Below are 55,614 nucleotides of genomic sequence, written 5' to 3'. Positions count from 1 at the left end.
AAGCGCGTGGCCGAGGCGGAAACCGTCTGGCTGTTTGGCCTGCATGCGGTGCGTGATGCGCTGGTGAACCCGAAGCGCGAAAAGCTGCGCCTGATCGTGACCAAAAATGCGCATGACAAGCTGGCCGAGGCGATTGGGGAAAGTGGAATCACACCGGAAATGGTGGATCCGCGCAAGTTTCCCAATGTGCTTGACCCGCAATCGGTGCATCAGGGGGCAGCCCTTGAGGTGAAACCCCTGAAATGGGGCAGCCTCGCGGATCGCGCCGTGGATGCGGGCGAGGGGCAGCCGATCATGGTGTTGCTCGACCGGGTGACAGATCCGCATAATGTGGGGGCTATCTTGCGCTCTGCCGAAGTGTTCGGGGCCAATGCGGTTGTGGGCACGGCCCGCGGTTCTGCGCCGGAAACCGGGGCGCTGGCGAAAACCGCCTCAGGCGCGCTGGAGCGTCAGCCCTATCTGCGCATTCGCAACCTTGCCGAGGCGATGGAGGAACTCAGGGCGATGGGCTATGTGGTGCTGGGCCTGGATGGTGAGGCCGAGGACACGATCGAGACCGCGCTGGGCAATTTCCCCAACCGTCCCGTGGCGCTGGTGCTGGGGGCCGAAGGGCCGGGGCTGCGCGAGAAGACAAAGGCGACCTGTGACCAGCTGGTCAAGATCCCCTTTGCGCGCGAGTTCGGCTCGCTCAATGTTTCCAACGCCGCAGCGGTGGCGCTTTACGCCACCCGCAGCTCGCGCTGAGACAGGCGGTTGCCTGAGGGCGGCGTCGCCGCAGGCTGGTGACAGTCTGCGGATCAACTTCTCCTGACATTCCGGTGAGGTGGGGTGAAAAACGGATCGTGAGAGGGCAGGTTATGAGGCGAAAGGAGACCCTCATGTCCACATTCCCCCTCTCTCGCGCCCTCTCGCGCCGCGCTGTTCTGGCCGGTTTTGCAACCGCCCCTTTTGCCGGTCTTGTCCTCACCCGCCCTGCGCTGGCCGCAAGCGATCCTGTTTATAACGAAGCGGGCATTGCCTGGGATGGGCACGACCCCGTTGCCTATTTTACCAAAGGCGCCCCCACACCGGGAAATGAGGCGTTTTCGGCCGAGTATCAAGGGGCCAGGGTGCTGTTTTCGTCGGCTGAAACCCGCGATATGTTTGTCGCCAGTCCCGAGACATACGCCCCGCAATTCGGGGGCTACTGCGCCTATGCGGCCAGCAAGGGGTATCTTGCCCCGACCGTGCCCGAAGCCTGGACCGTGTTTGAAGACAAGCTTTACCTGAATTTCAGCCTGCGCGCGCGGGAGCTGTGGCTCCAGGATGTGCCGGGAAATGTGGCCAAGGGCAATGCCAACTGGCCGGGCATTCTGGACGGCTGATATCTTGTTTTCGGAAAGCCCGCGCTCGCAGCGGATCACAGCCGCGTGTGAAGGGCTTTAACCCGCCGCGACAGAACTTATGTCTTGAACAGAAGGCGGGACGGAACCCTGCTTTCGATCACACTGTCCCTCGTTCCGAAAACTGCGCCCGCACCGTGAGCTGTGGGCGCTTTTTTTGTTCGTTTCCTGTCTGGGCGGGGGGGATTGAAGAGAGCGGAGTTAGTGGGTGCGTGCGATGGAAGCAGCACGACGCCACGTTCTTTCATCTTGCTTGTTGAATATGAGGGGGCGGATGTTATCTCTGCCTCATGACACAGACAGACACCGATGCCCGCCTTCGACAGATCCTTGCAACGACCCGCGTGATCGGGCTGGTTGGCCTGTCCAACAAGCCGGACCGTGCCAGCCACCGGGTGGCGGCGTTTCTGGCCGGGAAGGGTTATCGCGTGATCGGGGTCAATCCCGGACTGGCCGGACAGGAGATGTTTGGCGAAGAGGTGGTTGCAGATGTGCGCAGCCTGCCGCCGGAAACCGACATGATTGACCTTTTCCGTGCGTCCGAGGCCGTGGGGCCGATTGTCGAGGCGGCGCTGGAGGCGCTGCCCGGCCTGCGCACGGTCTGGATGCAGCTGGAGATTTTCAATGCCGGGGCGCGGGCAGCGGGTGAAGCAAAGGGCGTTGAGGTGATCGAGGATCACTGTCCGAAGATCGAATATCCGCGCCTGTTTGGCGACCGGTCTTTGGCTGAGGTGCAAAAGGTGAGCGTGTAAGGGGCGCGGCCCCTCGCGAGGCAAGCTCGCTCACCCCGGAGTATTTGGACCAAGAAGAAGGGGGCGCGGGTTAGGATCGCGACGCTTTTTCCTCGATCCCGGAGAGGCCCTGACGGCGGGCGAGTTCGCTGAGCACGTCGTCCAGAGACACATCACGGGCGGCGAGCATGACCAGTAGGTGATAAAGGACGTCGGCGGCCTCATAGGTGAGGTTTTCGCGGTCGTTCCTGGCGGCGGCGATGATGGCCTCGATGGCTTCTTCGCCAAATTTCTCAGCGCATTTTTCCGGGCCTTTGGACAGGAGGCGGGCGGTCCAGGAGCTGTCCGGGTCGGCGGATTTGCGGGCCGCGATCGTGGCTTCGAGTGTTTTGAGAATGTCCATGTCAGTCGAGCCTCATGTCGATGCCGGCGGCCTGCATGTGTTCCTTGGCCTCGCGGATGGTGTATTCGCCGAAATGGAAGATGGAGGCGGCAAGCACCGCCGAGGCCCCGCCTTCGGTCACGCCCTCGACCAGGTGGTCGAGATTTCCCACGCCGCCCGAGGCGATCACCGGCACATGCACCGCGTCTGACACGGCGCGGGTGAGCGGCAGGTTGAACCCGGCTTTGGTGCCATCGCGATCCATCGAGGTGAGCAGGATTTCCCCCGCGCCCTTGGCTTCCATCAACCGGGCAAATTCCACGGCGTCAATCGGGTTGCCATCGGCGTCGAGCGCCGCTTTGCGCCCGCCATGGGTGAAGATGCCCCATTTGTTCGGCACCCCATTTGCATCATGGCCGATGGTTTTGGCGTCAATTGCCACCACGATACACTGCGATCCAAACCGATCTGCTGACCTTGCCACCACATCTGGGTCGGCCACGGCGGCGGAGTTGAACGACACTTTGTCGGCGCCGGCCAAAAGCAGGTCGCGCACATCCCCCGGGCTGCGCACACCGCCGCCGATGGTCAGTGGCATGAAGCATTGTTCGGCCGTGCGGGTGGCCAGGTCATACATGGTGCCGCGATTTTCATGGGTGGCCTTGATGTCGAGAAAGCAGAGCTCGTCTGCGCCGGCGGCATCATAGGCGCGCGCCTGTTCCACCGGGTCGCCCGCGTCGATCAGGTCGACGAAGTTGACACCTTTCACTGTGCGGCCCTCGGCCACGTCGAGACAGGGGATGATACGGGTCTTGAGCATGGTGCCCTCGGTTGTTTGACGGGTTCGTGTCTACTGTGCTTGTGCCGCAGGTGCAATTGTCGTGCGCGCGATGCGTCGCATGGCATCGCGAACGATCAGGATATGAAATGGCATGACCGCAGCCAGGTAGATATGGCCGGCCAGGTTATGGCGATGCACCCAGGTCGACATGTGGATCGTGTCTTTGGTTTTATAGACCGAGATGCGGAAATCCTGATGCCAGTCATCCGTGCCCACGATCACCTCGTTCTCGTCCTGAAATTCGAGCGGGAAGATGCTGTCTGCATAGCCGTCGTCGATCCGTGTCTTGAACCCGAAAGGGGACAGGATGAGATTGCGGACGTTCAGAAGTGTCATGGCCCATGAGGGCAGGGCCAGCCCAACTTGCAACGCCTCTTGTGCGGAAAGGGGGCTGGTTACGGCATAGCCGTCGATGAAGTCGCCCTTCGCGAATGTCTCCCAGAGCTTTGAGGTCCGGGGCAGGGGGGTGAGGCGAACTTGTTCCAAATTATGCGCTTCTCAAGACCGACAAGGCCTCTTTCAAGTCAATCGCGCCGTCATAAAGCGCGCGACCCGAGATGGCCCCGTTCAACGGCGCGCCGCAGTTTTTCAAGGCGCGCAGGTCGTCGAGTGAGCTGACCCCACCTGACGCGATCACCGGGATCGAGACCGCGCGGGCGAGATCGGCGGTGGCCTCAACATTTGGGCCCTGCATCGCGCCATCGCGGTTGATGTCGGTATAGATGATCGCGGCCACGCCTGCGTCTTCAAAGGATTTGGCGAGGTCGGTGACCATCACGTCGGTCTCTTCCGCCCAGCCTTTGGTCGCCACGCGGCCATTGCGCGCGTCAATGCCCACCGCAACCTTGCCGGGGAATTCGCGTGCGGCCTCGCGCACCAGATCGGGGTTTTCAACGGCAACAGTTCCAAGGATCACGCGCGACAGACCCTTCTCGATCCAGGTCGAGATCGTTGCCATATCGCGGATGCCGCCGCCCAGCTGGGCAGGGACGTTGATGGCGGCCAGAATGCTTTCCACGGCGCTTGCGTTCACCGGTTCCCCTGCAAAAGCACCGTTCAGGTCCACCAGATGGATCCAGTCACACCCCGCATCGGCAAAGGCCTTGGCCTGGGCTGCCGGGTCGTCGTTGAAAACGGTGGCCGCCTCCATCTCGCCGCGCAGCAGGCGCACGCATTGGCCGTCTTTCAGGTCGATGGCGGGGTAGAGGATCATGGCGGGCTCCTGAGATTCACAGTCTGGCGGTTGATGTCCCCGCGCTTTTGCCATGTGCGCGCGGTTTTGCCAAGCGCGGCTTCCCGTCACGTCACGGTTGCCACAGGGAAATTGCGCGGTCAGGATGGTGAAAAAACAACACGTGTTAACCAATGCAGATGTGTTTCAGGGAGAGAGAAATGAAGAAACTTCTGGTGGCAGCGGCGATGGGGCTTGCGCTGGGCGCACCCGCGCTGGCGGATCCTGTGCTGGGCACCTGGAAAACGCAGGTGGATGATGGCCATTACGCGCATATCAAGATGTCGAAATGTGACGGTGGCAAGATCTGTGGTGTGATCGACAAGGCCTTTGATGCCACGGGCGAAATCACCACGCCAAATATCGGCAAACGTCTTGTCTGGGGTATGCAGGCCCAGGGCGGTGGCGCGTATAAGAACGGTACGATCTGGCAACCGTCCACCGGCAAGGAATACAAATCCAAGATGACGCTTGCGGGGAGCAAGCTGGAGGTCGAGGGCTGTGTCTTGATCATTTGCAAGGCGCAGACCTGGACGCGTGTGAAGTAACACACGCAGGCAAAGCTGCCACTCAGGGACAACACTCACGAGAACGGGCGCCGGGGCAATTGCTCCGGCGCTTTTTCATGGGAAAAGAGCGGTTGCGCCTCAGGGTTTCCAGGTCAGGAAATTGGCAATCATGCGCAGGCCGGTGGCCTGGCTTTTCTCCGGGTGGAACTGGGTGCCGACAATATTGTCACGCCCGACAATGGCGGTGATGTCCCCGGCATAATCGCAATGGGCCAGGCGCTGGGCCGGGTTGTCCACTTTCATGTGATAGGAATGCACGAAATAGACATGGGCGCCGGTTTCGATCCCGTTCAGCAGCGGGTGCGGAGTGTCGATCACCAGATCATTCCAGCCCATATGCGGCACCTTGTAGCTGGGCTCTGACGGGGTGATCTTCACCACCTCGCCGGGGATCCATCCAAACCCGTCGGTGTCTTGATATTCGCGACTGACACTGGCCAGCATCTGCATGCCGACGCAGATCCCCATGAACGGGCGCCCCTGGCGCATCACCGCCTCATCAATAGCTTCGAAAATGCCGCGATGATCGTCAAGCTGCTGCTTGCAGGCGGGAAAGGCCCCGTCGCCCGGCAGGACAATCCGGTCGGCGCGGGCCACATCTTCGGGGGACGAGGTGACAATCACCTCTCCGGCCTCATGTTCCCGGGCCATGCGCTGAAACGCCTTTTCGGCCGAATGCAGGTTTCCGCTGTCGTAGTCGATGATCACGGTGCGCATGGGGGTCCTCCGGTTGGTGTCTCTGATCTCGCGCAGAACCGGGGCAAGGTCAAGCCTGTGTTGGAGGGGAGAACGGCTCGTTGGGCTGGGTCAGATGATCCAGCATCGCCATCACCTCTTCCAGCGGCCCGATGGGATAGCCGCTTTCTCCCGCTTTGCCGAATTGCCCGGTCAGGGCCACGCGGGTATAGCCATGCAGGAATGAACGCACCCGCAGCTCGACAATTTCAAGCGGCAGGTCTTCGCGCACAAAAGGCTGGCACTGGGTGCGAAAGATGTCCCAGGCGTCGCGCACGACCCTGTCCATCTTGCCCTCCATCACGTCCGGGACGTAAAGGGCAAACATTTCTTTGAACAGCGCCGGGCGGGCAAGGCAGAACGAGACATAGGTGCGGCATATGGTCTTGAGGCGGCGGAGCGGATCCTCGTCCACATCCTGCAGATCCTTGTGCAATTCGGCGGTGAACTGGCGAAACCCCTCAAGAACAACCGCGTGTTTCAACCCGGCGAGCCCGGCAAAATGGTGGGCGGGGGCGGCATGGGAAACCCCTGCGCGGGCGGCACATTTTCGCAAGGTCAGCCCAGAGGATCCCTGTTCGCTCATCAAGGCCAGCCCGGCCGCAATCAGCGCCTCGCGCACATCTCCCCGCCTGAGCGGTGCCTTATCCGTTCCGGTTGCTTGCATATGTTAACGATATTGCGCAACGGGGCGAAGTCAACTCGCAACTTGACACTGTCAGGCTGGCTATGGTTTCTGTTTCACAGTTGGCGCGTGAATTGGCGTCAGGCTGGTAATGAGTTAATGATCAATTCCTGATCTTTATGACCCTCGACACGCCTGACGGTAAGCCAGCGAGTGTTATCTGGTTTTGCATTTTTAAGTCAGGTAGTTGTGTCGAGGGAGTTTGGCTGGCCTGTGAGGCTCTTTCCGGTCACGACCGGTCATATCCCCAAGATTAATGAGTAGACGGGCCAGCCGGACGCTCTCCTGAACCCTCCCACCTTGAAACTGAAATGGGGGAAACTCCGCTGCGGGGGATCGTTTCGATGCGTTGGCCCCCGTCCTGCCCGCCCCGTCTTGCCCACCCCGTCCTGCCCGCCCCGTTTTGCGCCCGTGCCCCAGATTTCGGGACGCCCCTTCCACAGGGATATCTCGGCCTTTATGCAAAAAACCGCGCCGAAGGGGCGCGGTTTTCTTGTCTGTTCTCAGTGGCGCTGGGTGTTACAGCGCGCCTTTGGTCGAGGGCAGGGCATCGGCCATGCGCGGATCACTTTCGACCGCCATGCGCAGGGCTCGGGCCACGGCCTTAAACGCTGCTTCGGCAACGTGGTGGGCGTTGAAGCCGTGCAGTTGGTCCACATGCAGGGTGATCCCGCCATGGGTCGACAGGGCCTGGAAAAACTCGCGCACCAGTTCGGTGTCGAAATTGCCGATCTTGGGGGCGGTGAACTCGACATTCCAGATCAGGAAAGGGCGGGCCGAAAGATCAAGCGCGGCGCGCACCTGTGCGTCATCCATCGGCAGGTGGCATTCGCCATAGCGCCGGATCCCCTTCTTGTCGCCAAGTGCTTGGGCCAGGGCCTGTCCCAATGCGATGCCGGTGTCCTCAACCGTGTGGTGGTCATCAATGTGATAATCGCCCTTGGCGCGGATTGTCATGTCGATCAGCGAATGGCGTGACAGTTGATCCAGCATGTGGTCGAAAAAGCCCACGCCGGTCTGGTTGTCATATTTGCCTGTGCCGTCGAGGTTGATCTCGACGCTGATCTCGGTTTCCGCTGTGCTGCGGCTGACCTTTGCGGTGCGCATCGGCATATCCTTTATTCCGGTTTGCCAGTGTTATAAGCGGGGCCGGGCGGCGGGAAAAGCGGGCAAATCCAACTTCCCCGCAGTTTGTGTCTTTCTGGTGTGATGATCAGGGCTGGGGCTGGGGCAGGTTGACCCGCATGACCAGATCCTCCGTCATTTCCTGCCCCATATCCGCAGGAAGGCTGTCGATCTTCACGTCGCGGGTGCGACTTTCCAGACAAGCCAGCGCAAAACTGTCATCCGGGAAGCGGCACCCCATCAGAAGCTGGTGATAGGACATGGCGGTGGGGGGGGCGCCTGCGCTGCGGCAGATCCGGGTGAAGACGTGATCAAAGCGCAGCCCGTGGGTGTCACGAATATCGCCATAGGCCTCATCCATCAGGCGCGCCATGGCTTCACCGCCGGGCAATTCGCACAGATCCCGCCCGATTGAGGACCGCTCCCAGGTCCAGCCGAAAAATGTCGCGAAGGAGGATTCGGCACCGACATCGGTGCAGATCCACCCGTCCTGCGACGGGCGAAAAATGCGCAGATAGGGGCGCAGGGGGGCGAAATGGGGGCATTCCAGCTGCCCCTTCGCCCCGGCCCAGATCCTGACCCCGGACTGGATCAGCGCAGCACCGCTTTTCCAGACCTCTGACATCTGGTGTTGTTGCAACATGAAGGTTTCCGGCCCGCTTTGCAGGGTCATGCGGTAAAGCCCGTCCTGCTCGGAGGTCAGGCTGTTCAGCCAGGCCTCGGTGCGGCTGAGCAGGCGTCTTGCTTCGCCAAGGCTGTTTTTTCCCAGGGGCGTCAGCTGGTATTGCCGCTCGGTCAACTCGAATAACGGCCCACCTTTATACTCTTCCAGCAGGCCAATATGGCGGCGCAGGGTCTGTCGCGTGCAGTTCAGTTCCCGCACAGCCTGCGACAGGTTCAGGGTGCGTGCCAGTGTCACAAATGAGCGCATCATTTCATAAAGCAGGCCGGGTGGGGGATCAGTTTGCATGGATTACTAACCCTAGGGTTGTGTTTGTTGGGGTTTGGAACAACGCAGGTTTGCTAAATCGGCAAAAGGAACACCTTGATTTTTATAGGCAGAATGCTCTTGATGGTCAACAAATCATCCATCACATATCTATTTTCTTCACGAGTTTGCCCGTCTCTTTGCAATTGCTTCTGCGGGGATTTCTGCCACTCTCGCTAAGCGGGTAGAAAGAGGAGAGTGAGGCTATGGTGCATCCAGTGGACGCCCATGTTGGACGAAAGGTGCGGGAAATCCGCCTGCTGCGCGGGTTGACCCAGGCCAATGTGGCCGAGCAGCTGGGCCTGTCGTTTCAGCAGTTGCAGAAATATGAAACCGGACATAATCGCGTGTCCGCAAGCCGTATGTATGAAATTGCCAAATTGCTGGGGGTCGAACCCGCCTATTTCTTCGAGGGGTATGAAGAAAACACGGCGGTCAAACCCACCCAGCTGGATGAACGCACTGCGCGGGCCGCAAAGGCGCTGTCATCGATCACAGATGACGCGGTGCGCGCGCAGATCCAGACCATGATCATGGAACTGGCTGAGCGCGAGAAAGAGGGATCCTGAGGCCCTTCCGCCCGGCCCAGGCCGTGCGGTGTTATCAGATGCTTGTTGAAGAACGGATGGGGAGACCCGTCCGTTTTTTATTGTCGTGTGAGTAGGGGGCGACCTTTGGTTGATGGCCAGTTATGGAGCCGGTCATTGAGCCTGCAATTCGGGGCCTGTGTCGGGAAACATGGCGCGCACAAACAAAAACGCCCCCGAAAATCGGAGGCGCTTTTGATTGGAGCGGGTGATGAGATTCGAACTCACGACATTTACCTTGGCAAGGTAACGCTCTACCCCTGAGCTACACCCGCATCCTGAACACATCGAATTTCCTGTGGCTGGGTTTGCCCGGAAGGACCCGGGGTAGGGTCCGATGTTATGGCCGATTGGAGCGGGTGATGAGATTCGAACTCACGACATTTACCTTGGCAAGGTAACGCTCTACCCCTGAGCTACACCCGCGTCCTTCGGTGAGGCGTGATGTATGAAATCCCGCCGAAGGCTGCAAGAGGAAAATGCACTTTCCCCGGTCTTTTTTCAAGAAAACTCCGATTGCTGCGAAAATCCCGTCAGATCAGTGCGTGCAGGAGATTGGCAAGCGCGGTGACGGCAATCATCGCGAGTGTCAGCACCATGCCGGTCTTGCGCAGCGGGATGATCTGCGGCGTGCGGCCAAAGCCCACCGCGTGCATCACCCGGCCTGCCACCAGCATTCCCCCCAGAAGATGCACAGCCCAGAGCGGCGCCCCCTGCAATTCGCTTGTAAGCAGAAGCAGACCGCCAATCGGCACATATTCCATGCAATTGGCCTGAGTGCGCATGGCCTTGATCATCCGCTTGTTATCCGCATCCCCAACCGAGATCCGCTCGGTCTGGCGGGTGCGGATCACACGTGCGCTCAGAAATAGGAACAGAAGGGCCAGCAGGCCCAGATAGATCGGGGTGACGGTGACGCTCATAAGGCTCTCCTGAAAAGAAACGCCCGGCCAGCATGTGGGCTGACCGGGCGTTTGCATAGGGTTACGTCGGGGGAATTTACTCCAGTTCCACCAGCAGGTCCTTGGCGTCGATCTGGCCACCGGCGCTGACATGCACCGCTTTGACCGTGGCGTCGCGTTCGGCGTGGATGCCGGTTTCCATCTTCATCGCTTCGATGGTCAGAAGAAGGTCGCCCTCATGCACCTCCTGGCCCGCCGACACCGCCACCGATGCGACCACACCGGGCATCGGCGCGCCCACATGGTTGGCGTTGCCCTCTTCGGCCTTCGGGCGGCTGGCGGTGGTGGCTTTGACCAGACGGTTCGGCACGCGAATGACGCGCGGCTGGCCGTTCAGTTCGAAGAACACCTTCACTTCGCCGTTCTCGTCGGTCTCACCGACCGCCTGCAACAGGATTTCCAGCGTCTTGCCCGGATCGATTTCCGCCTCGATCTCCTCGCCCGGTTCCATGCCGTAGAAGAAGGTCTTTGTGGGCAGGGTGCGCACCGGGCCATAGGTGCGGTGACGCCCCATATAGTCCAGGAACACCTTGGGATACATCAGATATCCGTTCAGATCCTCGTCATCGACCTTGAAGCCTTCAAGCTCCTTCGACAGCTCCGCACGGGTTGCTTCCAGATCAATCGGCTCCAGATGCGCGCCGGGGCGCTCAAGGTTCGGCGCTTCGTCTTTCAGCACCTTTTTCACGATCCCATCCGGGAAACCGCCGGGCGGCTGGCCCAGATTGCCGCGCATCATGTCAACGACGGAGTCCGGGAAGGCCATGTCATGACCCGGGTCTTCAACCTCGGCCCGGCTCAGCCCCTGGCTGACCATCATCAGCGCCATGTCCCCGACCACTTTCGACGAGGGTGTCACCTTCACGATATCGCCAAACATCTGGTTCACATCCGCATAGGACTGCGCCACTTCGGGCCAGCGTTCTTCCAGCCCAAGCGAGCGCGCCTGCGCCTTGAGGTTGGTGAACTGGCCGCCGGGCATCTCATGCAGGTAAACCTCGGAAGCGGGCGAGGCGAGGCCGCTTTCAAACGCCACATATTGCCCGCGCACATGCTCCCAGTAATCGTTGATCTCGCGGATCGCTTCGATCGACAGGCCGGTGTCGCGATCCGTGTGGCGCAGGGCTTCGACAATCGAGCCAAGGCAGGGCTGAGAGGTGCCGCCCGAGAAGCTGTCCATCGCCGCATCCACCGCATCGACGCCCGCCGCCGAAGCCGCCAGGATGGTGGCCCCCGCAATGCCCGACGTGTCATGGGTGTGGAAATGCACCGGGATCGAAATCTCGTCTTTCAGTGCCTTTACCAGCGCGGTGGCCGAGGCCGGTTTCAGAAGCCCCGCCATGTCCTTGAGGCCAAGGATATGCGCGCCCGCCGCTTCCAGCTCTTTCGCCATGCCGACGTAATATTTCAGGTCATATTTGGCGCGGTCCGGGTTCAGGATGTCGCCGGTATAACAGACGGTGCCTTCGACGATCTTGCCGGACTCATTCACCGCATCCATCGCGACGCGCATGTTTTCAACCCAGTTGAGGCTGTCGAACACGCGGAACACGTCGACGCCGGTTTCGGCCGCCTGTCGCACAAACTCTCTGACCACATTGTCCGGGTAGTTGGTGTAGCCCACGCCGTTGGAGGCGCGCAGCAGCATCTGGGTCAGCACGTTCGGCATCGCCGCGCGCAGGTCGCGCAGGCGTTGCCACGGGCATTCCTGCAAGAAGCGATAGGCCACGTCAAAGGTCGCGCCACCCCAGCATTCGACCGAGAACAGATCGGACAGGTTCGATGCATAAGCGGGCGCCGCCTTGATCATGTCGATCGAGCGCATCCGGGTCGCCAAAAGCGACTGGTGCCCGTCACGCATCGTGGTGTCGGTCAGAAGCAGCTTCTTCTGATCCAGCATCCAGTCGGCAACGGCTTTGGCACCTTTCTCTTCCAGAAGGTTGCGCGTGCCGGCGGGGATGTCGGTGCCATGGGCCGGGGCCTTGGGCGCCTTCAACCCATCCGCCGGGGCCGCGCGGCCTTCGGTTTCCGGGTGTCCGTTCACGGTGATATCTGCGATATAGGTCAGGACCTTGGTGCCGCGGTCGCGACGTTTCTTGAAGTTAAACAGGTCCGGCGTCTCGTCGATGAATTTGGTGGTGTATTCATTCGACAGGAAAGTCGGGTGCTTCAGCAGGTTTTCGACAAAGGCGATGTTGGTCGACACGCCGCGAATCCGAAACTCGCGCAGCGCCCGGTCCATCCGCGCAATCGCCGCTTCGGGGGTTTGCGCATGGGCGGTGATTTTCACCAACAGGCTGTCGTAGTAACGCGTGATCACCCCGCCCGCATAGGCGGTGCCACCATCCAGGCGAATGCCCATGCCGGTCGCGGAGCGATAGGCGGTGATGCGGCCATAATCCGGGATGAAGTTGTTTTGCGGGTCTTCCGTGGTGATCCGGGTCTGCAGCGCGTGGCCGTTCAGGCGGATCTCATCCTGCGAGGTTTTCCCGGTGGCCTCTGCCAGCGTTTTGCCCTCGGCGATGCGGATCTGCGCCTGCACGATGTCGATGCCGGTCACTTCCTCGGTCACGGTGTGTTCCACCTGAACGCGTGGGTTCACTTCGATGAAGTAGAACTTGCCGCTGTTCATATCCATCAGGAATTCAACGGTGCCGGCGCATTCGTAATTCACATGGGCACAGATCTTGCGACCCAGCTCGCAAATCTCGTTGCGCTGTTCTTCGGTCAAATAGGGGGCAGGGGCGCGTTCGACCACTTTCTGGTTGCGACGCTGCACCGAACAGTCGCGTTCCCACAGGTGATAGATCTCGCCGTGGCTGTCACCAAGGATCTGCACCTCGACGTGACGCGCGCGGGTGATCATCTTTTCAAGATACCCCTCGCCATTGCCAAAGGCGGCTTCCGCTTCGCGGCGCCCTTCCAGAACCTTTTCTTCCAGCTCATCCGGCCCGTGGATCGGGCGCATGCCACGCCCGCCGCCGCCCCAGGACGCCTTGAGCATCAGCGGATAGCCGATCTCTTCAGCTTCCTTGGCAATCGCCACCATGTCGTCGCCCAGAACCTCGGTGGCGGGAATGACCGGAACACCGGCCTCAATCGCCACTTTGCGGGCTGACGCCTTGTCGCCCAAGGCACGCATGGTTGCGGCTTTCGGCCCGATGAAGGTGATGCCGTTGGCTTCGCAGGCATCCACGAAATCCGGGTTTTCCGACAAAAGGCCATAGCCGGGATGGATCGCATCGGCGCCGCTTTCGCGAGCGACGCGAATGATCTCATTGATCGAGAGGTAAGCGGCCACAGGCCCCATCCCTTCGCCGATCTTATAGGCTTCATCCGCCTTGAAACGGTGCAGGCCCAGCTTGTCTTCCTCGGCATAGACGGCAACGGTTTTCTTGCCCATCTCGTTGGCGGCCCGCATCACGCGGATCGCAATTTCGCCTCGGTTGGCAATCAGAATTTTTTGAAACTCGCGCATCGGCATCTCTCCCCGGTGTCGATGAGTGGTGTCTGAGGCACTGCTGGATCCCCCGGGTGACAAAGGGGGGCAGAGCCAAGATATGCGCGGATTGGTAGGGAATGCTGCACTGCAGCGCAACTGTTTTGTTACAATCTGGCAAGATTTTTGCCAAAATTGGTCAATTTTATTTACCAGCGGTAGCCCGGAGGTTTCCCCGTGGTGGCCCAGACCGGTCAGCTGCGCGCCAGCAATCCGCCAGCCGCACGGGTGATTCGTCCCTCCACTTCCAGCGTCAGGATCTCCGCTGAAAGCTCTTGCGCCGGATGGCCCAGCTCCCGGATCAGTTGGTCTTCTGCCAGGGGGCACGGGCCCAGACGCGCCAAGATTTGGTCGTGCAGCTTGGTGGTGTCCGCCAGACTGCGCGCCGGTTTCGGGGCAGGGGGATCCCCCTGCTCGCTGGCTGCATCTTGGCGGGAATCAGGGCGGGGTGGCTGCGCAAATACGCCGCGCAGCGCGTCGAATACGTCATCGCTGTGGCGCACCAGAACGGCCCCATCCCGGATCAGCATATTGCACCCCGCCACGCGCGCATCAAACGGGTGCCCCGGAACGGCCAAAACCTCTCGCCCCTGATCCAGCGCATTGCGTGCGGTGATCAGCGTGCCGGACTTGGCGGCGGCTTCGACCACGATAACGGCCTGGGACAGGCCGGAGATGATCCGGTTGCGCAGGGGAAAATGCCGGGCCTGAGGGCTGCGTCCGATCGGTTGTTCAGAGATCCGCAGGCCGTGGCGGGCAATCCTGTGGGCCAGATCAGTGTTCTCGGACGGGTAGATCAGGTCAACCCCGCCCGGCATCACCGCAATTGTGGCGCCGTGCTCCAACGCGGCCATATGGGCGGCGCTGTCAATGCCCCGGGCCAGTCCCGATACCACAACATACCCCGCTTTGGTCAGGTCTGCGGCCAGTCTGCGCGCCATGCGCAGCCCCAGGGACGAGGCATTGCGCGCGCCGGCCAAGGCCACCATCGGGCGTGACAGGGCCGCGCGGTCGCCCATGGCCCAGAAAAACGGCGGTGCATCGGGGATCTGTGAGAGGGTTTGGGGGTAGTCTGCCTGTCCGCGGAAAATAAGCTGTGCCCCCGCCGCGGCACCCTGGCGGATTTCCTCTTCAGCTTTGGCCATCGGGCAGGGGTGATAGGTTTTTACACCGGCGCTGCGCGCGATCTCTGGCAAGGCTTCCAGCGCGTTTTGCGCCGACCCATGCGCGTCGATCAGTTTGTAGAAGGTGGAGATCCCTACGCGGTGAGAGCGCAAGAGGCGGAGCCAGGCGAGCTCATCTTCCGCACTGTGGGGTGAGGGGGTGGGGTGGGGGGAAGGGAATAAATCCACGGGCCTCAACCTGTTGTTCCGTCTCTTGCGGGATCAGCATGGCGGGCAAATGGTTAACGCGACCCTAACAGATTGTAGAAAATTTGGGAAAATTGCGAGAAATCGCATCACGCAGGCGGATCACTCGGGTGGATCACGCAGGTGGATTACTTCGGGGGGGAGAGGGCCGATTTCTCGCGCTGGGCGGAAAACACCGCCCAAAACACCGCCCCGACCAGCAGGCCCATCCCGGTGAACAGGAACAGGGCGGGCAGCGGGCTCTGCCCCGGTGTGCCCTGAATGTCGGTGATATAGATAAAGAGACCCGCCCCCCAGGCGCTCAGAACCCCAAGGGTGAGGGCAACGGAACGCGGAGCGCCGGTGCGGCGTCCGATCCCCCAAAACAGCGCCACCGCCAGCACCGTGAGCGGGGCCACATAGATCAGGCCAAAGGTGAAGCTTGCCGCGATGAACAGCAGAAAGGTGAATGGCAGGGTCACCAACTCGTATTCAAGCAGGCTGCCCCCGCCAAAGGCGACCATGCCTTCGATCAGGAAAAACGCAGCCCAGCAGGCCACGCCGATGGCAAAGAGCGCGGCGAGCGTCCAGAGGGTGGAGATGAGGTAAATCCGGAAAGCGGTGGGTGTATCGGTCATACTGTCTTTTGATCACCGGGGCTGCACAGACGCAAGGGGATTGCCGCATGGCCGGGCGCGTGCGGCTTATGTCCGCGTGTTGCGGTTTTACCTGCGCGGCGGCGGCAAATCCGGGGCGAAACGGGGGGCTAGAGCGTCCGACCTTAAACCTGAGATACGAATACCCTGTCATGCTTCGCATTCTCGGGACATTCGCGCCACATGATGTTTTAGGTAAAAGGTCGGACGCTTTAAGTAAGGTCTTTCTCAAAATACATCACTTCCAAAGGGAACGGCCCGTCTGATGTGTCCAGCTGGGCAATGGCAACCTCGCGGCGCGCCCAGCCATTGCGTATGTAAAACCGCTGCGCCCTCAGGTTTTCTTTCACACAGGCAAGGCGCGCCCGCCTATGCCCGGCTGCGGCGATGCGGCGCTCCCCATCCGTCAGGAGCAGATCGGCAAGCCCCGTGCCCTGGGCTGTTTCATCAACATAGATCTGGTCGATCTCCGCGCCCAGGGTCGCGCAAAAGCCAAGCGGGGCGCCAATTGGCCCCGCCGTTCTGGCGTTTTGACCAAATGCCGTCAGTCGCCGTTGAAAATCCTCGTCCGTGCGCAGAAGCGTCAGCGCCTTCGGGACGTAATGGCTGTGTGCTCTGATCCATTGCGCGCGCCAGAGATGGGCAAGCGGGAGGGTATCCTCCGGCAGAACATGTCGGATCAGAGCCTTTGTCACGCGGCCGCACCGCCCACCGTCAGCCCGCCGATCAGCAGGGTGGGCTGGCCTACGCCCACGGGCACGGATTGGCCGGCTTTGCCGCAGGTGCCCACGCCGGGATCAAGCGACATGTCATTGCCGATGGCCCGGATCTGTTTCATCGCCTGCGGTCCGTCACCGATCAGCGTCGCACCTTTCACCGGGGCCACGCGTTTGCCGTTTTTCACCAGATAGGCCTCGGTGCAGGAGAAGACGAATTTGCCATTGGTGATGTCCACCTGACCGCCACCGAACCCGACCGCATGGATGCCATCCTTCAGTTCGCCCAGCACCTCGTCCGGGGTGGCGTTGCCGCCTTCCATGATCGTGTTGGTCATGCGTGGCATGGGCGCATGGGCATAGCTTTCGCGCCGCCCGTTGCCGGTGGGGGCCACCCCCATCAGCCGCGCGTTCTGGCGGTCCTGCATATAGCCCAGCAAGATCCCGTCTTCGATCAGCACCGCGCGGCCCGTGGGGGTGCCCTCGTCATCCACCGACAGCGATCCGCGCCGGTCGGGCAGGGTGCCGTCATCGACCACGGTCACGCCTTTTGCCGCCACCTGCTGGCCGACCAGGCCGGAAAACGCAGAGGTGCCCTTGCGGTTGAAATCCCCTTCAAGCCCATGGCCCACCGCCTCGTGCAGCAGGATACCGGGCCAGCCATTGCCCAGCACCACATCCATCATCCCGGCGGGGGCGGGGATCGCGTCGAGGTTGACCAGAGCGATGCGCAGCGCCTCGCGGGCGTGGGCCTGCCAGCTGGAAGGCTCCAACAGGCCGGACAGACCAATCCGCCCGCCGCCGCCGGAACTCCCGCTTTCGCGCCGCCCGTCCTGTTCCACGATCACCGAGACATTCAGCCGGGTCATCGGGCGCGTGTCGGTCACAAGCTGCCCGTCCGGGCGCAGGATCTGCACCTCCTGCAATGAGGCCCCCATCGAGGCAGAGACCTGCACCACGCGGGTGTCCAGATCGCGGGTGAAGGCGTCGATTTCGCGCAGCGTGTCCACTTTCACTGCAAATTCCGCATCTTCCATCGGGTTTGCATCGGTATAAAGCCTGCGGTTGGTGGGGGTCGGGGCGTCAGCCCAGTGTCCGCCCCCGTCGCCCACCGCCAGCCGTGCGGTGCGGGCGGCGCGGGCTATGGCGGCCTCAGACAGCTCGGTGGAATGGGCATATCCGGTGGTTTCGCCCTTCACGGCGCGCAGTCCGAACCCTTCCGAGGCATCATAGCTGGCGTTCTTCAGGCGCCCGTCATCGAAGATCAGGGATTCGGAGCGGCGACGCTCGAAAAACAATTCGCCATCATCGGCCCCATCGGTGGCCGCGGCCAGCTGGGATGTGGCGCGGGATTGGTCGATATGGGTGTCGAAGGGGCGAAAATCGGTGGCTTTGGTCATCGGGTCCTCAAAAAACGGCGATTTGACATGGATCAATGCTTAACCTGCGAAGGTTTTCCTTGTCCCATCCGTTGTAATATGGTTTCAAACCAAAGAGAAACAATGGAATCCCGCGAAATTCCTCCGGTTGTCATTTTCGCCTGTGAAAGGGCGACGTGTCAGCGAGAGCACCGCGGGAGAGCCATTGTCCAGAAAACGATCCGGGTGGGGCCGAGGTGACGTGCGGCAAACCCCCGAACAGGGATGAAAAGACATATGAAGCGTTTCAGCAGCATGAAGGCCACTGCAACTGCCGTTCTGGCCGCCACCTTGACCGCAACCGGGGCATCGGCCCAGGACGTTCTGCCGGACAATCTGGAAGTGATCGGCAAGCCGGTGGATGGCGCCACGGGGTTCCAACCTGCGGCCACCAATATCGCTCAGGCCACTCAGGGTCTGGATGCGATGCTGCTTTACATCATTGTTGTCATTGCCCTTTTCGTCACGGCCCTGCTGATCTGGTGCATCCTGCGCTTCAACCGCCGCGCCAACCCGGAACCCGCAACCTTTACCCATAACACCCCGATCGAAATCGCCTGGACCATCATTCCGGTGATTATCCTGGTGTTCATCGGGGCCTTTTCGCTGCCGGTGCTGTTCAAGCAGCAGGTGATTCCCGAAGGGGATGTGGTGATCAAGGTGACCGGGTATCAGTGGTATTGGGGTTATGAATATCCCGAGCACGAGTTTGGCTTTGACAGCTTCCTGCTCGATAAATCCGCGCTTGAGGAGCATGGCTACAAGCAAAGCGATTACCTGCTGGCCACCGACACCGCCGTCGTGGTGCCGACCGGCAAGAAGGTTGTGATGCAGGTAACCGGGGCTGACGTGATCCACAGCTGGACCATCCCCGCCTTTGGCGTGAAACAGGATGCGGTTCCGGGGCGTCTGGCCGAACTGTGGTTCGAAGTGGAACCGGGCAATGAGGGCATCTATTTCGGCCAGTGTTCGGAACTTTGCGGCAAGGATCACGCCTATATGCCGATCACCGTGAAAGCCGTCACCCCCGAGGAATATGACGCTTGGCTGAAAGGCGCCGTGGCGGAATATGCCGGCAATCCCGACAGCCTGCCCGCCGCCCAATCCGGTGTGCAGGTGGCATCAGCCGAGTAAGACATTGCGCGGGCGTGCGGCAATGGATGCCGCTTGCCCCCTTTTACCCGATCCGCCCGCCGCCCCCTCCCGCCTGACCCTCCGGGACCACCCGTGACCAAAGGCAAGCGCAGAGGGACGGCCCGCCAAGAGTGAGGACAGATGAGCGACGCAAGTATTAACAGCAACCTTCAGGCCCCTTCCCAGATCGGTGATGCGGGGTTCGGCGACTATTTTGCGCTTTTGAAGCCGCGGGTCATGTCGCTGGTGGTGTTCACCGCCTTCGTAGGTCTTGTGGTGGCCCCGAACGGGGTGCATCCGCTGATTGCCTTTGCCTCTATCCTGTTCATTGCCGTTGGCGGCGGCGCGTCGGGCGCGCTGAATATGTGGTGGGATGCCGATATCGACCGCAAAATGCGCCGGACCCAGTCACGGCCGATTCCATCGGGGCGCGTGAGTGAAGGCGAGGCGTTTGCGCTGGGCATGACCCTGTCGGTCTTTGCCTGCGTCTTTCTGGCGCTCACGGCCAATTTCATGGCCGGGTTCCTGCTGGCCTTCACGATCTTTTTCTACGTGGCGATCTATACGATGTGGCTCAAGCGTTGGACGCCGCAGAACATCGTGATCGGTGGCGCGGCTGGCGCCTTCCCTCCGATGATCGGCTGGGCGGTGGCCACCGGGGGCGTGTCGGTTGAAAGCGTGCTGATGTTTGCCCTGACCTTTGCCTGGACCCCGCCGCATTTCTGGGCGCTGGCGCTGTTTACCAAGGGTGATTATGCCAATGCGGGCGTGCCGATGCTGACCGTGACCCACGGGCGCAAGACCACCCGCGCCCATATCCTTGGCTATACGCTGGTGCTGGCGATCGTGGCCATCGCGCTGGGCCTGACCTCGATCGGCGGGCCGGTTTACATGGCGGTGGCCGTGGTGCTGAACGCCATGTTCATCAAGGGCGCCTGGGAGGTTTTCCGCCGCGACGACACCGCATCGGATGCGGATAAACACAAAGCCGAGCGCGGCCTGTTCAAACTGTCGCTGCTTTATCTTTTTGCCCATTACGGCGCCCTTCTGATCGAAGCAGGGCTGAAACCTTACGGACTGGGAGGCTGGGGCTGATGACGTTCAAACCTGACCACGACCTGCACAAACGCCGCTTTGGCCGCAATATGGGGCTGGGCGCCGTGCTGATCGGTTTTGTCGTGCTGGTCTATGGGATCACCGTGGTGAAAACCTCGGAGCTTTATAAACCCGCGCCCGCAAGTTCCGCCGCAAAATCTTCAGCCGCGGAGGCATCTGAATGAGCCTGACCGCGCCCCAGAAAACAGCAGCCAAGATGGTCGGTGTGGTGATCGTGATGGGATCACTCGCCTGGGCATCGGTGCCGTTTTACGACTGGTTCTGCCGGGTCACGGGGTTTGGCGGCGCCACCAGCGTGGCAGAACAGGGATCGGACGTGGTGCTGGATCAGGAGATCCTGGTGCGCTTTGATGCCTCTCTGGAACGCGGAATGCCATGGGAATTCAAGCCGGTCCAGCATGACATGCGGATCAGGATCGGCGAGACGGGACTGGCCTTTTACGAGGCCTACAACCCGACCGACCGGCCCATCGCCGGCACCGCCAGCTATAATGTCGCGCCATATGCGGCAGGGGGTTTTTTCACCAAGATCGACTGTTTCTGCTTTGAGCAGCAGGTGCTGCAACCGGGCGAACGCGTGACCATGCCGGTCACCTTCTATGTCGACCCCGAACTCACCAAGGACCGCGAGGGCAAGTTCGTCAAGGCGATCACGCTTTCCTACACCTTTCACGAAACCGACCTGCCGGAAGAGGTTGCGAGACTGGCAACCGACGCGGATGCAGGCAATTAGGGTCTGGACAACAGACCGGACAAAACGGGGCTGATACATGCCCGGAGCAATAGGGACCTGAACGAAAAATGGCACATGCAAAGAACCACGATTATCACATTCTGCCGCCCTCGGTGAATCCGTTCCTCGGTGCGGTGGCAGCGTTTGTCATGCTGTTTGGCGCGGTGAAATGGATGGCAGAGGGCAGCTGGATGCTGTTTGCCGTGGGGTTCCTCGGCGTGCTTTATGTCATGTTCGCCTGGTGGTCGGATGTGGTGCATGAAGGGCAGACCGGCGACCACACCCCGGTGGTGAAAATCGGGCTGCGTTACGGCGTGATCCTTTTCATCATGTCAGAGGTGATGTTCTTCTCGGCCTGGTTCTGGTCCTTCTTCAAACATGCGCTTTACCCGATGACCGAAGGGTCCCCCAAGGTCGATGGCGTCTGGCCGCCCGCAGGCATTGAGACCTTTGACCCATGGCACCTGCCGCTGATCAACACGCTGATCTTGCTTCTGTCAGGCGCCGCCGTGACTTGGGCACACCACGCGATTGCCCATGAAAACAACCGCAAAGATCTGGTCAACGGTCTGGCCATTGCGGTGCTCTTGGGCGCGATCTTCACCATGTTCCAGGCCTATGAATACAGCCACGCCGCCTTTGGCTTTTCCGGCAATATCTACGGCGTGAACTTCTTCATGGCGACCGGCTTCCACGGGTTCCACGTGATCGTCGGCACCATCTTCCTCGCGATCTGCTGCCTGCGCGCAATGAAGGGCCACTTCACCCCCGAAAGCCATGTCGGCTTCGAGGCCGCCGCCTGGTACTGGCACTTCGTCGATGTGGTCTGGCTGTTCCTCTTTGCCGCTGTCTACATCTGGGGCGGTTGAACCTGACCCCAATTCGGTCCTAAGTGGGGCGTGGGAGAGATCCCGCGCCCTTTTCCGTTCCCAGTCAAAGGTCTGACCATGCGTTGGAAATTCATATTGGCGGCTGTGCTCAGCCTTGTTGTCCTTGGGATATTCCTCTCCTTGGGCACATGGCAGTTACAACGTCTGCAATGGAAAGAGGCGTTGATAGCCGAGATTGAGGCGAAGATTGGTGCAGCCCCTACCGACCTGCCGAAAACCGTCGACCCGGACCAGGACAAATACCTGCCGGTTCTGGTCAGTGGCGCGTTTGATGCGGGTGGGGTGTTTGTCCTCGGCTCCAACCGCGATTTCGGCGCCGGGCATCGGGTGATCTCAGCCTTCGCAATGCCGGACGGGCGGCGCCTTCTTGTGGATCGTGGGTTTGTGCCGGTGCGTGCCGGGCGGCCTGATCTAGAAGCCAGCGCCCCCATGACCCTCACTGGCAATCTGCATTGGCCCGCGGAGCGTGACGCCTATACGCCTGAGGATGACATCGCTGGCAACATATGGTTTGCCCGCGACGTGGACAAGCTCGCCACCCATCTTGGCACCGATCCGGTCCTGATCATTGCGCGGGAGCAAACCGACCCGGCGATCATCCCCATGCCCGTCACCTCTGCCGCCATCCCCAACCGCCATCTGGAATATGTCGGCACGTGGTTTTTGCTGGCAATCACATGGTCGGTGATGACAGGCTTTGCGCTTTGGCGTATGAAGCGCCGGAACGCCTGATGCGTCACGCTTAAAGGAAGATCAAGATGCGCTATGTTTCGACCCGAGGAGAGGCCCCGGTTCTGAGTTTCGAAGACGCCATGCTGACCGGGCTTGCCCGCGACGGTGGCCTTTATGTGCCCGAAACTGTCCCGACCATGACCCACGACGAAATTGCTGCGCTGGCGGGTGTCTCTTACGAAGAGGCCGCCTTTCGCGTGATGCGCCCCTTTGTCGAGGGCAGCTTCTCGGACGAGGAGTTCCGCGAGATTATCGCCAAGGCCTATGCCGGTTTCGGTCACGAGGCCCGCGCACCGCTGGTGCAGCTGGAGCCGGGGCATTTCCTGCTGGAACTGTTCCACGGCCCGACGCTGGCGTTCAAAGATTTTGCCATGCAGCTGATCGGCCAGCTGTTTCAGGTGGCGCTGGCCAAGCGCAATGAGACGATCACCATCGTCGGGGCCACGTCGGGGGACACCGGCTCCGCCGCGATCGAAGCGTTCCGCGGGCTTGAGAATGTCAATGTCTGCATCCTCTACCCGCATGGGCGCGTCTCGGAGGTGCAGCGCCGCCAGATGACCACCCCGGTTGAGGCCAATGTCCACGCGCTTGCCGTGGACGGGGATTTCGACGACTGTCAGGCGCGGCTCAAGGACATGTTCAATGATTTCGATTTCCGCGACGAGGTGAAACTCGCCGGTGTGAACTCGATCAACTGGGGCCGGGTGCTGGCACAGGTGGTTTACTATTTCACCGCCGCCGTGGCCGTGGGCGCGCCGCATCGCCGCGTCAGCTTCACCGTGCCGACCGGCAATTTCGGCGACATCTTTGCAGGCTACATTGCCAAGCAGATGGGGCTGCCGATTGACCAGCTGGTGATTGCCACCAACCAGAACGATATCCTGCACCGCACGATGGAAACCGGCGCCTATACCAAAGGTGAGGTGACCCCGTCGATCTCGCCCTCGATGGATATTCAGGTCAGCTCCAACTTTGAACGTGCGCTGTTTGACGCCTATGGGCGCGATGGAAAAGCGGTGCAAAGCCAGATGGCGGACCTTGCCACCGGCGGCTTCACCATCTCGCAGGGGGCGATGGAATACCTGAAGGATCATTTCACCTCGGGGCGTGCCTCGGAAGCCGAGACCTCGGCTGAGATCATGCGCAGCTTTGCCGCCACCGGCGAGGTTCTTTGCCCGCATTCCGCCGTGGGCGTGAAAGTGGCGCGTGAACATATGTCTGATACGGTGATGATCACGCTGGCCACCGCCCACCCGGCGAAATTCCCGGCGGCTGTGAAAGAGGCCTGCGGGCAGGATGCCCCGCTTCCCCCCCGTATGAGCGACCTGTTTGAGCGTGACGAACGTGTCACCCGCGTCGCGGGCGACCTGGACGCGCTGAAAACCGTGATCCGCGAAAAGATTGGACACTGACCTAGATGGCAATTGAAATCGGACGGCTGGCAAACGGCTTTCGCGTTGTGACAGAAAACATGCCGGGGTTGGAAAGTGCTTCGCTCGGGATCTGGGTCATGGCCGGTGGGCGCCATGAAACCGAGGCCCAGAATGGCATTGCGCATTTTCTGGAACACATGGCCTTCAAGGGCACCAAACGCCGCTCGGCGCTGGAGATTGCCGAGGCGATCGAGGATGTGGGCGGCTATCTGAACGCCTATACCTCGCGCGAGGTGACCGCTTATTACGCGCGCGTTCTGAAACAGGATGTGGCGCTGGCCTTTGACGTGATTTCCGACATCGTGCTGAACCCGGTGTTCGACGCGAATGAGATCGAAACCGAACGCGGCGTGATCTTGCAGGAAATCGGTCAGGCGCTGGATACGCCGGATGACGTGGTCTTTGACTGGTTGCAGGAGGTTGCCTTCCCCGATCAGCCGCTGGGCCGCACCATCCTGGGTCCGGTTGAGCGGGTGCAGAGCTTTACCCGCGACGATCTGGCCGGGTTCGTGGCCCAGCATTACGGCCCCGAACAGCTGATCCTGTCCGCAGCCGGTGCGGTGGACCATGACGAGATCATGCGCCTGGCCGAGGCCACCTTTGGCGGGCTGACCCGTGGCACCCCGCCTGCGCAGGTTGCGGCAGGCTGGGCTGTGGGCGAACGGCACGAAATTCGTGACGGGCTGGAGCAGGTCCATTTCACCCTCGGGCTGGAGGCGCCGAGCTATCGGGATGAGGCGTTTTACGCCGCCCAGCTGTTCAGCTCGGCCCTTGGCGGCGGCATGTCCTCGCGCCTGTTTCAGGAGGTGCGTGAAAAACGCGGTCTGTGCTATTCGATCTATGCGCAGGCGGGCAGCTATGATGATACCGGCATGATGACCATCTATGCCGGCACCTCGTCTGACGATATCGCCGATCTTGCCGGTCTGACGGTGCAGGAACTGACACGGGCGGCGCAGGATATGTCCGAACGCGAGATGGAGCGCGCCCGCACCCAGCTCAAGGCCGGGCTGTTGATGGGGCTGGAAAGCCCCTCGGCGCGGGTGGAACGCATGGCGCGGCTGCTGGGGATCTGGGACCGGGTGCCGGGGCTGGAGGAAACCGTGGCCAAGATCGACGCGGTCACGCTGGAGGATATCCAGCGGGTCGGGCGCAAGATGGCGTTTGACGCCCCGATGGCAATGGCGGTCTATGGCCCGGCGGCCAAGGCGCTGCCTCTGTCTGCACTGAGCGAGCGCAGGAAGGCCGCATGATGTTTGGCGCGCTTTCGACCCGTTCTCGAAAGAAAGTTCGGATCGAAACCGAGCGCCTGACGCTGCGCCTGCCGACCCATGGCGATTACCGCGCCTGGGCGGCTTTGCGCGCCTCAAGCCAGGATTTCCTGACCCCGTGGGAACCAAGCTGGGCGGCGGATCACCTGTCGCGCAAAAGCTTTACCAACCGGGTCTATTGGGCGGGGCGCTCGATTGCCAGTGGCACCGCGCTCCCGCTGTTCCTGATCCGGCGTGCCGATCAGGTGCTGGTCGGGGCCATCACCCTGGACAATATCCGCCGAGGCCCGGCACAGGCCGCCACTGCGGGCTATTGGGTGGGCGAATGTTACGCGCGCGAAGGGTATATGCGTGAGGCGCTGAATGCGGTGGTGCATTACGCGTTCAACGATCTTGACCTCAGCCGGCTCGAGGCAGGCTGCCTGCCGGAAAACCTCGCCTCGCGCGGGGTGCTGGAAAAAACCGGCTTCAAATATGAAGGTGTGGCGCAGAGTTATCTGCAGATCAACGGGCGTTGGCGCAATCACGTCCTTTATGCCAATCTGAGGTCGGATCGGCGTGGGCGCACCCAGGTGGGATAAGACCCGCCGGGCAGAGGGGCGCTTTCGCTCATGCTCAGGCGCGCTTTTGGTGGCCTCGCTGCGCTCGGTGCCTCCGGCGGGAGTATTTGGACCAAGAAGAAAGAGGGTGTGATGCGAGACGCGGATAAGGTGTTTGAGGCGCGGTTGCGGGGCCAGCTTCCCGAGGCCACGTTTCGCCCGACCGCCCCCCATTACCTCGAAGAACCGCGCGGGCTGTTTCGCGGGGGGGATGGGCTGGTGCTCGCGCCGGGGGATGTGGATGAGGTGTCCTTGATCGTCAAAGCCTGTCACGACGCGCGTGTGGCCGTAGTGCCTTATGGCGGCGGCACCGGACTGGTGGGCGGGCAGGTGATGCCTGCGGAGATCTGCCCGCGCCCAGTGATCTTGTCGATGGAACGCATGACCCGGATCCGCGCCATCTACCCAGACGAAAACGTGTTGGTGGCCGAGGCGGGTGCGATCCTTGCTGATGTGCAAGCCGTGGCCGAAGGGGAAGGACGGCTGTTTCCGCTTTCGCTTGCCTCGGAAGGGTCCTGCCGGATCGGCGGCTGTCTGTCCACCAATGCCGGCGGGGTGAACGTGCTGCGCTATGGCACTGCGCGCGCGCTCTGCCTCGGGCTGGAAGCGGTGTTGCCGGACGGGCGGATCTGGCATGGGCTGAAACGGCTGCGCAAGGACAATACCGGCTATGACCTGACCAATCTGCTGTGCGGGGCCGAGGGCACATTGGGGGTGATTACCGCCGCCAGCCTGCGCCTTGCACCGCGCCCCAGCGCGCAGGCAACGGCGCTTCTGGTGGTGCCGGGTCCGGCGCAGGCGCTGTCCCTCCTGTCACTTGCACAAGACCAGATCGGTGAGGGGATTTCGGCATTTGAACTGATCTCCGGCACCGGGTTTGCGTTTCTGACCGAGGCCGGCCTTGGCGGCCCGCCCCCCTTTGCACAGGCACCGGCCTGGTCGGTGCTGATAGATCTTGGGCTGGGCGGCGGGCAGGAGGCCGGACCGGCGCTGTTGCACCTGTTTGAGCTGGCACAGGAAAAAGGCTTGGTGAGTGACGGGGTCATTTCTCAGTCCGAAGCGCAGCGCGCGGCCCTGTGGAAACTGCGTGAAGAAATCCCCCTGGCAAACCGCCATGTGGGGGCCGTGTCTTCTCACGATATCTCGTTGCCACTTTCGGAAATCCCCGCCTTTCTGCTGCGCGCTGACGCCGCCATTGCCCAGCTCGGCCCGTTTCGCATCAACGCATTTGGCCATCTGGGGGATGGCAATCTGCACTACAATGTCTTTCCGCCAAAGGGGCAGCAGAAGCACGACCACGCCGCGCAGGCCGCCGACATTCGCGCCGCGGTCTACGATCTTGTCCAGAAAATGGGCGGATCCTTCTCCGCCGAACATGGGATTGGCCGGCTCAAACCGGAAGAACTCGCCCGCCATGCGGATCCGACGCGGCTCGCCACCTTGCATGCGATCAAACAGGCGCTCGACCCCAAAGGGATCATGAACCCGGGGGTGATGTTTCCCCCAGGCTGACGACCGGTCGCGGTCTGCGCCGCGCATCCTGCAAGGGTGATGGGGGTTTTCAGGTTTTGCTGTGATCTGACACCACGGGATAGGCTTTATTTTCTGGTGTCAAATATCCCGGGGTGAGGCCGTTAAAGCGTTTCGAGATTAACTTGAGTCACAAGTTGATTTCGAAACGCCCGCAACATCAGTAGGTTTCGAGCGTTTCGCCTCATTATTGTGTCTCAATAATAAGTCGAAACTCTTTAGGCCGAGGGGTGGCGCCCCTTTTCCCACCCCGTGCAAAACCTCTCGAAGAACGCCTCAGACACCTGTTTCTCCCATATCGGTCAAGCACAGGCGGTAGAAATCTGACCACGGGCACTGTCCGCCCAAACCAATTGGTCAAAACAGTGATGCCCTGCCTTTGGGTGAAGGCAGGGCATCGCACGGGGTCGATGAATATCGTCGTGCACAAGCAGCGTCTGTTGCTCCAACAGACAGGTCCTTCTCTAATGATCAAACCTTAACAACCCGTTCACGATGTTTGGGTTTTTCGGATTACAGCCCCTCAAACTCGCACAGGATATGCACATCCATTCCCATATCCTGCAAAATCTTGCGCCCGCCCAGTTCCGGCAGGTCCACGATGAAGGCGCAGCCCACGATGTCGGCGCCGACACGTTCGAGCAGCTTGATCCCAGCCCCCGCCGTGCCCCCGGTGGCCAGAAGGTCATCCACCAGCAAGACCCGCTCGCCGGGCTGGATTGCATCAGTGTGCATCTCGACCACCGCTTCGCCATATTCCAGCGTATAGGCTTGGGAATGGGTCTCACCGGGCAGTTTGCCCTTCTTGCGGATCGGCACAAACCCGGTGCCCAGCTGATGCGCAATCGCGCCGCCGATGATAAACCCGCGCGCCTCAAGCCCGACCACCTTGTCAATCGGCTGCCCCGCATAGGGGTGCAGCATCTGGTCGATCGCCATGCGCATCCCGCGCGGATCGGCAAACAGCGTGGTCACATCGCGAAACAGGATCCCTTCATGCGGGAAATCAACAATGGTGCGGATGTAATCTTTGACGGTCTTCATAGCTTTCCCTCGGTGGTGATGCGCATCAGGGCCTCAAGCGGTCCCCGGCGGAACTTACGCAACCAGAAAAGTGCAAACAATGCGCTTATCGTCACAAATCCAATGGAATAGGCAAATATTCCGGGGGACGACATCTGCCCGTCCAGCAGCCCCATTGCCTCCAACAGGCCCATGCCGATCACGATATGGGCGACGTAAAGTGTCAGCGTCATGCGACCGGGGGCCACAAACAGAAGCTCAACCCGGAGCAGTCGGATCAGCGGGGTGATCAGCAGGGTTGCGCCCAGCAGCGCGGTGGCCGCGGCCCCCGCGACCAGCATGTAAAGCGGACCGGGGGGCAGGGGGGCAGTGCCCAGAACCTCTCCCAATTCAGGCAGTTCGATCAGGCGTTGCGACAGGCGTTCACCCAGATAGGCCACAAGGGTGCCACCGATCAGAAGGGACAGCTGGACCGGCAGGTGATCAAGCTTCAGCCGGCCAAGCCACAGGCCAAACAGCAAGAAAGCCAGCCACGGGAACAGCGGATGCCAGCCGTTGAAAAGGGAATGGCGCAGAAAGCCCGTGAGGGTCCAGAAATCCGCATAAGCCAGCCGGTCCCAATCCCATCCGGCATTGTAATCCAGCGTGATCTGCGCCAGCGTCCCAAGCCCCACCAACAGGGCGGCCCCGAACAAAAGGCTGCGGTTGGTTGCGCCCAGAAACAGGGCGGCCGCTGCAAAGTAAAGCCCATAGAAATGCAGAATATCCGCATCGAAAATCAGCATATTTCCCATGCCGATTGCAAACAGGAACAGGGCACGCCGCAAAACCAGATGCCAGCGCGCCGATCCCAGAGCGAGGCTCACCCCCGCAAGGATTACGAACAGGGCGGCGGCGCGCCCTTCGATCAATATGGTGGTCGTGGCGGGCCAGTCCTCGGCCCAGCCAAGCGCGATATCCGCCCCGCCCCAGCCGCCCCCCGTGGCCAGCTCGGCCGCGATGCGGAAATTGACCAGCACCATGCCGGCAAAGGCCAGAAACCGTGCGATATCAATACCCTGATTGCGCATCAGAGCACGCGTCCCGCCACCGCATCCAGTTTGGCCAGCAGCGCGGGGTCACGTTTGTCGGGTGCGGTCATGATGGCGAAATCCAACGCGTGATCGCAGCCCTGCGGGCAGGTCGCATGGGTGACCCCCAGCAGTTTCGGCAGGCCTGCCACGAGGTCACGCGCCTTGGCCGCATTGTCGCCCACCGTGGCAATCACCTGCGCCACATCCACATTCTCATGGTCGGGATGCCAGCAATCGAAATCGGTGACCATCGCAATCGAGGCGTAGCACAGCTCGGCCTCCCGGGCGAGTTTGGCCTCGGGCATATTGGTCATGCCAATGACGTCACAGCGCCATTGCTCACGATACATCCGGCTTTCCGCAAGCGTCGAAAACTGCGGCCCCTCCATCGCCAGATAGGTGCCCCCCCGATGCACGGTGATGCCCGCCGCCCGCGCCGCTTCGAAACAGGCCTGCCCCAGCGGGTCGCAGGTCGGATGGGCCAGCGGAACATGGGCCACGCAGCCGGTGCCGAAAAAGCTTTTCTCCCGCGCGAAGGTCCGGTCAATGAACTGATCCACAATGACAAAATCCCCCGGCGGCATGTCTTCGCGGAAGGACCCGCAGGCCGAGATCGCAACCACATCCGTGACCCCCAACCGCTTCAGCGCGTCGATATTGGCGCGATAGGGCACTTCGGTGGGGGAATGCACATGGCCGCGCCCGTGGCGGGGCAGAAAGGCCATCGGAACTCCGTCAAGCTGCCCGGTCAGAATCTCGTCCGAAGGCGGCCCCCATGGGGTGTCCACCGCCTGCCATGTCGCGTCTTGCAGCCCGTCGATCTCATAGACGCCCGAGCCGCCGATCACGCCGATCATCCTGTCCATTCTGCCCTCCTCATATCTGTCTGGCGCGACTCTGGGCCGAGGGGTGTTGCGGTGCAAGAGAGAATCAGCGCAGATGCAGCAACTCCCGCACCAGTTTTCGTGCAAATCCAGGGGGACAGGCGCGCGCGCCGGGGTTTCAATTTGCGCCAATCCCCGTTAGGAACGCCTGAACGCGAACAATCCTTAACGCGTTTCGATTTCAATCTGGCACAGGCCAGAAATCGAACCGCGGCAAGAAATATCATAATGTCGACGTTTCAAGAGAAACCTGTGTGACAGGTTTGCCTCGAAACGCCCCAATCAGGTGACCCCATGCCCCGAGCTCTTCTGGCCCGTTATGCCGCCCGTATAGAACGCCCCGACCTGCGCCTGTCGCCCAGCGTCGCGCTGACACCGTCGCGGTTGAAAACCGAAATCCTGTCGGGCCTGACCGTGGCGCTGGCGCTGGTGCCCGAGGCGGTGGCCTTTGCCTTCGTGGCGGGCGTGCACCCGCTTGTGGGTCTGTATGCAGCCTTCATGGTGGGGCTGATCACCGCGGTGATCGGCGGCCGTCCGGGCATGATCTCGGGCGCGACCGGGGCGCTCGCGGTGGTGATGGTGGCTCTGGTGGCGGACCATGGGGTGGAATACCTGTTTGCCACCGTGGTGCTGATGGGGATCTTGCAGATCTTTGCCGGTGTCATGCATTGGGGCAAGTTCATCCGGCTGGTGCCGCATCCGGTGATGCTGGGCTTTGTGAACGGGCTGGCCATCGTGATTTTCCTGGCCCAGCTGACGCAGTTCAAACAGCCGGGCAATCCCGACGCGTGGCTTGCCGGCACCCAGCTTTACATGATGCTGGGCCTTGTTGGCCTGACCATGTTGATCATCTGGGGCCTGCCAAAAATCACCAGCATCATCCCCGCGCCGCTGGCCGGGATCGGTATTGTCGCCGGGGTGGTGATTGCTTTTGGGATCAACGTGCCCACCGTTGGGGATATGGCCTCGATCAAAGGCGGGCTGCCCAGCTTTCACTGGATGTTTGGCGAGGGTGAGGGGCTTTACGGCACGATGCTTGCGCCCTTCACGCTGGAAACGCTCTGGATCATCCTGCCTTACGCCGTGATCCTTGCGGCCATTGGCCTGATCGAAAGCCTTCTGACGCTGAACCTTGTGGGCGAGATGACTGGCCAGCGTGGGGGTGCGTCGCAGGAATGTATCGCGCAGGGCACGTCGAATGTGGTGACCGGATTTTTCGGCGGCATGGGGGGCTGTGCGATGATCGGCCAGTCGATGATCAACGTGAAATCGGGCGGGCGCACGCGCATTGCCGGCATCGCCGCAGCCCTGTTCCTGCTTCTGTTCATCGTCGCCGCCTCCAGCTGGATCGAGATGATCCCGCTCGCCGCCCTCGTGGGTGTGATGTTCATGGTGGTGATCGGCACCTTCGCCTGGAACTCGGTCCGGATCCTTACCAAAGTGCCGCGTCTGGATGCCTTTGTGATCATCCTGGTGACCGGCGTAACCGTTTACGAAGACCTCGCGGTGGCCGTGGTGGTGGGGGTGATCGTTTCGGCGCTGGCCTTCGCCTGGCAGAACGCCTCGCATATCCATGCCCGCACCCGTGTGGACGAAGACGGCCATCGCAAGGTCTATGAAATCGAAGGCCCGCTGTTCTTCGGATCCGTGGATGGGTTCCTGGAGCTGTTTGACGTGGAAAATGACCCAGAAGTCGTGGTGCTGGAATTTGCTGAAAGCCGTGTCGTGGACCAGTCCGCCCTGCAGGCAATCGAAGCGATTGCCGCGAAATATGAAGCCGCTGGAAAATCGATCCAGCTGCGTCACCTGTCGCGTGACTGCCACAAATTGCTGAACAAGGCTGGGCACCTGATGGTCGACAGCGATGACGACCCGGATTACGAAATTGCCGTGGATTACTCGGTCAAAACAGGGATCCTGGGCGGGCATTAAGCCCCCGCTCTGATCCAGAAGAAAGGGCGTCCCCGTTTGGTCGGGGCGCCCTTTTTTGTGCAAGATCCACCAGCAGATCACTCATCCGGGCGCTTCAGTTCAAACTGATCCCGCACCAATGTGTAATTGCGGTATCCCATCCGTGCGAGCAGCCCCTTTGCGGTTGGGTCAAAGATCCCATCGACCATACACTCGTCATTCAAATGCACGCCGACCACCTCACCGAAACAGACGTAATTTTCGGCACCGGGCAGGCGGGTGATCTGGGTCAGCTTGCATTCCAGCGCCGCAGGGGCGGCTGCAATCCGGGCGCAGCTGATCAGCTCGCAGTCGGTTTTCTCAAGCCCCGCGCGGGCAAATTCATCCACCTCGCGGCCATAGCTGCCCGAACTGACATTCATCGCATTTGTCATATCTTCCTGGATAAGATGCACGCAAAATACGCCGGTATTATTGATATTGTCCAAGCTGTCCTTGCCCAGATCGCGGTCAGGCTTTCCGGCGGTTGAGGCAAACATCACCTGCGGGGGATCATAGGCGACCCCGTTGAAAAACGAATAGGGGGCAAGGTTGTCACGGCCCTGCGCGTCGCGGGTGGCAATCCAGGCAATCGGGCGGGGGGTGATCACCGCATTGAACGGGTTATGTGGCAGGCCATGCCCGTTTTTTGGTTCGTAAAACATGCGCTTCTCTCTTTTCTCGGAGCTGCGATCTTGTTAGCAGCATCGCAGGGACAGAGGAAAGGGACAGAGGAGAGGGTGGCGCAGTGTATACGCTCAGCGTAGAACGGGATGAGGATTGGTGGGAGGTGGAAGCCCTCTATGACACCTGCTTTGCGCCGGGGCGTGAGGCGTTGTCGTCCTACCGTCTGCGTCACGGGGTGGCTCCGGTGCGCAGCCTGTCGATGGTTGCGCGTGACGGTGATGGCATTCTGGCCGGGGCGATCCGCTACTGGCCGGCGCTGATCGACGGGCACCGGATCCTGTTGCTGGGCCCGATTGCGGTGCACCCGACCCGGCAGGGCGAAGGGCTGGGTGGATTGTTGATGCGGGGCAGTCTGGATCAGGCCCGCAAGGAAGGCTGGCCGCGGGTTCTACTGGTTGGGGATGCGCCCTATTATCGTCGGTTTGGCTTTACCCGGCTCGATCATGTGACCATGCCGCCGCCCACCAACCCCGACCGGGTTCTGGGGCTGGAATTGCAGCCCGGGGCCTGGCATGGGGTTCAGGGAGCGGTTCGGAAGTTTGGCTCTGAATGAGGGCTCTTGCCCGCACTGCGCCTTCGGCGCTTGGGCGTAAGATGGCTGAGGGCGCAGATCGCGTGCGCAGGCGCTGACGGGCACCTCATAGCGAGCGCCCCCGGTGTGACGTCCCATGTGACGTCCCGCGTGGTCCGCTTTGAACCCCAGCCTGCTCCCCAGTCTTCTCCCCTGTGTGAGCTGACGTCTTGCCGTCCATAAAAACAGCAGTCCCACCCCGCAGAGCGTCACAAACATCATGGCAACCATCACGTCATCTCCTTTCAGGAGAGACCCTGCCACCGGTGCATGAAAAAGTGGTTAATCCGTGCCGCGAAAGCGTTTCGACCTCACCCTGAGACAGGGACAGGTCGAAACGCCTTATTCGGATTGAAAGGAATGGCGGTTGCGGGCAATCCAATCAACCACCGCCCCACGCACCGACTGATCCCCCGACAGGCGGGCATCGTCAATACAGGCGCGCAGCTCTTGCAGGTTGATCCGCCGGATCAGGCTTTTCACCGGGCCGATGGATGCGGGCCGCATCGAGAGATGTTTCATGCCGAGGGCCGCAAAACAGGCGGCTTCAATCGGGCGACCCGCATCTTCGCCACAGAAACTGAGCGGCGTGCCCACCTCTGCGCAGCGATCCACGATCTCTTCAATCACGTTCAGAAAGCTGACATTCAGCGTGTCATAGCGCCGCCGCACCCGTTCGTTTTCACGATCTGCCGCGTAAAAGAACTGTTTCAGGTCATTGCCACCGATCGAGATGAAATCCGCCATTTCAAAGAACAGCCGGGGGGCGAACACCATCGAGGGGGTTTCCAGCATGGCGCCGATTTCAAGCTTTTCGGGCAGGACATGGCCCAGCTTGCGTTCGCGCTCGACCTCGGACAGTAGCATTTCACGGGCGTCGCGAAACTCGTCCAGCTGGGCGATGAAGGGGAACATGACGGTGAGCGTGCGCCCTTGCGCCGCCCGGATCAGGGCCTGCAGCTGCATCCGCATCACGCCTGGCTTGTCCAGCCCCACGCGGATTGCGCGCCAGCCCAGGGCCGGGTTCGGTTCGTCCAGCGGGTTCATGTAAGGCAGCACCTTGTCCGAGCCGATATCCAGCGTGCGAAACACCAGCCGCTTGCCTTGGGCCGCATCCATCACACGGGCGTAGGTTTCGACCAGTTCCCCCCGGCGCGGCACTTTGGACACGGTCAGAAACTGCAGCTCGGTGCGAAACAGGCCCACGCCCTCGGCGCCGGAATTTTCCAGGCTGGGCAGGTCGGCCATCAGCCCTGCATTCATATGCAGCTTCACCTCGGTGCCGCAAAGCCCCTTTGCGGGCTTGTCGCGCAGGGAACGGTAGCGTTCCTGTTGCTGAGCTTCCATCAGCATCTTGTCACGAAACGCGCCAATGATGCTTTCTTCGGGGCGCAGATGCACGGTCGCATGTTCACCATCCACCAGGATGTGATCCCCGTTCAGCGCCTCGGTGGCGATGCGCCCGGCCTGCACCACAAGCGGGATGGCCCAGGATCGGGCCACGATGGCGGCGTGGCTGGCGACGGACCCTTCCTCAAGGATGATCCCCCGCAGACCACGCCCATATTCCAACAGCTCGCCCGGTCCGATATTGGTGGCGATCAGGATCGGGTTTTCCGGCATTTCCGCGCCGGTTTCGCGCCCCTGGCCGGTGAGGATACGCAGCAGGCGGTTTGACAGGTCATCCAGATCATGCAGCCGTTCGCGCAGATAGGGATCGGGCACCTGGCTCATCCGGGCGCGGGCCGCGGATTGTTCCTTTTCGACCGCTGCTTCGGCCGACAGGCCACGCGAGATGTCGTCTTCCATCCGGCGCATCCAGCCCTTGGAATTGGCAAACATCCGGTATGCTTCGAGCACCTGCATATGCTCTTTGTCCTTGGTTCCGGCCCCGCGCTGGGCCGTTTCCAGAAGTTCGTCGACCTTCAGGCGCAGCTCTTCGACCGCTTCTTGCAGGCGGCACAGTTCGACAGCGGGATCATCCGCCACCGGGTTTGTGACCACCACGCGCGGTTCATGCAGCCAGACATGGCCCTCTGCAGCACCTTCCTGGCCGATCTGACCCTGAAAGGTTGCGGGGCGCTGGTGCAGGGCGGCCATGGCGGCGCCTTCGCCGATAAAGGCCCCCAGCTCGGTCATTTCGGCCAGCACCATGGCGACCACTTCCAGCCCGTAAAGCTCGTCGGAACTGTATTCGCGCGCCTCTTTCGACTGGATCACCAGAACGCCCAGCGTTTCACCCAGCCGTTGCACGGGCACGCCAAGGAAGCTGGAATAGATCTCCTCGCCGGTTTCCGCCATGTAGCGAAACCCTTTTTCCGAAGGGGCGTCCTTGGAGTTGATCGGGCTTGCGGTTTTTGCCACGCGGCCAACCAGCCCTTCGCCCATGCGCAGCCGGGTCTTGTGCACTGCTTCGGGGTTCAGCCCTTCGGTGGCGCAGAGTTCCAGCGTTTCCGCGTCACGAAACAGGTAGATGGAGCAGACCTCCACCCCCAGGCTTTCGGCAATCAGCGTGGTGATCCGGTCCAGCCGCTCCTGCCCCTCGGACGCGGCGGCCAGGGTTTCGCGCAGGCTGACCAGGAGCTTGCGACTGTCGGATTGCGGGCGTTCTGCCATTGTCGTGCCTCTCCCTTGCACGGCTTCGCCCAATTGGGCGGTGTTCCTTGAGAACCTGAGTGCCCGATGGCAGGCGAATTGTCCAGCGTGGCAATATATACAGGCAAGCGGGAATGGGACGCTAAAGATCGGTCCGGGGGAAACTTTCCTTTTGACAACAAAGGCTTGCTTTTTTGGTGGTGGGGCGGCGGGGTCGTAACAACCATAGCGTGAAATCTCAAATCTTTCTGCATTGCCTATCAAATGGTCACTCCTACCGGGGGGAGGCCCAAGGAACAGGCCATTTGCAACGCGTTCAACACCGGGACATTGCCCTTCGAGTTGGGTGTCGCTCGGGAAAATGTTCTTTTTCCCCACTGCAATCTGGCGCTGGGTGGGAAGCTGACCTAGCTTTGTTGTAAATTCCTCCCGAAAATCGGGATTTCCAGACAAAAGGACTTTGCTATGACTGTGCGACAAACCAATGGCCGTGGGCGGCGTTACGCATCCGTGCTGGAAACCGTGGGGGACACGCCGGTGATCCGGCTGAACCGGATCGGTCCGGATCACGTCAATCTGTTCGTCAAGCTTGAGGCGGCCAACCCGGCGGGGTCGGTCAAGGACCGGCTGGCTTTGAATATTATCGAAGCGGCGGAACGCTCCGGTGCGCTCAAGCCGGGACAAACGGTGGTTGAGGCCACCTCGGGCAACACCGGTATTGGTCTGGCCATGGTCTGTGCCGCCAAGGGCTATCCGCTGGTGGTGACTATGGCTGAAAGCTTCTCGGTTGAGCGTCGTCGCCTGATGCGGTTCCTGGGGGCAAAGGTGGTGCTCACCCCCAAGGAGCTCAAAGGGTTTGGAATGTATTCCAAGGCCAAGGAGCTGGCCGAGAAAAACGGGTGGTTCCTTGCCAGCCAGTTTGAAACCGACGCCAATGCCGACATCCATGAAAACACCACCGCGCGAGAGATCCTTGCCGATTTCGAGGGGGAAAAACTGGATTACTGGGTGACCGGCTATGGCACCGGCGGCACGGTTTCCGGCGTGTCGCGGGTGCTGCGGAAAGAAAGCCCGGACACCAAGATCATCCTGGCGGAACCCGCCAATGCGGCGCTGATCAGCTCGGGCTATGTGAACACCCGCAACGAGGAAAATCAGCCCACCGAAGGCCACCCGGATTTCAACCCGCACCCTATACAGGGCTGGACCCCGGATTTCATCCCCCATGTGCTGCAAGAGGCGCTGGACAAGGGCGGTTATGATCAGTTGATCAAGGTGCCGGGGCCGGATGGCATTGCGCTCTCGCAGCGATTGGCCGCAGAAGAGGGCATCTTCGTCGGCATCTCGGCAGGCGCCACACTGGCCGCCGCCCTTGAGGTCGCCAAGGATGCCCCGGAGGGCGCAAATATCCTTGTCATGCTGCCCGACACCGGCGAACGCTACCTGTCCACCCCGCTGTTTGAAGGCATCGCGGAAGGGATGTCCGAAGACGAAGTGGCGATTTCGCAATCCACCCCTTACGGGCAGATGGGCTAAGCGCCTCACCTGGAATACGCTCCCCCGGCCTTCGGGGCGCGGGGGAGTGCAGGGGTTTTTCGGGATGCAGCGCAAGACGGAAATGTCAGCGGCGCCCCCGAATGCCCGCCTGCCTGAGCTCCGCCATCGGATGGGTGCGCTTTGCGCTTTTGACCTTTGACAAACCGACCGTAGGCGAGGATCATTCGCCAATGAGTAGAATGGTTGTCATTGGCCTGTGCGTGGGTGTTCTGGGGGGGCTGTTGGCGGCCTATCTGTGGCGTTTCCCCAATGATATCAGACACTACACCGAAGCTGATCTGCTGGGCTCAACCTGTGGGGAGCTTTCTGAAAAACATGAAGAGGTGATCTTTGCCTATCATGACGCATCGATTGCCCGGCAGCGCAAAACCGGCAGTTTCGATGATCCCGGCCTGCCTGCGGAGGATGTGCTGCCCCTCCTCATCGTGATGAAGAAGGTCATCCGCGACAATGAGATTGCGGGGTTGGATCTGACTCAGCCCTTTTTCCATTCCGCCTCGGTGGCGCCCCCAAGGCTGCATTCCGATTTCTACGCTGAAATATCCGCCATTTGCGCGACAGACCCCGCGATGGAAGCCGGTGCGGCAATGCTGCAGGCGGCAAGAAATCTTGACCTGACGCATAGGCCCGTGACCCGATAAGACCCGATCTTGGCATGCGCAAAGTGTCGGCGATACGGCGCTAGACTTTGATGGGAAACCTGATCATCATCCCTAAAGCGTTTCGAGATTAACTTGAGACACAAGTTGATTTCGAAACGCCCGCAACATCAGTAGGTTTCGAGCGTTTCGCCTCATCATTATGTCTCAATAATAAGGCGAAACGCTTTAGGATATCGTAAAGGCATTTCAAAGGGGTAGGGTGAGTGAGACACGCGTTAGGGGTCAGTCCGTTTTGTTTGGGAATTTTGCTGGCCACGGATGCGATGGCCGGATGTCCACAGGGACAGGAAGCGTTCACCTCCTGCCGGTTTGATGACCGCGGCACCGAGGTTTTTGTGTGTTTCGATGAGCAGGTCGCAACCTACAGCTATGGGCCGATCGGCGGTCCCCCTGATCTGTTCCTGTCCGAAACCATTGAACGGGTTGATTTTGAACCTTGGTCGGGGGTCGGGACGGCAATCGGCGAATCCGTCACGTTTTACAACCACGACTATGCCTATAATGTCGGCGGCGGTTTTGAACGACCGTTTTCCGAGGAAGAGATGCAGCAGCCGCAAAGGCGGTTTGGTTGGGTTGAGGTGACAGAAAGCGGCGTGCGGGCCGCCAGCCTTGAATGCACCCCCGAAACGGTCACCTATGGGTTCGGGGGCGGGCTTTATGATGCCAAAGTGGCGGCCGGTCAGAGCTGGGACTGGGACAGCAAGACCTGGATCTCGGAGCGCTCTACGTCCGTGGCCACGCCGATCCTGATGGAAACCCGCCAATATGGCGCCGACTTTGATTGCCTGCCCGCATCGGAATTTGGCATGAATGGCGTCAGGATGGGGGATCCGCTCGCGGCCCTTGGCAAGCTCGGAACGCCAGAGGCCACCGAAGAGACCTCTTTCAGCGATGAACCCATTGATCGGATGACGCTCATTGGCGCAGATATTGATTTCTTCCAGGATGTGGTTGTCACGATCTCTGCCAGCTCACCGCATTGGCAATTGCCCTCGGGTCTCAGGGTCGGCCTGACCCGTGGCGAGGTGATCCGCATCCTCGGACGGGTGCCCGCCAGCTATACCGCCCAGTCGCAGAGTTTCGCGATCCAGACCTGCCCGCAAGGTCAGGGGGCAGAGGAGGAGGTTCCTTTCGGCAAATGGTTTGCGCTGATCAAGTTCGGACAGGACAAGCACGTGAGCAGGCTGACCTTGCTAACCCCCCCGGAATAAAGCGTTTCGACTGTAACCTCGCCATCTCGACCAACCCCGCGAACGCTCCCTCTCGCCCCCTTTGCCTGAAGGATCGCGGGAGGAATGTCCGAGGATGACATGGCGATTTTGCAATCCCCGCCTTATGGGCAGAGGGGGTAAAGTAACAAGGCGACACCTCCACCCTTTGGTGGGAGTGTCGTTTGGTGCGTGGGTGCATTTAGTTTCTTCTCAAAAATCTGATGTTGAGAAGCCTGAAGCTCCAAAGTGAGATCACTTTAACGTGGCGAACTTGGAACTTTATATATTCACTCGTCGCAGGTTGGAAAAACCAAATCCATTTGCTTGTTAACAATGGCTTGGAAGCTTTTATAGGCCTCTGAAAAAACGGAAAACTCCCTTTTTAAGAGGTCAGAAGTCTTGGAAAGCTCCAATGTGTTCGTGCCTCCAAAAGTATAGGTAGCGCGCTCCCCAGTCCCGTCGCATATACGTTCCACTGGTGCGGCCATTTCAACGCCAATCAACAGCTCGTGGCGATGTGTGTATTTGTTTCTAAAATTCATCGTGGCTGCACGGTACGTCTGACCATCGCATTGCTCTAAATTTTTAGCAATTTTTCTCCACCCCCAACGTTTAGTGAGCTTGGCTGCTATCTCTTGGTCAATATCGATGTCTTTGGGCAGCTCAGTCTCACTCCATGTCGACAGGTCACTAAAGCGATTTGCGCGGTGTGATAGATGAGCAAGAGCGAAGTAAATCCGTGATTTGATGCTGTAGGGTAAGTTAAGTGCAACCACTGTATTACCGTGCAGAAATTCCTGATGGACGCGAAGTGTCTCTTCCCTGTTTACCCCATTCAATACTAGGTGCCATGCTTCGAAATTTCGAGCGTGTATCGAGAGAAGATTGATTGCATTTGCCAGATCAATGGCGTGACTTCTAGCCACATCGTACCATAAAAAGCTGTCCATTCCTGTCGATAGATGCAGATCAAAACTCTCAATGTGCGGCAGCCAGCGGTATGATAGTGGGGGCCCACAAAACTCGATCTGTTCCCGAGCTTCTGTGTACTCCGTATAGTACTCTGTTAATGTCTTTTTTTTCATAGCGTTCGAACAAGTCTGCAGTAGCTGTACAATTTTTCTGTCTTAGAGTGATAGATGGAATTTGGGAATTTGACAGTTATCGGAAGTTCATTCGTTCGCATCCCCAAAACAAAACCCCCGGCATCACACCGGGGGCTCTCAATTCACCAGCTGAGGTCGGAGGCGCGCTTACGCTTTCTCCAGCTCAAACGCGTCATGCAGCGCCTGAACCGCCAGCTCCATGTATTTGCGGTCGATCAGCACCGAGATCTTGATTTCCGAAGTGGTGATCACCTTGATGTTGATGCCCTCACGCGACAGCACGTCAAACATCTTGGCCGCCACACCGGTCTGGCTGCGCATGCCAATGCCGACGATCGACACTTTGGCCACATCCGTATCCGCCACGATGTCGTGGAAGTTGATGTTGCCCTGCTCTTTGGAATCCTGCATCGCTTTTTCAGCGCGCGCCACCTGATCGACGGGGCAGGAGAAGGTCATGTCGGTGCGACCTTCTTCCGAAATGTTCTGCACGATCATGTCCACATTGATCCCGGCCTCGGCCAGCGGCGTGAAGATCGCGGTGGCAATCCCGGGGCGGTCCGCCACTGAGATCAGGGTCATTTTGGCTTCGTCGCGCTGATAGGCGACACCGGATACGGCGTTTTGTTCCATGATTTCCTCCTCGTCGCAGACCAGCGTGCCTGCTTCCGGGTCATATTCTTCAAAGCTTGAAAGGACGCGCAGCTTGACCTTGTAGCGCATCGCCAGTTCAACCGACCGGGTCTGCAGCACCTTGGCGCCCAAGGATGCCAGCTCCAGCATCTCTTCAAAGGCGATCTTGTCCAGCTTGCGCGCCTTGTCGGAAATGCGCGGGTCGGTGGTGTAAACCCCGTCCACATCGGTGTAGATGTCACACCGCTCGGCCTCAAACGCGGCCGCAAAAGCCACGGCGGTGGTGTCCGATCCGCCGCGCCCCAGCGTGGTGATCCGACCCTCGGGGCTGATCCCCTGGAAACCGGCCACAACGGCCACTTTCATGCCCTCGGCAAATTTCTCGTTGATATTGTCGCTGGGGATCTCTTCGATCCGGGCGGAACTATGCGCGCTGGTGGTTTTCACCGGCACCTGCCAGCCCTGCCAGCTGCGCGCCGGAATGCCCATCTCCTGCAGGCGCAGCGCCATCAGACCCGCAGTCACATTCTCGCCCGAGCTCACCACCGCGTCATATTCACGGGCATCATAAAGATGCGAGGTGTCGCTGACCCAGCCCACAAGCTCATTGGTTTTGCCGGACATGGCCGAGACAATGACAATCACGTCATAGCCATTGGCCACCTCACGCGCCACCCGCTTCGAGGCGCGCGCAATCCGGTCCAGGTTGGCGACCGAGGTGCCGCCGAATTTCATCACCAGAGTTGGCATGGTTCCCCCATCCCTGAATTTTCGTCCGGCCCGTCTTACGCAGGGTCGGCGCAAAGGGCAAGACAGGATCGAACCCGCACGCCCCTCTGGACGCAATAAAACCGTGGGAATGGCCCATGTTTGCGATGTAATGCGACCCGGCCGCACACCGCCCGCGCACAGTGGCCCCATCCCGCCTCATCCAATGCGCGCTTTCTCCCGCCGCCCTCTTCCTCTTGCCACAAATATCCCGGGGTGAGGGCGCAGCCCGAGGGGCAGCGCCCCTTTCCCCAATCCCAATGTCACGCTCAGAACAGCGTTAAAACGGGTGCGGCTGCCTGTTCCAGGTTTCAAATGCGCCCGTCCTGTCCATCGACAGCGCGTCAAATCGCTGGGTTAGCCCTGCACAGGCCTCTTCTACCGTAATATCCGCCTCATCTCCCCCCATATCGGTCTTGACCCAACCAGGGTGATAGATCCCCACCGCAACCCCCTGCGCGGCCAGATCCGTGGCCAGGTTGCGCCCCAGGTTCAGGACAGCCGCCTTTGAGGCGCGGTAAATGTAACTGCCCCCGGGCGCGTGGGTATGACTGGCCATGGTTGACGAGAGGATCGCGATTTTCCCCTTCGCGGCCAACAGGTTGGGCAACAGGGTTTGCACGGTCTGAAACACGCCGGTCACATTGGTGGCAAATGTGTCTGCCCATTGTTCAGCCGGGTATCCATCCTCCAGACGTTCAAATTTATCGAGATAGACACCGGCGTTGCAGATCAAGAGGTCAACGGGATCCTCCCGGATCGCCTCCTGCAGCGTGGCAAAACTGTCGGGCACGGTCACATCCAGCGCCACCATGCCCTCCTTGCCGCCCCGTGCGGTGCCGATCACCGTCTCGCCCCGCGCCAGATAGCTGTCATACAACGCCCGTCCGATGCCACGATTGGCCCCTGTGATCACCACTTTCATGTCACCCTCTCGATCCTGTCGATATGCCGCCAGGGTATCAGAGTGCGCACACCGGGTCACGGGGCCTTTGTCGGGCAGGGATCAGTTGGTTTTGCGCGTCGGGGTGAAGGGCAGGGGCATGACCGGCACGCCTTCCTCCAGCAATTCCTTGGCATCTTCCAGCCGGGCTTCGCCATAAATCGGCCGGTCGGGGCGTTCGCCCAGATGCATGGCGCGGGCCTCGGACACGAACTTGTCCCCCACATAATCGCTTTCCGCCTCAACCTTGGCTTTCAGCTCGGCAATCTGGCGGGCGATCTCCGGGTCCGGCGCGGCGGCCACGGGGGCAGGCGTGTCCGGGGCAGGGGGCGCAGCGGGGGCGGGCAGAGGCTCAGACGCGGTCGCCACCGCATTACGCGACGGGCGCACCTTTGGCGCCATCAGGGATTTCTCCACCTTGGTGGATCCACAGTCGGGGCAGGTCACCATGCCCGCCGCCTTCAGGCTGTCAAAGGCCTGAGCGTTCTGAAACCAGCTTTCGAACCCGTGGTTCTGGTCACATTTCAAGGCGTATCTGATCATTTTGGCCCCATCTTCCCGGCGTCCTTTAATATGGAAGGGCAGGTGGGGCATGGCAAGGGGGATAAGCGTTTCGGGACAAACCAGACGCGCAGGGTAAGCGGAAACGCTTTAGGTTACTCACTGCGCCCCGGTTCTTCGGGATTGTTGGAAAACAGGGCGATCTTGTTGCCGTAAGGGTCGCGCAGGTAGCCCACGTAGAAATGCGCGCTATAGGCCGCACGAAACCCCGGCGTGCCTGCATCTACGCCGCCCGCCGCCAAGGCAGCGGCGTGAAGGTCACGCACATTTTGTTGGAAACGCGCATCAAATGCGACCATGCTGCCATTTCCCGCTGAGGCCGGTTGCCCGTTAAATGCGGGTTTCACATAGATTTCGGGCTGAGGGGAGGGCTGGCTGGCCGTGGTGGGAAGCGCAAAACTCACCCCCTCGGCGCTTTCTTCCAGCGTATATCCAAGGGCGGGCAGAAAAGCGGTGTAAAACCGTTTTGCACGATCCATGTCATCCGCACCGAGAGTAATATAAGCTATCATGGGTCCGCTTCTTTTCGGGCCACGGCCGTAGGAACCTGACACGTCGCTGGTGGCGAGGCAGGTGACAAGGCAGGTGGCAAATCGGGGGGGTTACCTGTGCAATGCCTTGGGATCAAACGCTTTGATGATCTGGCGCAGCTCCGGTTCGCTGATCATCTGAGCCGCCTTTTTCTGGCTCACCCATTTGCGCCGCCTCTGCCCGGCTTCGGGAAAGTTTTTCAACAGTTTCTTGACCTTGAGCGGGAAAATCGCAACGACGCAAGGAAGTTTCTCCCCCGCGTGCCCCTTGTCATAGGCATAAAATCCCAGTACCTGATGGCTCAGCTTGCCCTCAGCACCCGCCTCTTCATACGCTTCGGTCGCAGCCGCGCCTGCGGGGGTTTCCCCATCCATCGGCCAGCCCTTGGGCACAATCCATCGACCACTGCCGCGCGAGGTGATCAGCAGGATCTCGACCTTGCCATCCTTGATCCGGTAAGGCAGCGCGCCAAACTGGGTGCGCACGGATCGCTTGTCGGAAAGCGAAAGCCGGATTGGTTTCTGTTTTCCCTTGGCGATGGTCAATTTACTGCCGCCTTTGCTGTCGCCCATGGTTTAGCTCCCCCATATTTTTCGGGGATTGTCTTATCTTTTCTTTAAAGCGTTTCGAGATCAACTTGAGACACAAGTTGATTTCGAAACGCCCGCAACACCAGTAGGTTTCGAGCGTTTCGCCTCATTATTGTGTCTCAATAATAAGTCGAAACACTTTAAGATAGCGCGACTTTTCCCAAACGCCAAATAAAACGGGCGGCGCGTGGCAGGATATTGCGGTTTGGTGATGTCGGGGCACAACATGCGGACGCGGCGCCCCAGCTCGCTTCCGGGGCGTTTGGCGGCACCCCCTCGGTCACGGCACCCCTTGGGGGCAGCAGATCCTGATGCATGAGCAGGGTCACGCGCAGGGTGATCCCCAGAAGTTAAAGCGTTTCGGTTTTAACCTGACACAGGGCAAAACCGAAACGCGGCAAGAGATATCAATGTCGTGGGCGTTTCGGAATAAACATGTGTCTCAAGTTTATCCCGAAACGCTTTATCGGATAGGGCAGGCGGGTCCAAATTACAAAAGCCGCGCTTGGCGGCACGGCTTTTGTCGGTTTTCATGCGGGCGTCGCGGCCTGCGATCAGTCGCGGGTGCCTGCAAACCGCTCCTGCCAGCCTTCACGCTCTTCGTCCGAGATCTTGGCGAACAGGTTGTCCGGCACGGTAAAGTCATGCCCGGCCTCAAGACGCGACAGCGCCTCCCCCACATCACCCGGCCACGCCATCTCGATCTTCATTGCCTCAGCCAGTTTTTCCGCCGCATCGGGGATGAACGGGGCTGACAACACTGCGTAAAGCGGGATCAGGTTCAGGGCCAGACGGATCTGAGCGGCCGCCTGATCGGGGTCTGTCTTGAAGGTGGCCCAAGGCGCGGCGGATTGCAGATATTCATTGCCCGCCACCCAGATGCCGCGAAGCGCTGAGGCTGCCTTGCGCACATCCATCGCTTCCATATGGCCCTCATAGGCGCGGATTTTGGTGCCGAGATCCGCGATCAGAGCGGCCTCTGCCTCACCATATGCCCCGCCCGCCGGCACCGCTTCCGAGAATTTGGAACGGCAGAACTTGGTCACGCGGGAGACGAAATTCCCCAGCACGTCGGCCAGATCTTTGTTCACCGAAGCCTGGAAGTTTTCCCAGGTGAACTCGCTGTCCGAATTTTCCGGTGCGTGCGACAGCAGCCACCAGCGCCAGTAATCCGCCGGCAGGATCTCCAGCGCCTGATCCATAAAGACGCCGCGCCCCTTGGAGGTCGAGAACTGCCCACCGTCATAGTTCAGGTAGTTGAAGCTCTTGATGTAATCCACAAGCTTCCACGGCTCTTCCGAGCCCATGATCGTGGCGGGGAAACTAAGCGTGTGGAAGGGCACGTTGTCCTTGCCCATGAACTGCACATACCGCACGTCGTCCGCGCCCTTGTCCACGCGCCACCAGCGCTCCCAGAACTCCGGCCCTTCGCCCTTTTCGTCGGCCAGCTCGGCGGTGGCGGCAATATATTCGATCGGCGCGTCGAACCAGACGTAAAAGACCTTGCCTTCCATGCCCGGCCAATCCTGATCGCCCTTCCTGACCGGCACCCCCCAGTCCAGATCGCGGGTGATGCCCCGGTCCTGCAGTCCATCGCCATCATGCAGCCATTTCTTGGCAATCGATGTGGTCAGCACCGGCCAGTCGGTCTTGGTGTCAATCCACTGATCCAGCGCGTCTTTCAGCTTTGACTGGCGCAGGTAAAGATGCTTGGTCTCGCGCACTTCCAGATCGGTGGAGCCGGAAATGGCCGAGCGCGGGTTGATCAGGTCGGTGGGATCAAGCTGCTTGGTGCAGTTCTCACATTGATCCCCGCGCGCACCGTCATAACCGCAGTTCGGGCATTCGCCCTCGATGTAACGATCCGGCAGGAACCGCCCGTCGGCGTTGGAGTAAACCTGCTTCTCGCTCACCTCTTCGATATAGCCGTTTTCCGCCAGCTTGCCCGCGAAATGCTGGGTCAGCTTGTGGTTCTGCGCACTGGAGGAGCGGCCGAAATTGTCGAAAGACAGGCGGAACTGATCGGCAATACCCGCCTGCACCTCATGCATCTCGGCGCAGAACTCCGCCACCGGCTTGCCGGCCTTGGCCGCGGCCAGTTCAGCGGGCGTGCCGTGCTCGTCGGTGGCACAGATGAACATGACCTCGCGCCCCCGCCCGCGGTTGTACCGGGCGTAAAGATCGGCAGGCAGCTGGCTGCCCACAAGATTGCCAAGATGCTTGATCCCGTTGATATATGGGATCGCAGAGGTGATGAGAACGCGGTTCATGTGCAGATTTCCGTTTATTGGCCGTAATGAGGGCGAATTCAGGTTCGCGCCTGTCTACGCGGAATTTGGTGAAAGGGCCAGAGGGCAGTGACCTTGAGGAGCCTAGCGCGCAGAATGGGGCTTTGCCCCCGAGCCTGCGGCTCTCCCCCAAGATATTTGGGGCAAGAGGAAGATGGCAGGTGCTCTTTTCCTCTTGCCGAAAATATCCCGGGGTGAGCGAGCTTGTCTCGCGAGGGGCAGCGCCCCTTTCCCCGGTTGTTCAGGCGGGGGGCTGGGGCGCGGGGGCGGTTGCGATTGCCAACCCGTCCACCACGGCGGTGAATGCTTCGGAATGGGTGAGGTTTGCCTGCGGGCAGGTTGCCGTGATCACATCCGACACAAGATGCATCAGGCTGGAGCCGCCGACCAGGATCACCCTGTCAATCTGTGCAGGCAGGCAATTCGCCTGCATCAAGGTCTGATAGATCGCCCCCTTCAGGGCCTCGTCGAACCGGGCCTCGGGGCCGGTCAGGGCGGCGGTCATGCTGCCCGGAGTGATCGGTGCGGACAGGTTGCGTTCGATGAAGGCCATGTCGATCATCGCGCGGGGTGTGGCGGCATTGGCGGCGATTTTCCCGGCTTCGACGGCGAAGGCCAGCTCATGGCCCAGCTGGGTTGTGATCACCTCTTTGAGGCGGGTGAGTTTTTCCGGGTCGATCGCATGGGCCAGCAGGTCGTCGACCTTGCGCTCGGTCTCTCGTGTATAAAGAAAGGGGATCATGGGCCAGGTCGACAGGTCCTGGAAGATCGCTTTGGGCATTGGCAAAACGCCCTCGCCAAAGCTGCGTTTCAGGGTGCCCCCATGCCCCAGAAGCCCCATCACATGGGTCAGGGAAATGCGCTGGTCAAAATCGGTTCCCCCCAGCCGGATGCCATGACTGGCGAGGATCTCAACCGTGCCGCCATTGTCGCGGTAGAGGGTGAAATCCGACGTGCCGCCGCCGATATCGACGATCATCCCGGTCTGCGCGGTCGCGTTCTCACCAGGTTTGTGACAGGCAAGTTGGTGACAGGCAAGGGCGGCGGCTTCGGGTTCGTATAGGAACTCCACCTTTTCAAACCCGGCGGCAAGGTAGCAGGCGCGCAGGTCGGCCTCGGCCTGTTGGTCCTGAGCGTCGTTGTCCGAGTGAAACCGGACCGGGCGGCCGGAAACTGCGTGGGTAAAGCTCTTGCCTGTTGCGGCTTCAGCCCGGGTTCTGACCTCGATCAGGAAGGCGGTGATCACATCGGCAAGCGTTTGGCGTTTCCCACCAAGCAGGCGGCTTTCATGCAGAAGGGGCTGGCCGAGGATGGATTTCAGCGCGCGCATATAGCGCCCCTCTTCACCGTCGATCAAAGCGTCGGCTGCGGCCCGGCCAATCCGCATCGGGCCGCCGTCAGAGGGGAAGAACACCGCCGTGGGCAATGTGTCATATGCGCCTTCAACGGGGATCCGGCGGATCCGGTTGCCGTCGATCAGGGCGAGCGCGGTGTTGGAGGTGCCGAAATCCACGGCCAGAACGCAGGGCTGTTCCGGGGCGGTATCGGACATCGGCATGCAAGCGGACATGTGCACGGTCCTTTCAGGCGTCGGGCTGTGGCAGGTAGGGGTGAACGCGCGGTGCTACGGTTTCCCGCCGGTTCTGTCAAGCTTGGTCGCCGGGGCCGATCTCTTGCGCTCGCGCATCCGCCCAAACAGCCGCCCCATCGAGAACGAGGTGCGCGGCGTATAGGTATAGGGGGTCTTGTCCTCGACCGTGGGGCGCACCCGCATCCGGCTCAGGCCAAATAGGATCAGCCCCAGATGGCCGATGGCGACAAAGGCAAACAGGGCGGGGGGGCCAAAGGCATCAATCAGGTTTGATGAGACATAAGGCGAGGCGATGGCCCCAATTGCGTAGAAGAACATCAATGCGGCAGACAGCTCCACCCGTTCGGCGGAACTGGCGAAATCATTGGCATGGGCGGCGGAAACCGAAAAGATCGGGAAAGTGGTGAAGCCAAAAAGCCCGGCTGTCAGGAAGGCCACCTGAGTGCCCATCCCGCTGGAAGCCACGGTCAAAGAGCAGCTCAGAATCGCCGCAACCGACAGCCAGATCAGCACCCAGCGCCGGTCATATTTGTCCGCAATCCACCCGGTCGGAAGCTGCGCCAGCGCGCCGCCAAGCACGAAGGCGGCGAGGAACCAGGCCAGCTGCCCGGTCGCCAGCCCCACTTCCTGACCATAGATTGGCCCGACCATGCGAAAGGCGGCTGAGGTGATGCCGGCGACCACACAGCCCGCAGCCGCCAGCGGGGAGCGGTGCCAGGCAAGACCGGGTCGCAGCCGCGGGGTGTCCGGGGTTTCCGGCTGGCTGGCCCGGGTCAGCGTCAGCGGCAGGATCGCCGCACAGCAGATCAGCGCCAGAAGGTTGTAACTTACATAATGGGCCGGGGTCAGAACGCCGATCAGCAACTGGGCCGCCAGCGATCCCCCCATATCCACCGCGCGATAGCCCCCCATGGCCCGCCCGCGGGTTTCATTGGTGATCTTGGCATTCATCCAGGCTTCGATCACCGTATAGGCCCCGGCGACACACAGGCCCGAGGCCACACGCATCAGCGCCCAGGCATAGGGGTTGATCACCAGCATATGGGCCAGAAGGCCAATGGCCCCCAGCGCCGTGAACACCGCAAAGGCGCGCGAATGCCCGACGCTGCCCATCAGGCGCGGCGACCACCAGCAGCCGATGAAAAACCCGACGAAATGGGCGGAACCGAGCAGACCGATCTGCGATTTTGTAAACCCCAGCGTCAGCCCGGACAGCGCATCCAGTGGCCCCACCCCGCCCGTGCTGAGCTGAAGCAGGATCACGGACAGAAGCAGGGCGGCAAAGGAAATCAGCAGGCGCATCGGGCCCTCCTTGCGGGGAATGTTTGCGCCAGCATCGGAGAGCGGTGCGCAGAAGGCCAGCCCATTTGCGACAAAACCGGTGTCGTTTGCCAATGCTTTCCCGCTTCAGGCGGGGCAGGTGGCTTGCGGGCGCGTCTCAGGGCTGCTATCCGGGCTAAGTCTGATCTAAACAATCGGAATTGCCGTCTGAAGAAAGGTCCGCCCATGCTGGACGCCAGCCCTTCTCCTGCTGCCCGCCCTGCCGCGCGGCTGGAAATCCGCAACCTCGAACGCCATTTTGGTGGGCAAAAGGTGGTGCGGGGGATCTCACTGACCGTGAATGCGGGGCAGGTGACCTGTCTGCTTGGCCCCTCCGGCTGTGGCAAATCCACCACGTTGCGCATCATTGCGGGGGTGGATGAACAGGATGCGGGCGAGGTGTGGATGGATGGGCAGATGATGGCCGGTCCGGGCGTGTTCGTGCCGCCGGAAAAACGCCATATCGGCCTGATGTTTCAGGATTTTGCCCTGTTTCCCCACCTGTCGGTGGCCGACAATGTGGCCTTTGGGCTGACCGGGTCGCGCACGGAAAAACGCCTGCGCGTGCAGGAGCTTTTGGAAAAAGTGGGCCTGCTGCGTTTCATCGACAAGTTCCCGCATGAACTCTCAGGTGGGGAGCAGCAGCGCGTGGCGCTGGCCCGTGCCCTCGCGCCGCGCCCGTCGATCATGCTGATGGACGAACCGTTCTCGGGGCTGGATAACCGGCTGCGCGACGGGATTCGTGATGAGACGCTGACGCTTTTGAAAGAAGAGGGCACCGCGGTGGTGCTGGTCACCCATGAGCCGGAAGAGGCGATGCGCATGGCCGATCAGATCGCCTTGATGCGCGACGGTGAGATCGTGCAGCGTGGCGCGCCCTATAATGTGTATAACGCCCCCGTGGACAAAAAGGCCGCCGGGTTCTTTTCCGATATCAACGTGATTTCCGGGCTGGTGCAGGGCGCGCTGACCGATACTGCTTTTGGCCAGTTCCTGGCCCCCGGCATGCCGGATGGCACCAAGGTGGATATCGTGATCCGCCCGCAGCATCTGAAGATCGACTTTGACCGGCAGGGCAAGGGGCCGAACCCGACCGTGGCCCATGGGGTCTGGGCGCGGGGCGAGGTGACCCGGGCACGGTTTATCGGCAAGGAAAGCCTGGTTGAGTTCTCGATGCAGGACGGGTCCTGCCTGACCGCAACCGTGCCGTCGGTCTTTCTGCCCAAACCGGGCACGCCCTTGTGGATCGCCATTCGCCGCGACCGCTGTTTCGTGTTCCCGGCCGAGGCGTGATCCTCTGAGGGGATTTCCCTGCTGAGGGTCTGGCCTGCTGAGGGGCTGGCCGGACAAGCGCGGTCAGTGCGGGCGGCTCCAACCAGCTTCAGCCAACGCCGATCAGCGCGCGCGGCCCAGCCGGTGTGCACCCAGATAAAGCAGGCAGCCGACCCCCAGCACAAGGACCAGCGCCGCAAGCATCAGCGCATAGCCTCCTGTTTTCCAAAGCAGCGCCCCCAAAAAGGGCGACAGGGCGGATCCGGCCAGAAAGGGCAGGGCAAGCGCGCCGGTCTTGGCCCCGAAATTGTGCGCCCCAAGGATCTCTCGTGCCAGAAGCGGGCGCAGGATGCTGACCACCCCAACCGCGCTGCCGAACAGAAGGACAAACCCGGTCAGGCTGGCCGGGCTGTGCGCGCCCAGCAGCAGGAGCAGGACAGAGAGGGCCATCGACAGGAAGGCGGCAATCGCCACGCCATGGGTCGAGATATAGCGCTCCGACAGCATCATCGCCATGCGTCCCGCCACCTGCATCGGGCCGATGAACGAGGCCACCAGCACCGCCATATCCGGTGGCAGCCTCCGTTCGTCCAGAAGCGGCAGAAGATGGTGCAGCGTGCTGCCATGGGCCACGGCAAAACAGCTGAAAGCAAGGGCAAGACACCAGAAGGCGGGGCGGCGCAGAAAGGCGCGGGGGGCTTCCGGGCTGTCGTGCAGCACCGGGGCCTGTGGCCTGCCGCGTTCCAGCTGGCGTGCGCCAAACCACAGCAGCGGCACCACCACAAGGGCCACCAGCCCGGCCAGGACCTGCACCGCGTGGCGCCAGCCAAAGGCTTCGGCCAGCGCGTGGGTGGTGGGAAAGCTCAGCGTGCCGGCAAAGCCCGCAACCAATGTGATCAGGATGATGCCACGCCGCGCATCCACGCCGCGGGCACGGGTGACAATGGCAAAACATGGCTCATAAAGACAGCCCGCCATCGCGCCGCCAATCACGGCCCAGATCAGGTAAAACTGCCACAGGGCGCTGATATAGGAGAGGGTAAAGAGCCCCCCCGCCCCCAATGCGGCAGACAGGCTCAACAGCGCAGCCCCCCGGCCCATGTCGATCACCCGCCCGCTCAGCGGCGAGGCAAGGGCCGAGACCAGCACGGCAAGCGCGATGGCGCCGGTCAATTCGGTCTTGGACCAGCCCAGATCCTGTTCCCACCGCAGCAACAACGCGGGAAACACGTAGTAAATCGACGCCCAGATCAGGGTCTGACCAAGGGCAAGCGCAGAAATGGCAGGGTCGCGCAGCATCGGGCCTGTTCCACCTGTCTGAAGGGTCACGGTCCGGGGAAACCGGATCTGCCCTGATCAGACATGAATTTCACCGGTGAACCAATGAAAATCCGCACCCCCGCTCCTATTTTGAAACCGCTCGCCAGATCGCGGGGCGACCTTCGATACTGGCAGAGGTACGGGCAAAGGGTCGGGCACAGGGTCCGGCGCGGGGGCGTGCAGGGCGGGGAACGGGACCAAAGCCGTGCCAAAGGGGCTAATTGCCGGAAAATGTGCTTTCGGGCTTTGATATTTGCCGACAAGGGAATACATATCTGTTCTGAATAGATTGGATGGCGGGGGGACCCGCCTGGTGAGGGAGACACTTATGCTCAACAATATCGGCCTGCCCGGCCTTCTTCTGATTGCCGTTGTGGTTCTGGTCCTGTTCGGCCGGGGCAAAATCTCGTCGCTGATGGGCGAGGTTGGCAAGGGCATCACCGCCTTCAAGAAAGGTGTTGATGACGGCAAGAAAGAGATCGAAGAACAGGCGGCGGACGTGGCCAAGGACGTCACCCCCGAAGAAGACAAGGAAAAGGCGTAAGCCGCAACCGGTCCGGTCCGGGGTGACGGGGATGACCCGCGCCTTGCCCGGACAACGTGCTGGGGACGCTCTCCATGTTTGATATCGGGTTTACCGAGCTTTTGGTGATCGGGGTGGTCGCCCTGATTGTGGTGGGTCCCAAGGACCTGCCGGGTATGTTTCGCACGCTTGGGCGGTTCACCGCACGGGCCCGCCAGATGGCGCGCGAATTCAGCCAGGCCATGAATGAAGCCGCGGATGAAAGCGGCGCCAAGGACATCGCCAGCACGCTCAAGGGCGTGAGCAACCCCAAATCCATGGGGCTGGATGCGCTGAACAAGGCCGCTGAAGGGTTCGAGAAATGGGACCCCGGCAAGGCGCTGCGCGACCAGAAGGCCGCGGATGCGGCCACCAAGACACCCGAATTGTCGGAAGAACGCGCCGAAGTGGCCCGCAAGATCCACGAGGCCACCGCAAAAGCCGGTGCAAAGGCCAATGCGCAGGCGGCGGCTGAGAAAACGGCCGAGAAAGCTGAGAAAACGGCCGAGAAAACGGTGTCCGCAGATCCTGACCCGGCCATGGAAACGTCCAAACCAGCCGCCAAGAAAGCGCCGGTGAAACGGGCGACAGGTAAACCGGTGGAGCGCAGGACCTCTGAAGACGAGGGCGCGGCCAAACCGGCGGCGAAGAAGGCCCCGGCCAAGGCTCCCGCCGCCAAAAAGCCCGCCGCCAAAGCTGCGACTGCAAAAAAAGCCGCCACGGCAAAGGCGCCTGCCAAAAAAGCACCGGCCAAAAAAGCTCCTGTCAAAAAAGCCCCTGCTAAAAAAAACCTGACCAAAAAGACAGCTCCCAAACCATCGGACGCACCTGACGCATGACCAAGACCGACGAAATCCAGGACAGTGCCGCGCCACTGATCGAGCACCTGACCGAGCTGCGCACCCGCCTGATCCATTCCGCCATCGCCTTTATCATCGGCATGGTGATCTGCTTTACCGTCTGGAACCCGATCTTCAACTTCCTCACCGAGCCGCTGTGCCAGACCATGGCCGAACGCGGGCAGGCGGATTGCGGGCTGATCCTGATCAAGCTGCAGGAAGGCTTCTTTGTTGCGGTGTCGATCTCGCTGTTTGGCGGGCTGGTGCTGTCCTTCCCCTATATCTCCTACCAGATGTGGCGCTTCGTGGCGCCGGGGCTTTACAAGAATGAAAAGGCCGCGTTCCTGCCATTCATGATCGCCAGCCCGGTGATGTTTTTCCTCGGCGCAAGCTTTGCCTTTTACGTGGTGATGCCGCTGGCCTTCGACTTCTTCCTGGGCTTCCAGCAATCCGGCGGCGTGGGGGAAACCGACGTGCAGGCCTCGATCGATTTTCAGGGCTCGGTGCAGGAATATCTGCGCCTGACGATCAAATTCGTGGTGGCCTTCGGGCTGTGCTTCCAGTTGCCGGTGCTGCTTACGCTGATGGGCAAGGCCGGGCTGGTGTCCGCCAAAGGGCTGGGCGAGGTGCGCAAATACGCCGTGGTTGGGATCCTTGTGCTGGCCGCGCTTGTCACCCCGCCGGACGTGATCACCCAGGTGATCCTGTTCGTGGTGGTCTATGGCCTTTACGAGATCTCGATCTTCCTTGTGGGCCGGGTTGAGAAAAAGCGCGAAGAAGAGCTGCGTGCCCAAGGTCTCTGGTTCGAGGATGACGACGAAAGCGAAGAGGGCGACAAAGACGCAGATGAAGATGGTGAGCTGCTCGCCGAGTTCGACGAAGACCCCGAAGGCGAAGATGACGCCGACATCGACGAGGGCGCCACTGACAAAGGCAAGTAACCCTTGAGAAACCCAAAACAAAAAGCGCGCCCGATTAAGGCGCGCTTTTTCTTTTTGTGGGTCATCGGTTCAAACAGGATTCGGACCCGCATAGCTCCCGGTGGCCCGTCTTCAAAAACTTTAAAGTTCCGCCTTCTCGCCCTTTAAAGACTTTAAAGTTTTGTTGTTTCAGCCTTTAAAGAGTTTAAAGTTTTCATTCCCCGCAAAGGAACGCGATTATGGCGAGCACCAGCTTGGATCCCAACGTAATGACCCGCATCGCCGAGGCGCTGGAGCGCATGTCTCCGGCCCCTCTGGCCGCTCCTGATTTCGGTCTGGCGGACGCCTTTGTCTGGCACACCGGTCCCGATCGGCTGGCGCCTGTGCCGCAGGTCAATCGGGTGGCGATCGACCTGCTGATTGGCGTCGATCGCTCGCGCGATACGCTGCTTGAGAACACGCTGCAATTCGCCCGTGGCCTGCCCGCGAATAACGCGCTTTTGTGGGGCGCACGGGGGATGGGGAAATCCTCGCTGGTCAAGGCGGTTCATGCCGAGGTTCTGGCGCGGGGAGAGGCGTTGAAAATCGTGGAATTACAAAGGGAAGACCTGCCCAGCGTGGCGCGGCTCCTGAACCTTCTGCGCGGCTCTGAGCACCGTTTTCTGCTGTTTTGTGATGACCTCAGTTTCAGCCATGACGACCAGCATTACAAAAGCCTGAAGGCGGTGCTGGATGGGGGCATTGAGGGGCGGCCGGAAAATGTGGTGTTTTACGCCACCTCGAACCGTCGCCATCTGATGCCGCGAGACATGATCGAGAACGAACGCCAATCTGCGATCAACCCGTCTGAAGCGGTGGAGGAG

54 protein-coding genes and 2 tRNA genes (2 of these 56 only partly in view) are annotated in these 55,614 nt (G+C 60.8%); 25 read left to right on the top strand and 31 right to left on the bottom strand.

Annotated features, from left to right (window positions below):
* The 3 genes from rlmB to K3J57_RS09745 form a co-directional block, all read left to right on the top strand.
* Positions 1-744 carry the 3' portion of a 23S rRNA (guanosine(2251)-2'-O)-methyltransferase RlmB gene (rlmB, locus tag K3J57_RS09755; protein WP_173487548.1) on the top strand. The gene continues 39 nt to the left of window position 1, outside the view, so the window shows 744 of its 783 coding nt (coding positions 40-783); its start codon lies off the left edge, out of view; it ends in the stop codon at positions 742-744.
* A 134-nt stretch (positions 745-878) separates the two neighbouring features.
* Positions 879-1,364 (top strand): YHS domain-containing (seleno)protein, encoded by a 486-nt coding sequence (locus K3J57_RS09750; RefSeq protein ID WP_259778002.1) that lies wholly within the window; start codon positions 879-881, stop codon positions 1,362-1,364.
* A gap of 308 nt (positions 1,365-1,672) precedes the next feature.
* On the top strand, positions 1,673-2,134 hold the full coding sequence (locus K3J57_RS09745) for a CoA-binding protein (RefSeq protein ID WP_055189718.1): 462 nt from the start codon (positions 1,673-1,675) through the stop codon (positions 2,132-2,134).
* A gap of 70 nt (positions 2,135-2,204) precedes the next feature.
* Here the strand turns inward: K3J57_RS09745 and K3J57_RS09740 are convergent, their stop codons facing one another.
* From K3J57_RS09740 to hisA, 4 genes are read right to left on the bottom strand one after another with little or no spacing between them, the layout of a single operon-like run.
* Positions 2,205-2,516 (bottom strand): phosphoribosyl-ATP diphosphatase, encoded by a 312-nt coding sequence (locus tag K3J57_RS09740; protein WP_259795615.1) that lies wholly within the window; start codon positions 2,514-2,516, stop codon positions 2,205-2,207.
* A gap of 1 nt (position 2,517) precedes the next feature.
* On the bottom strand, positions 2,518-3,315 hold the full coding sequence (hisF, locus tag K3J57_RS09735) for an imidazole glycerol phosphate synthase subunit HisF (protein WP_259774081.1): 798 nt from the start codon (positions 3,313-3,315) through the stop codon (positions 2,518-2,520).
* Positions 3,316-3,345: 30 nt separating this feature from the next.
* Positions 3,346-3,822 carry a DUF2867 domain-containing protein gene (locus K3J57_RS09730; RefSeq protein ID WP_259795612.1) on the bottom strand — a complete coding sequence of 159 codons (477 nt, stop codon included), beginning with the start codon at positions 3,820-3,822 and terminating at the stop codon, positions 3,346-3,348.
* A gap of 1 nt (position 3,823) precedes the next feature.
* Positions 3,824-4,549, bottom strand: coding sequence for a 1-(5-phosphoribosyl)-5-[(5-phosphoribosylamino)methylideneamino]imidazole-4-carboxamide isomerase (gene hisA, locus K3J57_RS09725; RefSeq protein ID WP_055190500.1), 726 nt, complete (start codon positions 4,547-4,549; stop codon positions 3,824-3,826).
* 179 nt (positions 4,550-4,728) lie between these two features.
* On the opposite strand from hisA, the gene K3J57_RS09720 reads away from it, so the two are divergent.
* On the top strand, positions 4,729-5,115 hold the full coding sequence (locus tag K3J57_RS09720; protein WP_173487541.1) for a DUF2147 domain-containing protein: 387 nt from the start codon (positions 4,729-4,731) through the stop codon (positions 5,113-5,115).
* 99 nt (positions 5,116-5,214) lie between these two features.
* Here K3J57_RS09720 and hisH read toward each other — a convergent pair whose 3' ends face one another.
* From hisH to K3J57_RS09700, 4 genes are all read right to left on the bottom strand, one after another.
* A complete protein-coding gene (hisH, locus tag K3J57_RS09715) occupies positions 5,215-5,853 on the bottom strand; it encodes an imidazole glycerol phosphate synthase subunit HisH (RefSeq protein ID WP_259775584.1) in 639 nt (212 codons plus the stop codon).
* Between the two features lie 49 nt (positions 5,854-5,902).
* Positions 5,903-6,538, bottom strand: a complete 636-nt coding sequence (locus K3J57_RS09710) for a TetR/AcrR family transcriptional regulator (protein WP_259775583.1) — start codon at positions 6,536-6,538, stop codon at positions 5,903-5,905.
* 537 nt (positions 6,539-7,075) lie between these two features.
* Positions 7,076-7,663: an imidazoleglycerol-phosphate dehydratase HisB gene (gene hisB / locus K3J57_RS09705; protein WP_055190498.1), complete on the bottom strand. Its 588-nt coding sequence runs from the start codon at positions 7,661-7,663 to the stop codon at positions 7,076-7,078.
* Between the two features lie 106 nt (positions 7,664-7,769).
* Entirely contained in the window at positions 7,770-8,651 is an 882-nt protein-coding gene (locus K3J57_RS09700) for a helix-turn-helix domain-containing protein (protein ID WP_259795606.1), read from the bottom strand.
* 224 nt (positions 8,652-8,875) lie between these two features.
* On the opposite strand from K3J57_RS09700, the gene K3J57_RS09695 reads away from it, so the two are divergent.
* Positions 8,876-9,238 (top strand): helix-turn-helix domain-containing protein, encoded by a 363-nt coding sequence (locus tag K3J57_RS09695; protein ID WP_259784058.1) that lies wholly within the window; start codon positions 8,876-8,878, stop codon positions 9,236-9,238.
* Between the two features lie 218 nt (positions 9,239-9,456).
* On the opposite strand, the gene K3J57_RS09690 is transcribed toward K3J57_RS09695, so the two are convergent.
* From K3J57_RS09690 to tldD, 8 genes are all read right to left on the bottom strand, one after another.
* Positions 9,457-9,531, bottom strand: a tRNA-Gly gene (locus tag K3J57_RS09690).
* A 76-nt stretch (positions 9,532-9,607) separates the two neighbouring features.
* A tRNA-Gly gene (locus K3J57_RS09685) sits at positions 9,608-9,682 on the bottom strand.
* Positions 9,683-9,789: 107 nt separating this feature from the next.
* Complete coding sequence (locus K3J57_RS09680; RefSeq protein WP_259774088.1) at positions 9,790-10,179, bottom strand: MAPEG family protein; 390 nt, start codon at positions 10,177-10,179, stop codon at positions 9,790-9,792.
* 76 nt (positions 10,180-10,255) lie between these two features.
* Positions 10,256-13,696 carry a pyruvate carboxylase gene (locus K3J57_RS09675; protein ID WP_259795604.1) on the bottom strand — a complete coding sequence of 1,147 codons (3,441 nt, stop codon included), beginning with the start codon at positions 13,694-13,696 and terminating at the stop codon, positions 10,256-10,258.
* Between the two features lie 215 nt (positions 13,697-13,911).
* Positions 13,912-14,994: a DNA-processing protein DprA gene (gene dprA / locus K3J57_RS09670; protein WP_259795603.1), complete on the bottom strand. Its 1,083-nt coding sequence runs from the start codon at positions 14,992-14,994 to the stop codon at positions 13,912-13,914.
* 221 nt (positions 14,995-15,215) lie between these two features.
* Positions 15,216-15,704, bottom strand: coding sequence for a hypothetical protein (locus tag K3J57_RS09665; protein ID WP_259795601.1), 489 nt, complete (start codon positions 15,702-15,704; stop codon positions 15,216-15,218).
* Between the two features lie 230 nt (positions 15,705-15,934).
* On the bottom strand, positions 15,935-16,417 hold the full coding sequence (locus K3J57_RS09660; protein WP_259795599.1) for a GNAT family N-acetyltransferase: 483 nt from the start codon (positions 16,415-16,417) through the stop codon (positions 15,935-15,937).
* A complete protein-coding gene (gene tldD / locus K3J57_RS09655) occupies positions 16,414-17,838 on the bottom strand; it encodes a metalloprotease TldD (protein WP_259795597.1) in 1,425 nt (474 codons plus the stop codon). Before tldD ends, K3J57_RS09660 begins: the two co-directional genes overlap by 4 nt.
* Before the next feature lie 255 nt (positions 17,839-18,093).
* Between tldD and coxB the strand changes: the two genes are divergently transcribed.
* The 10 genes from coxB to K3J57_RS09605 all read left to right on the top strand — a co-directional run bounded on the left by coxB (position 18,094) and on the right by K3J57_RS09605 (position 27,276).
* Positions 18,094-18,990: a cytochrome c oxidase subunit II gene (gene coxB, locus K3J57_RS09650; protein ID WP_259784025.1), complete on the top strand. Its 897-nt coding sequence runs from the start codon at positions 18,094-18,096 to the stop codon at positions 18,988-18,990.
* A gap of 141 nt (positions 18,991-19,131) precedes the next feature.
* Positions 19,132-20,085 carry a heme o synthase gene (cyoE, locus tag K3J57_RS09645; RefSeq protein ID WP_259775575.1) on the top strand — a complete coding sequence of 318 codons (954 nt, stop codon included), beginning with the start codon at positions 19,132-19,134 and terminating at the stop codon, positions 20,083-20,085.
* Positions 20,085-20,270, top strand: a complete 186-nt coding sequence (locus K3J57_RS09640) for a cytochrome c oxidase system small membrane protein (RefSeq protein ID WP_259791120.1) — start codon at positions 20,085-20,087, stop codon at positions 20,268-20,270. The genes cyoE and K3J57_RS09640 overlap by 1 nt, the downstream gene beginning before the upstream one ends.
* Positions 20,267-20,839, top strand: coding sequence for a cytochrome c oxidase assembly protein (locus K3J57_RS09635; protein ID WP_259784016.1), 573 nt, complete (start codon positions 20,267-20,269; stop codon positions 20,837-20,839). Before K3J57_RS09640 ends, K3J57_RS09635 begins: the two co-directional genes overlap by 4 nt.
* A gap of 68 nt (positions 20,840-20,907) precedes the next feature.
* The gene (locus tag K3J57_RS09630) at positions 20,908-21,708 is read left to right on the top strand and encodes a cytochrome c oxidase subunit 3 (RefSeq protein ID WP_055189669.1); all 801 of its coding nucleotides are present in this window, start codon (positions 20,908-20,910) and stop codon (positions 21,706-21,708) included.
* 78 nt (positions 21,709-21,786) lie between these two features.
* Positions 21,787-22,461 (top strand): SURF1 family protein, encoded by a 675-nt coding sequence (locus K3J57_RS09625; protein ID WP_259784014.1) that lies wholly within the window; start codon positions 21,787-21,789, stop codon positions 22,459-22,461.
* Positions 22,462-22,487: 26 nt separating this feature from the next.
* Positions 22,488-23,873 carry a threonine synthase gene (gene thrC / locus K3J57_RS09620; protein ID WP_259795595.1) on the top strand — a complete coding sequence of 462 codons (1,386 nt, stop codon included), beginning with the start codon at positions 22,488-22,490 and terminating at the stop codon, positions 23,871-23,873.
* A 5-nt stretch (positions 23,874-23,878) separates the two neighbouring features.
* The gene (locus tag K3J57_RS09615) at positions 23,879-25,147 is read left to right on the top strand and encodes a M16 family metallopeptidase (RefSeq protein ID WP_259784011.1); all 1,269 of its coding nucleotides are present in this window, start codon (positions 23,879-23,881) and stop codon (positions 25,145-25,147) included.
* Positions 25,144-25,746, top strand: a complete 603-nt coding sequence (locus K3J57_RS09610; RefSeq protein ID WP_055189664.1) for a GNAT family N-acetyltransferase — start codon at positions 25,144-25,146, stop codon at positions 25,744-25,746. Before K3J57_RS09615 ends, K3J57_RS09610 begins: the two co-directional genes overlap by 4 nt.
* 111 nt (positions 25,747-25,857) lie before the next feature.
* A complete protein-coding gene (locus K3J57_RS09605; RefSeq protein ID WP_259795593.1) occupies positions 25,858-27,276 on the top strand; it encodes an FAD-binding oxidoreductase in 1,419 nt (472 codons plus the stop codon).
* Positions 27,277-27,807: 531 nt separating this feature from the next.
* On the opposite strand, the gene K3J57_RS09600 is transcribed toward K3J57_RS09605, so the two are convergent.
* Genes K3J57_RS09600 through K3J57_RS09590 form a run of 3 tightly spaced genes read right to left on the bottom strand, consistent with a single transcriptional unit; the run spans position 27,808 to position 30,256 of the window.
* Positions 27,808-28,338 carry an adenine phosphoribosyltransferase gene (locus K3J57_RS09600; RefSeq protein ID WP_055189662.1) on the bottom strand — a complete coding sequence of 177 codons (531 nt, stop codon included), beginning with the start codon at positions 28,336-28,338 and terminating at the stop codon, positions 27,808-27,810.
* Positions 28,335-29,387 (bottom strand): DUF418 domain-containing protein, encoded by a 1,053-nt coding sequence (locus K3J57_RS09595; RefSeq protein WP_259795591.1) that lies wholly within the window; start codon positions 29,385-29,387, stop codon positions 28,335-28,337. The genes K3J57_RS09600 and K3J57_RS09595 overlap by 4 nt, the downstream gene beginning before the upstream one ends.
* Complete coding sequence (locus tag K3J57_RS09590) at positions 29,387-30,256, bottom strand: S-methyl-5'-thioadenosine phosphorylase (protein ID WP_259795589.1); 870 nt, start codon at positions 30,254-30,256, stop codon at positions 29,387-29,389. The genes K3J57_RS09595 and K3J57_RS09590 overlap by 1 nt, the downstream gene beginning before the upstream one ends.
* A 312-nt stretch (positions 30,257-30,568) precedes the next feature.
* On the opposite strand from K3J57_RS09590, the gene K3J57_RS09585 reads away from it, so the two are divergent.
* Complete coding sequence (locus K3J57_RS09585) at positions 30,569-32,206, top strand: SulP family inorganic anion transporter (protein ID WP_259783997.1); 1,638 nt, start codon at positions 30,569-30,571, stop codon at positions 32,204-32,206.
* Positions 32,207-32,283: 77 nt separating this feature from the next.
* Here K3J57_RS09585 and K3J57_RS09580 read toward each other — a convergent pair whose 3' ends face one another.
* A complete protein-coding gene (locus tag K3J57_RS09580) occupies positions 32,284-32,889 on the bottom strand; it encodes a flavin reductase family protein (RefSeq protein WP_259795587.1) in 606 nt (201 codons plus the stop codon).
* Between the two features lie 83 nt (positions 32,890-32,972).
* On the opposite strand from K3J57_RS09580, the gene K3J57_RS09575 reads away from it, so the two are divergent.
* On the top strand, positions 32,973-33,464 hold the full coding sequence (locus tag K3J57_RS09575; RefSeq protein WP_259783993.1) for a GNAT family N-acetyltransferase: 492 nt from the start codon (positions 32,973-32,975) through the stop codon (positions 33,462-33,464).
* A gap of 360 nt (positions 33,465-33,824) precedes the next feature.
* Here the strand turns inward: K3J57_RS09575 and ptsP are convergent, their stop codons facing one another.
* Positions 33,825-36,098, bottom strand: coding sequence for a phosphoenolpyruvate--protein phosphotransferase (gene ptsP / locus K3J57_RS09570; protein WP_259783990.1), 2,274 nt, complete (start codon positions 36,096-36,098; stop codon positions 33,825-33,827).
* Between the two features lie 444 nt (positions 36,099-36,542).
* On the opposite strand from ptsP, the gene cysK reads away from it, so the two are divergent.
* From cysK to K3J57_RS09555, 3 genes are all read left to right on the top strand, one after another.
* Complete coding sequence (gene cysK, locus K3J57_RS09565; protein ID WP_259775563.1) at positions 36,543-37,613, top strand: cysteine synthase A; 1,071 nt, start codon at positions 36,543-36,545, stop codon at positions 37,611-37,613.
* A gap of 191 nt (positions 37,614-37,804) precedes the next feature.
* The gene (locus K3J57_RS09560) at positions 37,805-38,275 is read left to right on the top strand and encodes a hypothetical protein (RefSeq protein WP_259795584.1); all 471 of its coding nucleotides are present in this window, start codon (positions 37,805-37,807) and stop codon (positions 38,273-38,275) included.
* Positions 38,276-38,499: 224 nt separating this feature from the next.
* The gene (locus K3J57_RS09555; RefSeq protein WP_259795582.1) at positions 38,500-39,507 is read left to right on the top strand and encodes a hypothetical protein; all 1,008 of its coding nucleotides are present in this window, start codon (positions 38,500-38,502) and stop codon (positions 39,505-39,507) included.
* Positions 39,508-39,794: 287 nt separating this feature from the next.
* On the opposite strand, the gene K3J57_RS09550 is transcribed toward K3J57_RS09555, so the two are convergent.
* The 9 genes from K3J57_RS09550 to K3J57_RS09510 all read right to left on the bottom strand — a co-directional run bounded on the left by K3J57_RS09550 (position 39,795) and on the right by K3J57_RS09510 (position 49,820).
* Positions 39,795-40,592, bottom strand: a complete 798-nt coding sequence (locus K3J57_RS09550) for a hypothetical protein (RefSeq protein ID WP_259795579.1) — start codon at positions 40,590-40,592, stop codon at positions 39,795-39,797.
* 168 nt (positions 40,593-40,760) lie between these two features.
* The gene (locus K3J57_RS09545; protein ID WP_259775559.1) at positions 40,761-41,996 is read right to left on the bottom strand and encodes an aspartate kinase; all 1,236 of its coding nucleotides are present in this window, start codon (positions 41,994-41,996) and stop codon (positions 40,761-40,763) included.
* A 298-nt stretch (positions 41,997-42,294) separates the two neighbouring features.
* Positions 42,295-42,939: an SDR family NAD(P)-dependent oxidoreductase gene (locus tag K3J57_RS09540; RefSeq protein WP_259795575.1), complete on the bottom strand. Its 645-nt coding sequence runs from the start codon at positions 42,937-42,939 to the stop codon at positions 42,295-42,297.
* A gap of 81 nt (positions 42,940-43,020) precedes the next feature.
* The gene (locus tag K3J57_RS09535) at positions 43,021-43,500 is read right to left on the bottom strand and encodes a DUF1178 family protein (protein WP_259783955.1); all 480 of its coding nucleotides are present in this window, start codon (positions 43,498-43,500) and stop codon (positions 43,021-43,023) included.
* A gap of 113 nt (positions 43,501-43,613) precedes the next feature.
* Positions 43,614-44,030, bottom strand: a complete 417-nt coding sequence (locus K3J57_RS09530) for a VOC family protein (protein ID WP_259791082.1) — start codon at positions 44,028-44,030, stop codon at positions 43,614-43,616.
* A gap of 90 nt (positions 44,031-44,120) precedes the next feature.
* Positions 44,121-44,621, bottom strand: coding sequence for an NUDIX hydrolase (locus tag K3J57_RS09525; RefSeq protein ID WP_259775557.1), 501 nt, complete (start codon positions 44,619-44,621; stop codon positions 44,121-44,123).
* 572 nt (positions 44,622-45,193) lie between these two features.
* The gene (gene metG / locus K3J57_RS09520) at positions 45,194-46,909 is read right to left on the bottom strand and encodes a methionine--tRNA ligase (protein WP_259791078.1); all 1,716 of its coding nucleotides are present in this window, start codon (positions 46,907-46,909) and stop codon (positions 45,194-45,196) included.
* Between the two features lie 259 nt (positions 46,910-47,168).
* Complete coding sequence (locus tag K3J57_RS09515; RefSeq protein WP_259795573.1) at positions 47,169-48,479, bottom strand: Hsp70 family protein; 1,311 nt, start codon at positions 48,477-48,479, stop codon at positions 47,169-47,171.
* Positions 48,480-48,551: 72 nt separating this feature from the next.
* Complete coding sequence (locus tag K3J57_RS09510) at positions 48,552-49,820, bottom strand: MFS transporter (RefSeq protein WP_259783944.1); 1,269 nt, start codon at positions 49,818-49,820, stop codon at positions 48,552-48,554.
* Between the two features lie 204 nt (positions 49,821-50,024).
* On the opposite strand from K3J57_RS09510, the gene K3J57_RS09505 reads away from it, so the two are divergent.
* Complete coding sequence (locus tag K3J57_RS09505) at positions 50,025-51,131, top strand: ABC transporter ATP-binding protein (RefSeq protein ID WP_259774143.1); 1,107 nt, start codon at positions 50,025-50,027, stop codon at positions 51,129-51,131.
* 102 nt (positions 51,132-51,233) lie between these two features.
* On the opposite strand, the gene K3J57_RS09500 is transcribed toward K3J57_RS09505, so the two are convergent.
* Entirely contained in the window at positions 51,234-52,439 is a 1,206-nt protein-coding gene (locus K3J57_RS09500) for an MFS transporter (RefSeq protein WP_259795566.1), read from the bottom strand.
* Positions 52,440-52,758: 319 nt separating this feature from the next.
* On the opposite strand from K3J57_RS09500, the gene K3J57_RS09495 reads away from it, so the two are divergent.
* From K3J57_RS09495 to K3J57_RS09480, 4 genes are all read left to right on the top strand, one after another.
* Entirely contained in the window at positions 52,759-52,974 is a 216-nt protein-coding gene (locus K3J57_RS09495) for a twin-arginine translocase TatA/TatE family subunit (protein ID WP_055189637.1), read from the top strand.
* Positions 52,975-53,048: 74 nt separating this feature from the next.
* Positions 53,049-53,831, top strand: a complete 783-nt coding sequence (gene tatB / locus K3J57_RS09490; protein WP_259791049.1) for a Sec-independent protein translocase protein TatB — start codon at positions 53,049-53,051, stop codon at positions 53,829-53,831.
* Positions 53,828-54,772, top strand: coding sequence for a twin-arginine translocase subunit TatC (gene tatC, locus K3J57_RS09485; RefSeq protein WP_259795562.1), 945 nt, complete (start codon positions 53,828-53,830; stop codon positions 54,770-54,772). The genes tatB and tatC overlap by 4 nt, the downstream gene beginning before the upstream one ends.
* Positions 54,773-54,990: 218 nt before the next feature.
* Positions 54,991-55,614, top strand: the 5' portion of a protein-coding gene (locus tag K3J57_RS09480) for an ATP-binding protein (RefSeq protein ID WP_055189631.1). 234 nt of this gene lie beyond the right edge of the window; only the first 624 of its 858 coding nucleotides appear in the window; the start codon lies at positions 54,991-54,993; its stop codon lies beyond the right edge, outside the window.

The organism is Aliiroseovarius crassostreae (assembly GCF_025137635.1).
Classification (GTDB): Bacteria; Pseudomonadota; Alphaproteobacteria; order Rhodobacterales; family Rhodobacteraceae; genus Aliiroseovarius; species Aliiroseovarius crassostreae.
The sequence above is the reverse complement of the archived record's forward strand: the minus strand, read 5'-3'. Positions and strand labels throughout refer to the sequence as shown.

What these genes read in the sequence shown, in the direction of transcription:
- K3J57_RS09750 (WP_259778002.1), top strand. Translation starts at nt 879, where the DNA reads ATGTCCACATTCCCCCTCTCTCGCGCCCTCTCGCGCCGCGCTGTTCTG.
- K3J57_RS09745 (WP_055189718.1), top strand. Translation starts at nt 1,673, where the DNA reads ATGACACAGACAGACACCGATGCCCGCCTTCGACAGATCCTTGCAACG.
- K3J57_RS09740 (WP_259795615.1), bottom strand. Translation starts at nt 2,516, where the DNA reads ATGGACATTCTCAAAACACTCGAAGCCACGATCGCGGCCCGCAAATCC.
- hisF (WP_259774081.1), bottom strand. Translation starts at nt 3,315, where the DNA reads ATGCTCAAGACCCGTATCATCCCCTGTCTCGACGTGGCCGAGGGCCGC.
- hisA (WP_055190500.1), bottom strand. Translation starts at nt 4,549, where the DNA reads ATGATCCTCTACCCCGCCATCGACCTGAAAGACGGCCAATGCGTGCGC.
- K3J57_RS09720 (WP_173487541.1), top strand. Translation starts at nt 4,729, where the DNA reads ATGAAGAAACTTCTGGTGGCAGCGGCGATGGGGCTTGCGCTGGGCGCA.
- hisH (WP_259775584.1), bottom strand. Translation starts at nt 5,853, where the DNA reads ATGCGCACCGTGATCATCGACTACGACAGCGGAAACCTGCATTCGGCC.
- K3J57_RS09710 (WP_259775583.1), bottom strand. Translation starts at nt 6,538, where the DNA reads ATGCAAGCAACCGGAACGGATAAGGCACCGCTCAGGCGGGGAGATGTG.
- hisB (WP_055190498.1), bottom strand. Translation starts at nt 7,663, where the DNA reads ATGCGCACCGCAAAGGTCAGCCGCAGCACAGCGGAAACCGAGATCAGC.
- K3J57_RS09700 (WP_259795606.1), bottom strand. Translation starts at nt 8,651, where the DNA reads ATGCAAACTGATCCCCCACCCGGCCTGCTTTATGAAATGATGCGCTCA.
- K3J57_RS09695 (WP_259784058.1), top strand. Translation starts at nt 8,876, where the DNA reads ATGGTGCATCCAGTGGACGCCCATGTTGGACGAAAGGTGCGGGAAATC.
- K3J57_RS09680 (WP_259774088.1), bottom strand. Translation starts at nt 10,179, where the DNA reads ATGAGCGTCACCGTCACCCCGATCTATCTGGGCCTGCTGGCCCTTCTG.
- K3J57_RS09675 (WP_259795604.1), bottom strand. Translation starts at nt 13,696, where the DNA reads ATGCGCGAGTTTCAAAAAATTCTGATTGCCAACCGAGGCGAAATTGCG.
- K3J57_RS09665 (WP_259795601.1), bottom strand. Translation starts at nt 15,704, where the DNA reads ATGACCGATACACCCACCGCTTTCCGGATTTACCTCATCTCCACCCTC.
- tldD (WP_259795597.1), bottom strand. Translation starts at nt 17,838, where the DNA reads ATGACCAAAGCCACCGATTTTCGCCCCTTCGACACCCATATCGACCAA.
- coxB (WP_259784025.1), top strand. Translation starts at nt 18,094, where the DNA reads ATGAAGCGTTTCAGCAGCATGAAGGCCACTGCAACTGCCGTTCTGGCC.
- cyoE (WP_259775575.1), top strand. Translation starts at nt 19,132, where the DNA reads ATGAGCGACGCAAGTATTAACAGCAACCTTCAGGCCCCTTCCCAGATC.
- K3J57_RS09640 (WP_259791120.1), top strand. Translation starts at nt 20,085, where the DNA reads ATGACGTTCAAACCTGACCACGACCTGCACAAACGCCGCTTTGGCCGC.
- K3J57_RS09635 (WP_259784016.1), top strand. Translation starts at nt 20,267, where the DNA reads ATGAGCCTGACCGCGCCCCAGAAAACAGCAGCCAAGATGGTCGGTGTG.
- K3J57_RS09630 (WP_055189669.1), top strand. Translation starts at nt 20,908, where the DNA reads ATGGCACATGCAAAGAACCACGATTATCACATTCTGCCGCCCTCGGTG.
- K3J57_RS09625 (WP_259784014.1), top strand. Translation starts at nt 21,787, where the DNA reads ATGCGTTGGAAATTCATATTGGCGGCTGTGCTCAGCCTTGTTGTCCTT.
- thrC (WP_259795595.1), top strand. Translation starts at nt 22,488, where the DNA reads ATGCGCTATGTTTCGACCCGAGGAGAGGCCCCGGTTCTGAGTTTCGAA.
- K3J57_RS09615 (WP_259784011.1), top strand. Translation starts at nt 23,879, where the DNA reads ATGGCAATTGAAATCGGACGGCTGGCAAACGGCTTTCGCGTTGTGACA.
- K3J57_RS09610 (WP_055189664.1), top strand. Translation starts at nt 25,144, where the DNA reads ATGATGTTTGGCGCGCTTTCGACCCGTTCTCGAAAGAAAGTTCGGATC.
- K3J57_RS09605 (WP_259795593.1), top strand. Translation starts at nt 25,858, where the DNA reads ATGCGAGACGCGGATAAGGTGTTTGAGGCGCGGTTGCGGGGCCAGCTT.
- K3J57_RS09600 (WP_055189662.1), bottom strand. Translation starts at nt 28,338, where the DNA reads ATGAAGACCGTCAAAGATTACATCCGCACCATTGTTGATTTCCCGCAT.
- K3J57_RS09595 (WP_259795591.1), bottom strand. Translation starts at nt 29,387, where the DNA reads ATGCGCAATCAGGGTATTGATATCGCACGGTTTCTGGCCTTTGCCGGC.
- K3J57_RS09590 (WP_259795589.1), bottom strand. Translation starts at nt 30,256, where the DNA reads ATGGACAGGATGATCGGCGTGATCGGCGGCTCGGGCGTCTATGAGATC.
- K3J57_RS09585 (WP_259783997.1), top strand. Translation starts at nt 30,569, where the DNA reads ATGCCCCGAGCTCTTCTGGCCCGTTATGCCGCCCGTATAGAACGCCCC.
- K3J57_RS09580 (WP_259795587.1), bottom strand. Translation starts at nt 32,889, where the DNA reads ATGTTTTACGAACCAAAAAACGGGCATGGCCTGCCACATAACCCGTTC.
- ptsP (WP_259783990.1), bottom strand. Translation starts at nt 36,098, where the DNA reads ATGGCAGAACGCCCGCAATCCGACAGTCGCAAGCTCCTGGTCAGCCTG.
- cysK (WP_259775563.1), top strand. Translation starts at nt 36,543, where the DNA reads ATGACTGTGCGACAAACCAATGGCCGTGGGCGGCGTTACGCATCCGTG.
- K3J57_RS09560 (WP_259795584.1), top strand. Translation starts at nt 37,805, where the DNA reads ATGAGTAGAATGGTTGTCATTGGCCTGTGCGTGGGTGTTCTGGGGGGG.
- K3J57_RS09550 (WP_259795579.1), bottom strand. Translation starts at nt 40,592, where the DNA reads ATGAAAAAAAAGACATTAACAGAGTACTATACGGAGTACACAGAAGCT.
- K3J57_RS09545 (WP_259775559.1), bottom strand. Translation starts at nt 41,996, where the DNA reads ATGCCAACTCTGGTGATGAAATTCGGCGGCACCTCGGTCGCCAACCTG.
- K3J57_RS09540 (WP_259795575.1), bottom strand. Translation starts at nt 42,939, where the DNA reads ATGAAAGTGGTGATCACAGGGGCCAATCGTGGCATCGGACGGGCGTTG.
- K3J57_RS09535 (WP_259783955.1), bottom strand. Translation starts at nt 43,500, where the DNA reads ATGATCAGATACGCCTTGAAATGTGACCAGAACCACGGGTTCGAAAGC.
- K3J57_RS09530 (WP_259791082.1), bottom strand. Translation starts at nt 44,030, where the DNA reads ATGATAGCTTATATTACTCTCGGTGCGGATGACATGGATCGTGCAAAA.
- K3J57_RS09525 (WP_259775557.1), bottom strand. Translation starts at nt 44,621, where the DNA reads ATGGGCGACAGCAAAGGCGGCAGTAAATTGACCATCGCCAAGGGAAAA.
- metG (WP_259791078.1), bottom strand. Translation starts at nt 46,909, where the DNA reads ATGAACCGCGTTCTCATCACCTCTGCGATCCCATATATCAACGGGATC.
- K3J57_RS09515 (WP_259795573.1), bottom strand. Translation starts at nt 48,479, where the DNA reads ATGTCCGATACCGCCCCGGAACAGCCCTGCGTTCTGGCCGTGGATTTC.
- K3J57_RS09510 (WP_259783944.1), bottom strand. Translation starts at nt 49,820, where the DNA reads ATGCGCCTGCTGATTTCCTTTGCCGCCCTGCTTCTGTCCGTGATCCTG.
- K3J57_RS09505 (WP_259774143.1), top strand. Translation starts at nt 50,025, where the DNA reads ATGCTGGACGCCAGCCCTTCTCCTGCTGCCCGCCCTGCCGCGCGGCTG.
- K3J57_RS09495 (WP_055189637.1), top strand. Translation starts at nt 52,759, where the DNA reads ATGCTCAACAATATCGGCCTGCCCGGCCTTCTTCTGATTGCCGTTGTG.
- tatB (WP_259791049.1), top strand. Translation starts at nt 53,049, where the DNA reads ATGTTTGATATCGGGTTTACCGAGCTTTTGGTGATCGGGGTGGTCGCC.
- tatC (WP_259795562.1), top strand. Translation starts at nt 53,828, where the DNA reads ATGACCAAGACCGACGAAATCCAGGACAGTGCCGCGCCACTGATCGAG.